The organism is Streptomyces sp. NPDC002206, from assembly GCF_053593595.1.
In genome coordinates this window covers 1-57,671 of record NZ_JBSFCW010000002.1, presented here as the reverse complement: position 1 = coordinate 57,671, position 57,671 = coordinate 1, and the positions used below count along the sequence as shown (strand labels likewise).

Here is a 57,671-nt window from a genome sequence, read left to right as displayed (position 1 = left end):
ACTGTCGCTGCCAACGGCGCACGCCGCGGTCAAGAAGGCCAAGCCCCCGCTCAGTTGCGAGTCTCGGACGTTCACCTCCAGCCCGGGGCCGCGCTTCAACGACCCGGAGGACCCCGCCGCCCAGATGAAGATCATGGGCCCGATCATCGAATCGATCAACAGCGCCAGCTGCGGGCAGACCATACGCGTCGCCATGTACTCGATCAGCATCGAACAGCCGGGCCCGGACTTCGCCAACGCCCTTATCGCCGCGCACCAGCGCGGCGTCATCGTAAAGGCGCTGATGGACGCTCACAGCGACAATACGATCTGGCAGTCGATGGTCACCGAGTTGGGCAACGACCCGCGAGCCTCCAGCTTCGCCGCGCTGTGCCCGGGCGGCTGTCTGTCCCACTTCGGCGGCTCCGCCCTGCACGCGAAGTACTACATGCTCAGTGGCGGGCTCGATGCGAACAGGACTGTGACCGTCAGCAGCGCCAACCCCACCTCCGCCCAGGCCAGCACCGCGTGGAACAGCAGCGCCACCGTCAAGGGCAACGTCGACCTGTACAACTCCTACGTCCGCTACTTCACCGCCATGGCTAGCGGGGCGATCTACGGCCCGGGCCCGCTGGCACCCGACTACTACAACTCCACCAGCGCCACGGCCGCCAGGAAACTGTCCCCGCCCTCCTACCAGTGGCCCAAGGCGCGCACCAGAAGCGACACCTGGGTCGACTTCCTGAGCAACATCAAGGCGCCGGCCACGATCAACATCGCCATGTTCCAGTGGACCTCTCACGGCCAGCCGGGCGACCGGAACTATCTGGAGCTGCCGAAGAAGCTGGTGAGTCTGGCACAAACCGGCGTCAAGATCCACATTCTTATCACTGCCGGCCAGGTCGATGACAGCGTGCAGAGCTACCTGAAGAACCGGCCGAATATCGACGTGCACGACACCAGCCACGGCACCGACGCGAACGGCAACGCTCTGCACTACACGCACGACAAGTACATGATGGTCAGCGGCGGTTACGCGGGTGCGGCCGACTCCAGGCTCGTGTTCGTCGGGTCCTCGAACTGGACGAGCAACGGCGTCTGGCACAACGACGAGTCGGACCTGAAGCTGATCGGCCGGTCCAGCTACGACACGTTCATGGCGGACTGGCAGAACCAGTACGACCACTGCTGCGGGACCGTGGCGCGGCAGTTGAGCGCCGAGGAGCGCGCCGAGAATACGGCACGAGAGATTCCGATCGATCCGAGGCAGGTCCGGGAGTAGGCATTCTCGGTCCGAGTAGTGCCAGTGAGCTCCAACTTGGCTGGTCTGGCGGATAGTTGGGGTGAGTGGCGTCCGGACGTGAAGATGCTCCTGATAGACGAGGTCACGACCAAGATCGCCTGTCCACCAGGAGCTTCCGCGTGCTTGTCTGCCCAGCCGGCGTCGATCGTCCACCTCGGCTCTGCGCTTCCTCGCCTGTGAGCTCGCCGCACGTTCGCCGGGAACAGGGCGCGCGCTGGGCGTCGGCTGTCCGCCGGACGGCAAGCGCTGCTGGTTCTGGCCCATCTGCGCTGCGGTCACACCTACGCCCAACTGAGCGCCGGGTTCGGCGTGGGCATCACCACCGCCTACCGGTACGTCGCCGAGACCGAGGTCGTCCGTGTTCCCAACCGCGGCCGCTGGGACAAGCTCTCCCCAGGGTCAGCAGGACGTCAACCGCTCCCATGCGAAGATCCGCGTGCTCGTCGAGCAGGCCATGGCCACCCTCAAGACCTGGCGCCTCCTACGCAAGCTGCGATGTTCCACCACCTTCAGCACCAGCCTCGTCCGGGCCGTCCTCACCCTCCACCTGACCTGCTATCGAGGTCCGTGACGAGGTTTTTCGCGGCCTGCACGACCCAGGACGCCGGCGGATGGGCGGTGGCGCCCAGGATCCTGATTCGGCTGCTGGCGTGTTCGAGCACCGCGAGCGACGGGTGGACGGTCCGGCAAGGCGGCACGGTGCTGCTGTGGGACGAGGCCGTGCGGTCTCTCGCGCTCTGGCATACGGCCGGGGCGCCGGGCCCGTCCGAGTTCGGTGTGAGCGTCACAGCGGGCAGTCAACGGGTGTGGCTCGGTACGCCTTCCGGGCCGAGTTGGAGCCTGCCGATCGCGTCGAACGCCGCCTCCGCCCGCGCCACGGATCGGGGCGGCGTTCGACCGCTATCGAGGAATTGGTCCCTTGAGAGCTACCGAAACCCTACCTACCTTGCTGCCGCGCCGGGCCCCTCCCACCTTGGTGGCATCTCCCAACCGCGTTCAACTTCTCGATGCCGCGCACAACCGCCCGGACCAGAATCCGGCATACGGGGTCCTGGAAATCGGACATGGGCCCAAGATTTCGCATGGCCCCATACCGTCGGCCCCGGTTATGGGGACGCCGCTCCCAGCCCCGCTCCCACCAGGAGCGAGCGTGACCTGCACGAGGAGCGCAAGCCCATACCCATAAGCCCCCCGAACGACGGGGAGCCAGCTCCCTCCCATCGCTCCCTGGGAGCGAGCCCGGGAACAGAAAAAGGGCCGTTATGAAAACGGCCCTTCACCTGCGACGTCGATACGTTCGAACTGTCGGGACGACAGGATTTGAACCTGCGACCCCTTGACCCCCAGTCAAGTGCGCTACCAAGCTGCGCCACGTCCCGTTGCTCGCCTGACCTGGGCTTTTCCCCTGGCCGAACGTGCATGAGAACAATACCGCACTTGGGCCGGTGCTCACGAACGCCTTTCGGTACTTGACCTCGACCAAACTTGAGGTTGAACGCTGGGACGCATGACGATCAAGACCGCCGCACCGGCGCTCCCGTACCGCGACCTGAACCGCCTGATGAGCCTGATGACGGGCGACGAGAAACACGGGCCCGCGGCCACCTCGACCCTCGACGCACTCTGGGTGCTGTACCACCGCGTGCTGCGCGTCACACCGGCCACGATGGGCGATCCGGAGCGCGACAGGTTCCTGCTCTCGAAGGGGCACGGGCCGATGGCGTACTACGCCGTCCTCGTCGCGCACGGCTTCTTCGACGAGGATCTGCTGCCCGGTTTCGGCGGGTACGACTCGCCGCTGGGACACCACCCGGACCGACTGCTCGTCCCGGGCGCCGAGATCGGCAGCGGATCACTGGGACACGGGCTGCCGCTGGCCGTCGGCAGCGTGCTCGGCCTGCGGGCTCAGGGGCTCACCGATCCGCGGGTCTGGGTCCTGGTCGGCGACGCCGAGCTGGACGAGGGCAGCAATCACGAGGCGATCGCCTACGCCGGTCCGGCCGGCCTCGACCAGCTGCACACCCTGGTGATCGACAACGCCTCCGCGACCCATGGCCGGCCCGGCGGCATCGCATCCAGGTTCGAGGCGGCCGGCTGGTCGGCCCTGACCGTGGACGGGCGCGATCACGAGGCGCTGTACGCGGCGTTCACCGCACCGCACCCCGGCCGACCCCTCGCAGTGATCGCCCGCGTCGCCCCCAAGAGCTGAAGACCGCACCACGGCACACCAGCACATCCGCTCACCGGAACGAGGAGTACCACCTCTCATGGACACCATGCGTGAACGCTTCATCACCACCGCGGCCCTGCTCCTGGACGACGACCCCAGGCTGGCCGTCGTACTGGCCGAGATCAGCCGCGACGGCTTCGACCGGGCCGAGCGCACCCATCCGGACCGGGTGATCAATGTCGGCATCCGGGAGCAGCTGCTGATCGGCGCCGGGGCCGGACTGGCGCTGACCGGGATGCGGCCGATCATCCACACGTTCGCCCCCTTCCTGGTGGAGCGGCCGTTCGAGCAGGTGAAGCTCGACTTCGGGCATCAGGGCGTGTCCGGGGTCCTGGTCAGCGCCGGCGGTTCGTACGACTGGCCGGCCGCGGGCATCACCCATATGGCACCGGGCGATGTCGCCCTGATGGACACCCTCGACGGCTGGACCGTGCAGGTCCCGGGCCACCCCGACGAGGCGGAGACCCTGCTGCGCCGGGCCGCCGCCGGGGAGGACCGGGTCTATCTGCGGCTCTCGCTCCAGCAGAACGAGCGGGCCCGACCGGTCGGCGCCGGGTCCGGATTCACTCCGGTGCGGGAGGGGAGCCAAGGGGTGGTGATCGCCGTCGGGCCCGTGCTCGACAACGTGCTCGCAGCGACGGACGGCCTGGATGTCACGGTGCTGTACGCGACGACGGTGCGCCCGTTCGACGCGGCGGGGGTGCGGCGGGCGGTCGGGGGGAGGGAGACGGCGGACGTGGTGATCGTGGAACCGTACCTGTCGGGCACCTCGACGGGCGCGGTCAACGACGCACTCGCCGATCTGTCGCACCGGGTACTGGGACTCGGGGTGGGCAGGGCCGAGCTGCGCCGCTACGGGCAGATGGACGAACACCTCGCCGCGCACGGCCTGGATCCGCGCGGGCTACGGGAGCGGATCGCTGGCTTCCTGAACAGCTGAGACCGAATGGGGGCACAGCGCGGCCCCGCAACGGGATGCGGCCGGCCGAGGCGGCCGGTCGGCCCGTCAGCCGCTGAGGGGCCGGGCGAACGAGGCCCGGCCGCCCGCACCAGCCCCCACTCCCCGTCACAGCGAAGTCACAGAGAGCCCTTCCGACCCATTGACCCCGCGGATGACGTGAACCTACTCTGAACGGCGTACTTCAGAAAGCGCTTTCTACATCCCGCAGTCGGCATCTACCGCACAGGGAGCGCCCATGAGTCACCACCCGCCCCGCAGCATTCCGCCGAGCAGATACCTGCTGAGCAGGCACCCCTCGCGCGGATTACCTACGCCTCTCCTCGCTCTCACCGCACTCCTGGCCCTGATCCTCGGCCTGCTGGTGGCCTCGCCACCTCGCGCCCACGCGGCCCCCTTCCGGGTCCTGGTCTATTCCGAGGTCACCAACTTCAGGCACGACTCGATCCCCGCAGGGGTCGACGCGATCAAGAAGCTCGGCGCGGAGAACGGCTTCGACGTGGAAGCCACCGACGATTCGGCGGTCTTCAACGACACCGATCTCGCCCGCTTCCAGGCCATCGTCTTCAACAACACCAACTCCACCCCGGAGACAGGTGACTTGCTGAGTGCCGACGAGCGGGCCGCCCTGCAGAAGTTCATACGCGCGGGCGGCGGCTGGGTCGGGCTGCATGCCGCGTCCGCCAGCGAGCGCGACTGGGACTGGTACGAGGGACTGGTCGGCGCGATCTTCGACCAGCATCCCGCCGTGCAGACCGGCCGGATCAAGGTCCTCGACCACGCGCACCCGTCCACCAAGGGCCTTCCGGACCTCTGGGAGCGCACGGAGGAGTGGTACAACTGGCGCACCAACCCGACCTCCAAGGTGCACACGCTCGCGCAGATCAAGGTGCGCGACGGCATCACCGGTCTGGACGAGGGCGTGGACCATCCGTGGTCCTGGTGCCAGAACTACGACGGCGGGCGCTCCTGGTTCACCGCGGGCGGCCATGCGGCATCGGCCTTCCAGGAGGAGGGCTTCGTCAAGCATCTGCTGGGCGGCATCGAGTGGGCCGCGGGTGCCAAGTCGGGTGACTGCACGGCGACCCGTACCGGCTCGTTCCAGCGCACCGCCCTGGCCACCAGTGATCTCGCCGACCCGTTCGAGCTGGCCGTCGCCCCCGACCGCCGGGTGTTCTTCGCCCAGCGCACCGGGAAGCTGAAGGTCATCGACCAGCAGACCATGAAGGTCACGACGGCACTGGACTTCGCGTACACACCGGAGATGACCAGCCAGTCCGACGGGTTGCTCGGCCTCGCGCTCGATCCCGGCTTCGCCACGAACAACTGGCTCTATCTCCTGCACTCCGACAAGACCGAGAAGCGGCTCAACCTGTCCCGCTTCACCGTTACCGGCAACACGGTCGACCCGGCGTCGGAGAAGCGACTGCTGACCATTCCGACCTGGCGGGGCGAGGGCCGGGCCAACTCCCATATGGCCGGCTCGCTCGCCTTCGACAAGGACGGCAATCTGTACGCGGCGACGGGCGACAACACCGACCCGTTCGCCTCGGACGGCTTCAACCCGATCGACGAGAGCGAGGGCCGGCGCGCCTGGGACGCCCAGGGCACGGCGGGCAATACGAACGATCTGCGCGGCAAGATCCTGCGCATCACGCCGAAGGACGACGGCACGTACACCGTCCCGGGGGGCAATCTCTTCGCGCCCGGTACGGAGAAGACGCGTCCGGAGATCTACGCGATGGGGATGCGCAACCCGTTCCGGATCACCACGGATCCGCTGAGCGGCGCGCTGATGGTCGCCGACTACGGCCCGGACGCCAAGGCCGCGGTCGCCGACCGCGGGCCCGAGGGCACGGTCGAGTACACCCGTATCACCAAGGCGGGGAACTTCGGCTGGCCGTACTGCATCGGCAACAACACCCCGTTCAACGACTACGACTTCGCGGCGAAGAAGTCGGGCCCGAAGTTCGACTGTGCGGCGCTCGTCAACGATTCGCCGAACAACACCGGGCTGCGGGAGCTGCCGCCGGCCCAGCCGGCCACGGTCTGGTACGCCTACTCCGCGTCCGCCGAATTCCCGGAGCTCGGCACCGGCGGCGGTGGCCCGATGAGCGGTCCGGTCTACGACTACGACCCCGACAACACGTACCGCACCAAGTTCCCCGAGTACTTCGAGGGGAAGTGGCTCACCTATGAGCTGACCCGCCAGTGGTTCAAGACGTTCTCGTTCCAGCAGAAGGACCAGACGTTCACCGATCCGCGGTTCGCTCCGGTCAAGGCCGGTGATCTCCAGTCGATCAACGGCATCTTCGCGGACATGAAATGGAACCAGCCGTTCGATGCCGACTTCGGTCCCGACGGGGCGCTGTACGTCATCGACTTCGGGCTCGGCAGCGGCACCGGACGCGGCGGCAGCAACGAGGGGGCGGGTATCTACCGGATCGACTACGTCGGTGACGGACGGCTGCCCAACGCGAAGATCACCGCGAGCCGGGACAGCGGTCCGGCGCCGCTCACCGTCGCGTTCTCCAGCGCGGGATCCGGCCTGCCGGAGGGCCAACCGGTCACCTACGCATGGGACTTCGACGGCAACGGCACTACCGACTCGACGGAGCCGAACCCCTCGTACACATACCGCACCAAGGGGCTCATCACGGCACGCCTGACCGTCACCGGGCCCGGTGGTCTGACCGCTCAGGCCGTGCAGGACATCACCGTCGGCAACACCAGGCCCGAGGTGACGATCAAGCAGCCGCCGAGCGGGGGGATGTTCAGCTTCGGCGACACCATTGCGTTCACGGTCACGGTGAAGGACAAGGAGGACGGACGGAACGGGCAGCCGATCGACTGCTCCCGAGTGGTCGTACAGTCGCAGCTCGGCCATGACACCCATCTGCATCCGCTCGACAACTACACCGGCTGCACGGGTGAGATCGTCACGGACGCCGGGGACAGCCACGGCCCGGGACAGAACCTGTACTACGGAATCACCGCCCAGTACGAGGACAAGGGTGCCCCGGGCGCACCCGCGCTCACCGGCTCGACCTCGCTGACGCTGCGCACCACGTTCCGTGAGGCGGAGCACTTCACGGCGACCGGCGGCGCGCACGACGGTGTGGTGGTCGCGAGCAGGACCGACGCCTCGGGCGGGAAGCGGCTGACGGAGATCGAGGACGGTGACTGGATCAGCTTCGATCCGGTGCATCTGAAGAACATCGACTCGGTGACGGTCGGCGCGGCCTCCGGCGGAATCGGTGGCACCGTGGAGTTCCGGTCCGGGTCCCCGACGGGTCCCCTGCTCGGCAAGGTGACCGTTCCGAACACCGGCGACTGGGGCAAGATCGTCTCGCCGACGACGGCCCTGGAGAATCCGGGGAGCAGCGTGAAGCTGTACGCGGTGTTCAGCAATCCGGATTGGTCGAGCGACAAGGCAGATCTGTTCGCGGTGGACTGGCTGCACTTCAACGGGCCCGGCGTCGAGAAGAAGCCCGGTACGAAGGTCAAGGTGGAAGCGGCCCCGGCCACGGGCACGTCGCCGCTCGCCGTCGCACTGAGCGGCGTGATCGAGCCGGTCGCCGGTCGCACCATCACCTCGTACCACTGGGACTTCGGCGACAACGTCAAACCCACGGGCACGGAAGGCGCGACCGCGACACACACCTACGACCGCAAGGGTGCGTACACCGCACATCTGACCGTCACCGACGACAAGGGCGACACGAGCACCGGTTCCGTCCGCATCGACGTGAGCTGAGCGCGCGTCGGCTGAGAGGAGAGAAGATATGAACAGCACACGACGTGCGTTTCTCGGTACGGCTCTGGGTGCCGCCGCGGCCGCCGGCCTGGGTACGGTCCCGGCGTCCGCCGCCGGGTCGGTCCGCTGCCGCCGCATCCCGCCGTCCGGGATCGGTATGCACCTGTACACCATGCGCACGACGCTCGCGACAGACTTCCGAGGCACGCTGGAACGCCTCGCGGAGATCGGGTACGCGACGGTCGGGGTGAGCGGCCGGCACGGCAACAGCGCCGCCGACATCCGGCGGATGCTCGACGAGACACGGCTCAAGGCGGTCCTCGAACATGTCGGGTACGACATCGTGCGGGGCGCCGGACTGCCGCAGGCGCTGGAGGACATCCATACGCTGGGCGGCAAGTGGATCGTCGTACCCAGTCTGCCCGGATCGCTGCACAGTCCGGCCGGATACCGGGAGGCGGCCCGGGAGTTCAACAAGGCGGGGCTGGCGGCCCGCGAGTCCGGGCTGAAGCTGCTCTACCACAATCACGGCACGGACCATCAGGTGGTGGACGGCGTCAGCCTGTACGACATCCTCCTCGCCGAGACCGATCCGGAGCTCGTCGGCTTCGAGCTGGATCTGTACTGGGCGGCCAACGGGGGCGCCTCGGCCCCCGGCGAGCTGTTCGTACGCCACCCCCGGCGCTTCCCGGCGCTGCATGTGAAGGACATGGCTCCGGACGGGGACTTCGCCGATGTCGGGTCGGGGGTGCTGGACTTCCCCGCGATGTTCGACACGGCGCGGCAGGGCGGGGTGAAGCAGTGGCTGGTGGAGCACGACTCGCCGGCTGATCCGTTCGCGTCGGCGCTCGCCAGCTACACGTATCTGTCGCGGCTGCGGTACTGAGCGGTCCGGCGCGCGGCACGGCCCCGGAGAGCGTTGCTCGGGTCTCCGGGGCCGCTGCGGTGCTCAGCGGGCGGCAAGCAGCTGCTCGTACCAGGCGAGGGTCGCGTCCACCGTGGCCGGGAGCGGGTTCGCAGTGAGGCCGTAGGCCTTCTCGATGGCCGACGAATCGACGATCTGCGGCTCGGTGTGCTGGTAGAACATCTCGGCGTACTCCGCCATGAAGACGTCGTCGAACGGGCCGACCGGGCGTGGCTCGTCGACGACGGTGATGTCGAGCGGACGGCCGGTGCGCTGCTCGATCATCGTGAAGATCTGCCGGGTGGTCAGCGCGGGTGCGGTCGGCAGGTGCCATACCCGGCCGTCGCTGTCGGGGTGCGCGCCCAGCGTGGCGAGTCCGGCAGCCACATCCGCGATGTACGTGTAGCTGTGCGGCAGGTCGATGTCGCCGAGGGCCGGCACCGCTCCCCCGGTCAGCGCGGCCGGGAAGACGGCGCCGCCGAGGGTGGAGTTGAGCACGCCCGGTCCGACGAAGTCGGCCGACCGGCCGAGGACGACACGGAGCCGCCCTTCGGTGTGCGCCGCGAGATAGCGGGCGTCGAGCTCGGCGCGCATCCGGCCCTTGCGGGTCGTCGCGTTCCACGGTGAGTCCTCGGTCATCACGGCACCGTGCGTCTCGCCGTACGGGTAGAGCGTGTCGAGTACGACGAGCCGCGTGCCGACCGCCTCTGCCGCGGCGAGGACGGCCGCCTGGATCCGCGGCATGACGTCGACCTGGAGGTGGTAGCCGACGTTGACGCAGTGGTAGACGACCGCGGCGCCCTCCACCGCGGCCCGGGCGCCGTCCGCGGTGGCCACATCGGCGGCGAACCGCTCGACACCTTCGATCGCCGCCCCGCCGCCTGCCCCGTCGCCTGCTCGATCGACGAGCCGGACCGGGTGGCCGCGGTCGACGAGCTCACGGGCGAGCGTGGTGCCGGCCGGGCCTGCACCGAGAACTACCTGGAGATCACGTACTGCGGTCATGGCGTACCCCTCTACATTGCTGATGGCTTCTTGCAACTGTTAGAGACAGTAACTCTTGCAAGGTGCCATAGCAATAGACGCTGTTAGGCTGCGTAACAGAAGTGAGCTTGCCTAGCGAAAGGGGCCGGTGATGGTCCAAGCCCAACAGGGGCCGCGCGCCCGATACCGGGAGCAGACCCGGTCGGAGATCAAGGAAGCCGCCCTTCGGCAACTCGCCGAGGGGGGTGTCGCCGCGCTCGCGCTGACCCGTATCGCCAAGGACATGGGGCTCTCCGGCCCCGCGCTCTACCGCTACTTCGCCAGCCGCGACGATCTGCTGAACGCGCTGATCAGGGACGCGTACGACGAAGCGGCGACGGCCATGGCCGAAGCGGCCACCCGCTCCACGGCCGCCTCACAAGGCCCGCGCGCACACCTGCACTCACTCGCGAAGGGCTACCGGGCCTGGGCCGTCGCCGAGCCGCATCGCTACCTGCTGATCCAGGGCGCCCCGGTGCCGGGCTATGTCGCACCGGCCGACACGCTGGACCGGGCCCGGGCGGTGCTCGGGCCTTTCCTGCCGGTCTTCGCGGGCGGATCGCCGGGGGCCGAAGTGGCCGGCGTGGTGGACCAGATGACGGCGTGGGCCGGGTCGGACGCGGCTGTGGCCGGATGGGTGGCCGAGTATGTGCCGGCCGCCGCAGGCGACACCGGGATGTCGGGGAAGGCTCTGGCCGGCGCCGTGCTCGCCTGGGCGCAGCTGCACGGATCGGTCGGCCTCGAGGCGGCCGGCCAGTTCGCGGGCATGGGACACGGCGGCGACACACTGCTGGCCGCGCAGACCGAGATGCTGGCGAACGCGTTCGCGCTGGCGTGAGGCCCGGGTCCGTGGGACGGGGACAGGCGCCTGCGCACGATGGCCGGGGCGTCGGCACATCCGCGCGCAGACCGGGGCGTCGGCGCCTGTGCACGCGATCCGGGGCACCCGCCCCTCGTACGAAGGCCGGGGCGTCGACGCCCCGGCCCGTCCCCGGTCAGTCGTGCGCGGACGCCGCCCCGAGCAGATCGCGGATGTGGGCGGCCGCGTCCCGGAACTCCGGGCGGCCGAGCGTCTCGCCGTACTCCCGTTCCGCGTCCAGTCCCACCTCGATGATCTCGGTGATGGTGCCCGGCCGTGGGCTCATCACCACCACCCGGTCGGCCAGATAGACCGCCTCCGAAATCGAGTGGGTGACCAGCAGCACGGTGGTGCCGGTCTCCCGCCAGATTCGGTTGAGCTCCATGTTCATCTGCTCGCGGGTGAGGGCGTCGAGCGCGCCGAACGGCTCGTCCATCAGCAGGACCGGCGGTTCGTGCAGCAAGGCCCGGCACAGCGCCACCCGTTGCTGCATGCCACCGGACAGCTCATGCGGATATGCGTCCTCGAAGCCGTCGAGCCCGGTCATCCGGATCAGTGCGTCGACCCGTTCGCGAGCCCGGGCCGCAGGCATCTTCCGGATCTCCGCCTGGAGCAGGATGTTGCGGCGCGCGGAACGCCACTCGAGGAGAGCGGCGCGCTGGAAGACGTAACCGATGTCGTGCCGTGGGCCCTTGACCTGTTCGCCACCGAGCCGGACCACACCCGTGGACGGCTTGAGCAGTCCTGCGACCAGCTTGAGCAGGGTCGACTTGCCGCATCCGGACGGACCGACCAGGGCCACGAACTCGCCCGGCGCCACGTCGAGCGAGACGTCGCGCAGGGCGGTGACATCGCGGTTCCTGCCGCGGAACCGCACCGAGACGTCCGACACTCCGACGGCCGGAGTGACGGCGCCGCGGCCCCCCGCGGACAACGGGTCCCGCTCCAGGGGCTTCGCCTCCTGCTTGGGCATCGTCATCCCTTCAGCGCTGTCTTCGCGTCCCAGTACTCCCCGACAGCCTTGGGCTTGGCGACCATGCCGGCTTCGGCGAAGACATCGATGGTCTGCTGCCAGTCCGCCTCGTTGTTGACCCCGGGTGCCTTGCCCTCGGTCGACGCGGTGTGCAGCAGCGTCAGCGTCGTCTTGAACTGCTCCGCCAGCACGTTCTTCGGCGGCAGTTGCTCCGACGCTCCGTCCATCGCCTCGACCGCGGGGCCGGGAGCCTTCTCCGCGGCGGCCCACGCCTCGCTGACCGCCTGCGCCATGCGCCCCGCGAGCTCGGACTTCGAGGCGAGAAGCTTCTGCCCGGCGAGCAGGCCGTTGGAGTAGAAGTTCAGCCCGTTCTCGGAGAAGCGGAGGTAGGAGACGGGCTTCTTGGCCTTGTCCTGCATGGTGGGGCCCTGGTCACTCGCGTATCCGAGCAGTCCGTCGGTCTTCCCCGAGATCACCGCGGCGATCTTGCCCGCCGGGTCGGTGTTCTGGACCTTCACGTCCGACTCGTCGATGTTGTTCTTCTTGAGGAAGATCGGGAACGTCTTGGAGAGTGCGTCCCCGGCCGTCCCGGCGATCGTCTTCCCCTTGAGATCGGCGGGTGACCCGATGCCCTTGGCGTCGAAGGACTGCACGGATGCGGGAGTGGTCTGAAGGAAGACACCGAGGCTCTTGACCCGTACCCCCTGGTCGACCGCGGCCAGCAGCGCCGGGGTGTCGGCCCAGCCGAAGTCGGTCTGCCCCGCGGCGGTCGCCTGCACCGTCTTCTGCGAGCCCTGGCCCGCCTGAATCGTCAGATCGATGCCGTGCTTCTCGAAGATCTTCTGCTGCTTGCCGTAGTAGAACGGCGCGTGTTCGCCGTATGGATACCAGTTGAGCGTCAGCGTGACCTTGTCCAGCTTCTTACCCGATTCACTGGTGGTGGTCGACGCGTCGTTCCCGCCGCAGGCCGTGGCCAGCAGAACAAGAGGTACGACACCGATCAGGAGTCTGCGCGGGTGCATGGGCTGGCCCTTCTCGCGACGGGGTCCGTGACAGCAGTCAGTGGGTGGCGTTCAGTACGAGGTGGTGGCAGGTGCGTCCCGACGGCTGGCGTGCCACGGGAGCAGGAGCTTCTCGGCGATCTCGACGGCGACGAAGAGGACGACACCGATCAGGGACATCACGAGCAGCCCGGCGAAGAGCATCGGGGTGTCGAGGTTGCCGTTGGCCTGGAGGATCACATAGCCCAGCCCCTCGTTGGCACCGACGAACTCGCCGACGACCGCCCCCGTCACGGCCAGGGTGACCGCGACCTTGAGGCCGGAGAAGAGATGCGGGAGGGAGGCGGGGAAGCGGATCTTGAGGAAGGTCTGCCAGGGCTTGGCCCCCATCGTCGCCGACAGCTGCAGCATCTCCGGGTCGACCGCCTTGAGGCCGGTGACCATGGAGATCACCACGGGGAAGAAGGCGATCAGGACGGCGATGAGGATCTTCGGCGCGATACCGAAGCCGAGCCAGACCACGAACAGCGGCGCGATGGCGATCTTCGGTACGACCTGGGCGAACAGCAGAATCGGGTAGAGCGTGCGCTCGACGGTCGAGGAGTACACCATGATCACGGCCGCCAGCACGCCGACGGCCACCGCGATCACGAAGCCGAGCAGCGTCTCGTACGTGGTCACCCAGCTGTGCTGCCAGAGATAACTCGTCTTGCCCGTAAGGACATCGAGCGTCGCCCCCGGTGACGGTACGAGGTATGGCTCCACCAGCTCGGCCGCCGAGATCACCCACCAGGCAACGAAGCAGGCCAGCAGCAGGGCGACCGGACGCCAGCTCTGCTCTGCCGCCCGCGCGAATCGCTCAGCTGCCGACGGCCCGGACCGCCGGGCAACTCCCGCCACTTCGGCGGGACTTTTGGCCAACGCGCTCTGGCTCACTTGAACTCCCTGGGCTTCGGCGGCAGTTGCGGAGAGCGGTGCGATCTGCGGTGATGGAGAAGGCGCTTTCAGAAAGCGCTTTCTGATAAGGTGCCGCCACGCTAATGACTGCCTGCACGCATGGTCAATAGGTCGTCCCGAAGTTTCGGGGCCCTGCCGCCACCGCGCCTTTAGGAGTCGAGTTGAGTCAACCGGTGACACGGGCGACGCCAAACCCTCCGGGGCCGCGGCGCAGCGTCGGGCCCGCAACCCATGTGACGCTCGACGCCGTCGCCCGGGAAGCCGGGGTCTCACCGGCCACCGCCTCGCGGGCACTGAACGGCACGGCCCGGGTCCGCGATGATCTGCGGCAGCGGGTGCACGCGGCGGCCGACCGGCTCGGCTACATTCCCAACGCCCACGCGCAGGCACTGGCCGGCGCAGCCAACAACCGTACGGTAGGCGTTATCTGTCATGACGTCAGTGACCCGTACTTCGCCGCGATCTCCAGCGGTGTGATGCGGGCCGCGGCGGAGCAGGGGCTGCTCGTGATGCTGGCCTCCACGTTCCGCGAACCGGCCCGGGAGATCAGCTACGTCTCCATGCTCCGGGCCCAGCGTGCCCGGGCGATCCTGCTGATCGGATCGGGTTTCCAGGACCGCGCCTGGGAGCGTGCGATGGATGCCGAACTGGAGCCGTACGTCAAGGTCGGCGGGCGGGTGGCGGTCGTCAGCCGGCACCGCAGCCTGCGGGTGGACACCGTGCAGCCGGAGAACCGGGCGGGGGCCGCGGCGCTCGCCCGGGCGCTGGTTGAGCTGGGGCATCGGACGTTCGCGGTGCTCACCGGGCCGGCCGCGCTGACGACGGTCTCCGACCGGCTGGCGGGGTTCCGGGAGGGGCTCGCCGAGGCGGGCATCGGGCTCGGGCAGGTGGTGGAGGGCGCGTTCACGCGCGACGGCGGGTACGAGGCGGCCCGGCGGCTGCTCCTCGATGCGGGGCGGGCGCCGTCCCGGTCACGGCCGACGTGCGTGTTCGCGGTGACCGATGTGATGGCGGTCGGTGCGTTGGCGGCACTGCGGGAGGCGGGGTTGCGGGTGCCCGAGGACGTGTCGCTGGCCGGGTTCGACGACATTCCGCTGGTACGGGAGCTGTCGCCGTCGCTCACCACGGTGGCGCTGCCGCTGACATCGATGGGCGAGCGCGTGATCGCACTGGCGCTGCGGGAGACGGGGGCGGTACGGAGGGCGCGGGTGGTGCGGGTGGAGGGCGAAGTGGTGTTGCGGGGCAGTACGGGGGTGCCGGGGGGTGGAGTGCGGTGACCGGGGGCGTCCGGGCCCGATGTGTTTCGTCCCGCCCAGGTCGACCTGCCACCAGGCGCCCGCCTCGGACAGCGTGCGGGTGTCCGTGTTGGTGTCGGCGTCGAGGGCGAGTCCGGCACCCGCCTGCCCTCGGTGGAGGACTGGGTGGCAGTTCCCGTGTGGGCGAGGTCGGTGCGCAGCTGCTCCACCGGGCCGCCGTGGGCGCCGGCCCGTGCGGCGACGGCGAGTGCTTCGGCCGGCAGCCGGTCCAGGCCCGTGCGGTTGTCGGTCATGACGGATCCCGTTCCGGCGAGAGCCGGCGCTGCGGTGTCGGTCCAGTTGGCGCGGGCGGTGTTCTGGATGCCGTAGTCCGCCCAGTTGGAGACCCACTTGTAGCCGATGCGGGTGATCACGTTGTTCTCGACGGTGATGTGCGAGGACTGCTCGTCGCGGTAGATGCCGTTGTCGTCGCGCTCGGCGTTACTGAAGGCGGAGCGGTTGATGTAGTTGCCGGACAGGATGGTGCCGGGCTGGGCGCCCTGGGTGTAGATCGCGCCGCCGTCGTGCTGCTGCGCGACCTCCATGACGTTCGTGATCCGGTTGTCGGTCACCTTGTTGTCGCGCAGTACGGACTGCTGCGCCTCGGGCTGCCGTGGGGCTGCACGAGACCCGCCCCTGGATCTGGGACAAGCTGGACACCCGCGTTAGCGCCATGTACCGGCCGCCACGGCCGCTGCCCGCGGCCGTGACGCCCGGATCGGAACCGGTGCGGGTGCCGGCCGGGGTGTGCAGACCGGCGAAGAACTACCGGTTCCCGTCAATGAAGTCGACCATCGAGAACGGCACATCGGTCACTTCGGCCACCTTGTCGGCGAACGCGTCGAAGCTGTGGAACGAGGTGTCGCCCCGCTCCCCGAGCCCGAGCCTCCGCAGCCGTCGGGCGCGGACAGGGGCGTCGCGGTCGACGGGGTCAGCAGCGGCCGGCCGGTCGCGTGTCGGCTCACGGATGGGCTCCGGAGCCGGAGAGCGAGGCCGGTGCGGAAGTGGCGTTGATCAGGTGCTGCACCAGTGTGACCAGCGCTCCGGTGCCCGAGCTGGCGATCCGGGCGTCGCAGAGGACGACGGGCACGTCGGGTCCGAGGTCGAGCGCGGCACGTACCTCCTCGGGGCCGTAGCGGTAGGAGCCGTCGAACTCGTTGACGACGACGATGAATCCGATGCCGCGCCGTTCGAAGAAGTCGACGGCCGGGAAGCACTCCTCGAGTCTCCGGGTGTCCGCCAGCACGACCGCGCCCAGCGCTCCCTGGGAGAGCTCGTCCCACATGAACCAGAAGCGCTCCTGGCCCGGGGTACCGAACAGATAGAGCACATGCTGCTCGTCGAGGGTGATGCGGCCGAAGTCCATGGCGACCGTGGTCGCGGTCTTGGACTCGATCCCCTCGAGGCTGTCGGTCGCCGCGCTGACCTGGGTCAGCAGCTCTTCCGTGCTCAGCGGTGCGATCTCGCTGACCGCGCCCACGAACGTCGTCTTGCCGACGCCGAAGCCGCCCGCCACCAGGACCTTGAGTGCGACGGGGAAGTCCTCGGTGTCCCCGGTGCCGTCACCCCCGGCCGAGCCGCCGAAGGCATCAGAGCTGTCGTCGTAAGCCATCGAGCACTGCCTCCAGCAGGGATCGGTCGGTGGGCATGTCATGAAAAGCCGGCGGATGTGCGGTGACTGCGCCGCAGTCCACCAGGTCGGAGACGAGCACCTTGGTGACGACCGCGGGCAGCCGCAGATGCGCGGCGATCTCGGCCACCGAGGTGGGACCGCCGCACAGTCCCAGCGCCACGGAGTGCTCCGGACCGAGATGGCCCTGCGGATCGGTGCCCGTGGCCATCACCAGGGAGAGCAGGTCGAGCACGGTCGTCGGACGGGTACGGCCGTCGCTCACGGTGTACGGACGGATGAGCCGGCCGGCCGCATCGTCGAGCAACGGCCCGTCCTGCGAGGCCGACACCCTCACAGCCCCGTGGCGCTCGGTGCCCCGACCGCTTGTCTGGCCGGGGTCATCAGATTCGGCCGGACGCTCTTGACCAGCATGGTCATCTCGTATCCGAGCACCGCGGCATCCGCTTCGCGTCCGGCGAGGACGGCGAGACAGGTGCCGGAACCGGCGGTGGAGACGAACAGCAGCGTCGAGTCGAGCTCCACCACCACCTGGCGGACCTCTCCGTTGTCGCCGAAGCGCGCCCCGGCGCTGCGGCCGAGGGAGTACAGGCCGGCGGCCAGCGCCGCCATGTGGTCGGCGCTGTCGGCGTCCATGCCGTGGAGGGATTTCACCAGCCCGTCGGCGGAGAGCAGGACCGCGCTGCGCGTGTACGGCACACGCTGTACCAGCCCGCTCAGCAGCCAGTCGAGGTCCGTGACCTGACCGGACGGCATATCGGTCGCCATGGTGCATCTACTCCTTGAGGGTGTTCGTTTCGAGGGGGTCCGGGGCGGGGTGCGCCGGTTCGGCGGGCGCGGTGAGTCCGCGCACCGGCAGCGGTTCGAGTGGGGCCGGCGGTTGCCAGGCCTGTGGTGCGGGCGTGTCGGGGGTGGCGCCCGGGGCCTGCGCGGTGTCGGTGTCCGAGGCGCTGCGGGCCTCGGCGAGCTCGATGCCCCGGCGGAAGGACGCCACCAGGCCGGGGTCGTGCAGGACGGGTTGTTCATCCTCGGCGCGCGGCGCGGGGGCCTCCCTGAGCTGCGGGACCAGGTGTTCCTGGTTGGTGCGCCTGGGGAGCTGGGGCCGGCCCATCGTGCCGCGTACGACTCCGGGGTCGGGCTGGAGCGCCGGAATCGCGTCGTCCGGGCGCTGGACGCCGGGGCGGCTGTCAGCCGGGGTGGGCCGGTCGACACGCTCGGCACGCAGCGTCAGCGGTGGGGCTTCGCCCTGCCTTCGCAACTGCTGCGGTGGCTGATGCAGCCGCAGCGGCTGACTAGGCACCTGCGACTGCCGGTTCGGGGCCGGGGCGGGGCTCAGGTTCCGCTGGTGCGCGTTGTCGTCCTGGGCCGGTGGCCGGTGTACGGGGCCGGGCGGTGGGACCGGGGCGGCGTCGGCCGTCGTGGGCACGTCCCCTTCGACCCCGAGCAGGGACTGCGGCAGCACCAGTACGGCCTGTGTGCCGCCGTAGATGTTGCTCTGCAGCCGGACCTCGATGCCGTGCCTGCGAGCCAGTGACGCGACGACGAACAGTCCGATCCGGCCGTCCTGCAGCAGATGGGCGACGTTGACCCGGTCGGGGGCGGCGAGCACGGTGTTCATCCGCTTCTGTTCGTTGCCCGGCATGCCGAGCCCGCGGTCCTCGACCTCCAGGGCGAGCCCGGCGGTGACGAGCTGGGCGCGCACCAGCACCTGGGTGTGCGGGGCGGAGAACACGGTGGCGTTCTCCACGAGTTCGGCCAGCAGATGAATCACATCGGCCACGGCGTGCCCGCGCAGCGTGCCGTCGATCGGCGGCACCAGCTTGACCCGCGGATAGTGCTCGACCTCGGCGATCGCCGAGCGCAGCACCTCGGTCATGGTGACCGGGTTGCTCCACTGCCGCCGGGAGACAGCGCCGCCGAGGACGGCGAGGTTCTCCGCATGCCGGCGGATGCGGGTGGCGAGATGGTCGACGTGGAACAGGCTCTTGAGCAGATCGGGGTCCTCGACCTCGTTCTCCAACTCGTCCAGCAGCTGAATCTCACGGTGTACGAGCGACTGGAGCCGGCGGGCGAGATTGACGAAGACCTCCACCCGCTGTTCCTCGCCCGATTCGTGGGTGAGCCGGGACGCCTGCACCACTGCGGCCACAGCCCCTTCGTGCGAGCGGCCCATTTCCTGCGCGAGCAGGTCGAAGGCGTCGCTGCCGGGCGGGACGGGCTGCGGAGGCCGCCGCGCGGGCATCGGTTCACCGTTGCGCAACTGCTCCACCACCCGCTGCAGTTCGGCCTGCTCCTGTGCACTGGCACGGCGCAGAGCCAGACACCGGCCGAGGACGGTGGTGGCGACCCGGTTGGCGCCGAGGAACGCGGCGACCACAGCGGCGACGGCCAGCGCCGCAGATCCGCCCAGCGCGGTCCAGAGTTGGGTGGTCATCGGTGCACTCGTGGAGCGGACGGTGATGATGACTGCCACGGCGCCGCTCAATGCGACGGCGATGGCCGGCAGCACGGCCGCGCGGAAGATCTGAGGCCGTATGCGGGCATCGGGGGACAGCTGTGCGGCGCGCGGCCCGGCGGTGGCCGAGTGGGCACGGGCCCCCGGCCGGCCGTGCCGCCCGCCTTCTCGGCGTTCCGGTCGCGCTTCGGGTGCGCGAAGTTGAGACATCAGCGTCCTCGGTACGTGAGGCACCAGAAATCGGCGTTCATGTGGTGGCACCTACGGTGGTCGGGCAGGCTCGGGTCATCGGTCGGGCAGGCCCGAAAGATATGAGCCCACCGTTAATCACCGACCACACACGGTAGTCATAGACCGAGCATCCGTGGTGGGCAGTTGTAGAACTTGCCCGCCATCCGTCCCGCTCTGGTATGAGCTCTCGCACAAGAGACCGATAACGCCGCATTGACATGGGTCGCCCGGCAGCCGTACCGCCGGGCGAAAGGGGCCCTCGTACGCACGCGAACGGCCCGGACCGTCCGGGCCTGCCGGTCGGTCCGGGCCGTTCCGAGCGCAGACACCTCCGCAGTAGGCGTGGAGGAGCTTGCAGGAGGTGGGTGCAGGACCCGCGAATCCACGAGCCCGGAGGGTGCTCAGGTGAGTGCGGTGCATGGTCATGGTGGGCGGTGTTGTCCGGGGTTGACGCCGTCGATCTCGACGAGGAGGTGACGGGGGCCGCGCAGGGACGGACTCGCGCGGTAGGGCGGTGGGTCGGCGACGAGTCGGGGGTTCTTCAGCCGGTGTGCCAGCTCGGTGAGGGCGATCCGCGTCTCGGGACGGGCCAACGGTGCACCGAAGCAGTAGTGGATACCGCCGCCGAAGCCGAGGTGCTCGTTGTGCTCGCGGTCGGGGTCGAAGCGGTCGGGGTCCGGGACGAAGTCGGGGTCACGGCTGCCCGAGGCGAGCACGAGGGTGACCGGTGAGCCCTTGGGGATGGTGGTGCCGGCGATCTCGATGTCGTCGAGGGTGTTCCGGTTGTTGGACAGAAACTGCACCGGTGGTTCGTAGCGCAGGAGTTCCTCGACCACCCGTGCGGCCAGATCGGGTTCGTCGCCGCGGCGCAGCCGGTCCAGCACCTCGGGGTGCCGCAGGAGGGTGAGCGTGCCGTTGGTGATGAGGTTGACGGTCGTCTCGTGGCCGGCGACGAGCAGCAGAGCCGCGTTGCTCAGTATCTCTCCGGGTGCCATCGGCGCCTCGTCGCCGTCGCCGCCGAGGAGCCCGGAGAGCAGGTCGTCGCCCCGTTGGCCGTGGCGGGCATCGAGGAGCTCGGCGAAGTACTGGCCCAGGTCGGCGACGGCCTTCGCGCGTCCGCGCTGCCGCTCCGCGATCCCGCCGGTGGTCGGGTCGGCGGCCCGGACGACCGCGTCGGACAGTGCCTGGAATCGTGGTTCGTCCTCGCGGGGTACTCCCAGCAGCTCGCAGATCACCGTGACCGGGAAGGGGTAGGCGAAGTCGTCGACGATGTCGACCCGGGTCGTACCCGACCGGTCCTTCCCCACGAAGCCGTCGATCTCGCGGGTCACGATCTCGAACATGCGGGGAATCATGGTGTCGATGCGACCGGGACGGTGCGGTGGGCCGAAGTTCCACGTCAGCAGCCGCCGGAGCCGGTCGTGCGCGGGTGCGTCGGTCTGGATGAAGCTGGGCGGGAGCGTGGCAGGGCCCTCGTCGGGCCCTTGCGCCGACGCCCCGGCGGCCGACTCGGGGAGGTTACGCATATCCGAGCTGAGCCGTGGGTCGTGGAGCAGGGAGACGATCTCCCGGTAGGTGCTCACGACGTAGGTCCCGTCCTCCACCCGTACCACGGGTGTCTTGCGCAGCTCGGTGTAGAGCGGGTACGGGTCGGCGCGGCGGGAGGGATCGAGGATCTGCTGCCAGATGCTGGTCTGAGCCATGGTGGGCGTCTCCCGCAACTCGGGAATCAGGGACGTGCGGTGGCCTGGGCAGGGGTCACAGGTACGTTCTGCGGACCAACGTGGCCCGCCGTTCACTGGGTCCGTGACCGGTCACCACGACCGTGGCCTGAGGGGTGGGCCGTTCCGGGACCTCCACCGCGACCGGGCGCCCGTCGGTGGCCTGGTCGACGGTGCGGAAGGACGGCGGGAACGGCGCCGCCCGGTCGATCAGTCCTGCATAGAACTCCAGCCACTTGGCCTGGTTGAAGGCGACCGCCGCGGTGATCCGCCCGCGGTAGCCGTAGACGGCGACGAAGCGGCGCTCGGCCACCGATCCCTGGGCGATGACGACCTGGTCGGCATGGGTCGGGACGCCGACGGACTTGATCTCGGTGCCGAACTGGGTGGACCAGAACTCCGGCAGCGCCAGGTGCGGCCAGCGCTCACTCTGGGCGCTGATCATGTTGTGCGCGGCGATCTCCGCCTGGGCGACCGCGTTGCCCCAGTGCTCCAGGGAGAGGTACTGGTAGTCGTAGACGGGGTGTGGGCAGCGGGCCACGTCGCCTGCGACGAACACGTCGTCGGTCACGACGCCGTTGACGTCGACAGCGCGGCACCCCGCATCGCACGCCACCCCCCAGCCCCCTGCCGCCAGCCGCCAGCCCCGAGCCTTCCAGCCATTCGACGTTGCGGATGCTGCCGAGCGCGGCCACCGCCACTTCGACGTCCAGAGTGCTGCCGTCGGACAGACGGGCGCGCCGCAGCCTCCCGCTGTCATCGCCTTCCAGCGACTCGACCCGAATGCCGCACCGCAGGTCGACGCCGTTGTCGCGCTGCATCTGCGCCGCAACGCTGCCGATCACCGCGCCCAGCGCCCCGGACAGCGGGGCCGGGCCCCGCTCGAGGACGGTCACCGGCAGATCCAACTCGCGGCAGGCGGAGGCGACCTCACAGCCGGTGAACCCGGCACCGATGACCAGCACCCGGCCGGGTCCGGCCGCCAGCCGTTGCCGCAGCCCTTCCGCGTCTTCCGGCGTATGCAGCGCGAACAGCCCGTCGAGCGCGGCCTCCGCCTCGTTCGGCCACGGGCATGCCCGCACCCCGGTGGCGATGAGCAACCGGTCGAATCCCACCTTCGCGCCATCGGCCAGCAGCACCTGCTTGCCGCTCAGGTCAAGGCCCGTGGCCGCGACTCCAAACCGCCAATGCGCGTCGAGCTCGTCGCGGCGGGGCAGTCCGGTACGCCGCGCCGGAACCTGACCCATGAGGACCTGCTTGGACAACGGCGGCCGGTCATAGGGTGCGTGAGGCTCGTCCCCGATCACGGTCAGCGAGCCGGTGAAGCCCTCCCGGCGCAGCGTCCAACCAGCCCGCAGGCCGGCCAGGGACGCCCCGACAATGACGATGCGCCCCGTACGCTTGAACGCTCCCCCAGGGTCGGGGGCGGCCACGTGCGTCTCGGGCGCGGGCTGCCGGATCCGGGTGTCGTCACGGTCGAGGAAGATGGCCTGGACCGGGCAGGCCGCCGCGGCCCGCGCGACCTTCTCCCTCTGCGCGTCGTCCGGATCGGTGTCGTACAGCAGCGCCTCGTCCCCCCGGATGGCAAACACATCCGGTGCGGCGAAAGCGCACTGTGCGTATCCCTGGCACCGTGTGAGATCCACGACGACCTTCATGGGGAAGCCCCTTCCGAGCCCTGAGGATCGGCCGTTCGGTCCCACGCCCGCGCACGGACGCCGTCATGTCTGCTCTCTCAGTGGATCACGGCACACCCGGGACCGCATCCCGCTGCGGGCCGGCAGCTACGCCCCGGAGTCGTTGCGCACCGAATCCCGGATTTGCGTATCCGGTGAGCTTCGAGCGCTGACAATGCGCATCGGATTTCGGACCCTGCAGGTGGGCGAGGGGCGGAGCGTGGAGTTACGGGCGGTCAGTCCTGAGGGTCACAGCAGAACCCGGGGGTCTCCACAGGTCGAAAACTGTCACGACCAGAACTGTGCGTAGGCATTCCCCGGATTCGTGTGTACGTCCCACTTGGCCTTTCCGATCGGCCTGGACACACGGAAGCCCAGTCTGGCCGGCCCTCACGATCACCGACTTCGACCTGCCCGGCTTGACGTGGATACCGCCGAACTGCTGGCCGACGCGGATGCGCGGCTGTGTACGTGAAGCCGCTCTTGGCCTTCTTCAACGGGTCAGCGGTGGTGAGCCCTCGGTGAACTTCGGCAGTTCGTGGCCGTGAACGTAGACATCCCGTCGAGCCCGCTTGCGGGCCATAACCTTGTTCCCGTTCGCGTGTTGCTGAGGGAAGTGTTGCCCTCGTAGGTGTAGATGTACGTCGCGTCGTACGCGTAGCAGATGCGCGTGTGGGTGCTGCCGCTCGTGCCGTAGATGACCTGGGCACCGATCGCGGGGTACGCGCTCCACCGTCCGGCGTTCTTGAACCACTGCATCGCTGTGCAGACGCTTGCGGTACGCGGGCAGAGGCTGGAGACCCCAGCCTTCTGAGCGACCCAACGCATCCAAGTCGCGTACCAGGGAAGATAGTTGGGCCACTCAAGGCCCGGCACCTCACCGCTGTACTTCTGGTGACCGGCCGGGCGCTCGCCCGGCGCACGCTCGGCCTGGTAGCTGACCTCGCCCTTCGCTACGGACGGAACCTTGGAAACCTGACTCACACTGTCCCCTTTCGGGCATGAAAAAGGCCCCACGAGTGGGCCACGGGTGTCGTGTGGGGCGGAACCTCTGTGGAGGCCGCAACCTTCCAAGCAGACTGTCAAAACCGCACTTACAGGGGGAAGTGATGCCTGATAGGAATCGAGACTCGCACTTTTACGAGGAGTCCCACGCAAGGCATGTTTCAACCGAGATCGTGACAGTCGTGCCCCTCACCCCTTCATTGCCGCGTTGTCAACTACGCCAAGGAACGCGGTTGATACATTCGCTGAGGAGAGGCTGGCTTCGATCCTGGCACGATTTCCTACCCGGATTCGGGAGGGGCAAGGCGGAGCCCGTCGAATGACTCGGAACCTGCCATCTGAGGCAGACCGGCCAACCCACCTAGACGTCTCAGTCGAGCAGCGGGGCAGAAATGCAACTTACAAGGCAAACCCCAATGCAGGCGTTCGAGATTCTGCCCAGTATCGACTTCCCTGATTTGCCCGAGAGCGCGTTTGAGATCTGCCGTGTCGCAGGGCTGGGCCGGTCGTTGGGGACTGCGTGAGTGGTTCTGGGGCGGGTATCCCGTCGGACCTGACGGACGAACAGTGGGCCCTGGTGGAGCCGTTACTACCGGCCGCGAGGGTCGGGCCGAAAGGCGGGCGGAGGTGCTGGTACTTCACGTGGTGGCACGATGACGGGACCGTGGAGCGGCTGCACGACGCGCTGCGTCACCAGGTCCGTGTGGCCGCCGGCCGCAGTGTCGAACCCAGCGCGGGGCTCATCGGCTCTCAGTCCGTGCGCACGGCCGGCACCGCCCCCGATTCCACCAGAGGGTTTGACGCAGGGAAGAGGGTGAAAGGCCGCAGGCGGTTCATCGTCACCGACACGCTCGACCTCCTGCTGGCGGTACACGTTGTTGCCGCGAACATCCAGGACCGTGACGGCGCAAGACGCCCTCTCAGATCCAACCTCGCTTGGCGGCTTCGGTGCCCAGCTGGAATCGGGTCTCGAGGCCGAGCCGGGACGCGATCGCAGCGATCCGGCGGGTCACGGTGCGCGCGCTCGTCCCCAGTTGCCGGGCGATCGCCTGGTCCTTATAGCCCGCTTGCAACATTCTCAACAGCAAGAGATCATCCGTGCTCGGCTGGTCGGAGGTCTCCGGGGCCGTCGAGACGATGGGGTGTGCCCGCTGCCAGTAGACGTCGAACAGCTCGAGGATCGCATCGAGCAGGCCCGACCGATGGACGACGGCGATTCTGTCGTACCGTCCTCCGATCAGTGCGAGCAGCGCGACATGACGGTCCATGATCCGCAGCCTGAACGGCAGGGTCGGCAGGAGCCGGGCCTGCTCGCCTTGCTTGGCCATACGGGTGATCAGCTCGAATCGGCCAGGCAGCTCCAGCGCCTCCGGGGTGTAGACGGACCGTATGTCGAGGCCGCGGCCCAGCAGGTCCATCGTGAAGGTCTCCTCCAACTCGTTGCTGTACGGGCCCAGGTACGGGGGCCGGTCAAGAACCCAGAAGTGGGTGCGCATCGATTGGGTCAGCTCGGCCACCCGTAGGGTGACCTCCGCCTCACCAGTGATCACCTCCACCAGCCCGGTCGGATCCCCCTGCAGCCGGTTGGCGCGGTACTCACTTGCCAGGTCGTCGACCGCGTCCCACACCGCAGTGAGCGCCGCCTCGGTATCGGCTCGGCGCCTGGCGAGCAGTGCGCTCAACGCGGTCCGCGGGCTGAGCGGCTGGTACTGGCCGTGTCGTTCTTTTCGCAGCACGCCAAGTTCCACCAACCGGGCCACCGCGTGCCGTATCCGGCTGGGTGTGGTGCCCAGGTGTTCGGCGATCTCCCACGCTGTCCGGTCCGGCTTGGCCAGATAAGCGCGGTAGACCCGCTCGTCGAACTCGCTGATCCCAAGGGCACCGAGCACCGGACGTCCTCCTGGTCGTCACCGCCCGGCGGGCCGTCGGGCCTGTTGGCGCGATTCGCCAGCTGGCGATTTCAGACACGAGTCTGATCTATACATCTCCCGGCCACAAGCCTTAACTCTGATCGTCCACGCCAACCGGCCGCGATCCCAGAACCCCCACGATCGGTCCACAGCGTCGGTCATCCGATCCCCCGCCGATCCGTCACTTCAGTCATGAACCCCTTGCGGGCCGACCAGGCCCCACGGAACAGTCAAGGAATCCCTTGAGATCATCACCGAGACGCTGGAGTGTGTTCGCCGTCGCCGGCGCCGCCCTCCTGTCGTTGGCACAACCAGCCGCCCTGTCCGCCGCCCACGCCGCGACAGCCGCCACGTCCGACTCCGCCCCGACGACGCCGCACAAGGTGCCGTCCGGCGTCCACACCGTCACCCTGGTCACGGGGGACGTCGTCACCACCCGGCAGACCGGCAGCAAGGCCGGAGGCACCGTCGATGTGCGCAGCGCCACCGGGGCACCGGCCGACGCGCACGTCATGGAATCCAACGGTGACCTGTACGTCATCCCCGAGGCCGCGATGCGCTACGTGGCGGCGGGCACGCTGGACAAGCGCCTGTTCAACATCAGCCGGCTCGTCGCGGACGGCTACGACGACGCCCATCGCGACCAGTTGCCGCTGATCGTCTCGTACGGCAGCAAGGCCGCCTCAGGGCTGCGTTCCACAACCCCCAAGGGCGCCACCCGGGTCAAGGCCCTCGGCAGTGTCCAGGGTGCCGCACTGGCCGAGGACCGGGACCAGTCGGCCGTCTTCTGGCGGGCTGTCACCTCCACGCCGGCGTCGGCGAGGACCGCGGCAGCCGCGTCCCCGTCCGGCACGCCAGCCTTCGGCGAGGGTATAGCCCGCATCTGGCTCGACGGGGTTGTGAAGGCGGATCTCGCCGAGTCCACCTCCCAGATCGGCGCGCCGCAGGCGTGGGCGGCCGGTGACACCGGACAGGGCGTGGACGTCGCCGTCCTGGACACCGGCGTCGACGCCGAACACCCTGACCTGGCCGGCCGGATAGCGGCCTCGCAGAGCTTCGTCCCGGACGAGGACGTGACAGACCGTCATGGGCACGGCACCCACGTCGCGTCCACCATCGCCGGCACGGGCGCCGCGTCGGACGGCAAGGAGAAGGGCGTCGCCCCCGGCGCGGACCTGCACATCGGCAAGGTGCTCTCCAACGCGGGTTCCGGCGCAGAATCCTGGGTGCTGGCCGGCATGGAGTGGGCCGCGGTGGACCAGCACGCGGACATCATCAACATGAGCCTGGGCAACCCGACTCCGTCCGACGGCACCGACCCCCTCAGCACGGCGGTCGACCGCCTGAGCGCCGAGACCGGGGCCCTGTTCGTGGTCGCCGCGGGCAACACCGGTACGGACCAGAGCATCGGCGGCCCGGGCGCGGCTGACGCCGCCCTGACCGTGGGGGCTGTCGACTCCTCGGACGACGTCGCCTGGTTCTCCAGCCAGGGCCCGCGCGTCGACGGCGCGCTCAAGCCGGAGATCAGCGCGCCCGGCGTCGACGTGCTGGCGGCACGCTCCCAATACGCGCAGTTCGGCGAGGGCAGCTACCTGACGTTCAGCGGGACCTCTCAAGCCACCCCGCATGTCGCGGGCGCCGCGGCCCTGCTCGCGGCCACGCACCCCGGGCTGACCGGCTCCCAGTTGAAGGACCTGCTGGTGAGCAGCTCGAAGCAGCTGCCCAAGTACAACGCCTTCCAGGCGGGCAGCGGCCGGGTGGACGTCCCGTCGGCGCTGGGCGCCGGCGTCTTCGCCTCCGCGACCGCGTTCGCCGCCCATGTGCCGGCGGACGGGTCCGACGCGGCGAAACGTCCGGTCACGTACACCAACATCGGTGACCTGCCGGTCGCCCTCGACCTGTCCGTTCAGGCCCCGAACGCCCCTGCGGGAATGTTCCAGTTGTCCACCCCCCAGGTCGTCGTGCCGGCGCACGGCACCGCCGAGGTCACGGTCACCATCGACGGCTCCACAGCGACCGGGAACGGCCGCTGGACCGGCCAGGTCGTCGCGGCCGACACGGCGGGGAAGGTCGTCACCCACACGGCGGTGTCGCTGGGCGACGTCGCGCACAAGCTGACCCTGGTCCTCAAGGACGCACACGGAAATCCGATGTCAGGGGTCGTCGACCTGCTGCGGTTCGGCGACGACGCGCCCCAGCAGTGGATCGTCGACGAGACCGGCACGGCGGAGGGCTACCTCCCGGACGACGTCTACTCGGTGCTGGAATGGAAGGCCGTGCAGGGCATCCACGGCCCGCACTCGATGGGGATGGCGCTGCTCGGGGACCCCGATGTCGTGATAGACCACGACACCACGGTCACCCTGGACGCCGCGAAGATCGAGCGGATCGACATGACCACGCCGCAGCGGACCGAGGCGACCTACCAGCGCCTGGAGTACACCCGCTTGATGGGCGGTCAGCTTTGGCGCGACTACATGGAGACCCAGACCAACTACGACAGCCTGTGGGCCCAGCCCACCACGCACAAGGTGACTCACGGCGACTTCTACCTCGGCGCCCGCTGGCGCAAGGAGCAGCCGGCACTGGCCATCGCCACCAAGACCACCGAGTTCACCGACGCCCTCCGGCAACAGGACGTCACCCCGCTGCCCCAGGGGCACTACAGGCTGCCGCTCGTGGCCGCAGGCGACGGCACGAGCGCGGACTACACAGGTCTGGACGCGCGGGGCAAGGCGGTGGTCGTCCGCCGCAACGACACGATCAGCGACGCCGGCCAGGCCGCCGCGGCGATCGAGGCGGGCGCCAAGCTCCTGCTGGTCGTGAACAACACACCCGGGCGAGGGTTCCGGAGCTACAGCAAGGAGCCGTGGACGGGGACCCCCGCCCGAATCGATGTCACGCTGTTGAGCACGGACGAGGGCGAGAAGCTCTTCGGCCAGGCCTCCGATCACGGGGCGATGCTCTCGGCGGACTCCCAGTCGGCCAGCGCTTACGTGTACGACCTGATGAAGACGTGGCACAACGAGATCCCGGACAACATGGTCGTCCAGGGCGGCCCGAAGAACCTCGCGCGGGTGAACGTCACCTTCGACAGCCCCGATGCGACCCTGGGCGGCGGCGAGTTCCGCTACGACTGGCCGGCCTACAACCCGAAGTGGGGGATCGGTATGCCCATGTCGGAGCCGATGAACTCGCAGCGGGTCGACTGGGTCTCCACCGGGCCCGGATACTCCTGGGGCCAGGAAGCGTACGTCGACGGCCTGGTCTACGAGATCGAGCCGCGCACCACGTACAAGGCGGGCAGCACGCAGGCGCAGGAGTGGTTCAAGCCGATCGAGCGCCCGTACCTGAACAACAACTACAAGTCGCCCACCCGCAGCGGGAGCCACCTGATCCTCGACGTCCCCGCCTGGGGCGGCGGCTCGGACCACGTCGGCATGTCCATGGACTACCAGAGCATGCATCACACCCTCGCGCTCTACCAGGGTGACACCCGACTGGCCCAGAACTCGCAAAACACCCAGGTGGAGGCTGACGCACCCGGCGCCGGCAAGCTGCCCTACCGCCTCGTCCTGGACGCCAACCGGGACAGCACGGTGAGCCCGTACTCCTCCACCACGCACACCGAGTGGGACTTCACCTCCCAGGCCCCGGCGGGGGACGAGCAGGCAGTCCTGCCGCTCATGCAGATCAACTACGGCGTCGACACGGACGCGGCAGGCAAGGCCGCCAAGAACGCGACACTGACGGCATCCGTCGCCCACCTCGACCACGCCACGGGCGCCGGCACCCTGTCAGCGGTCACCTTGGAGGTGTCCTACGACGACGGACACACCTGGCGAGAGATCACCAGCGGTGACGACGGCCGGTTCGGGCTGTCCGCCCCGAAGGGGGCCCAGTTCGTCTCGCTTCGGGCTCACGCCCACGACAGTGCCGGCAACGCGGTCACACAGACCGTGATCCGGGCCTTCGGTCTCCGCTGACCAAGAGCCGGCCACTCACACGCGGGACCTGAACCACTTGTGCGGCGGACCGCCCCCCGGGGTGGCCCGCCGCACAAGCTTGATGAAGTACGGAAAGCCTTCCGTGCTCGCACAGTCACGGTTTTCGAACTGGCCAGCGGCCTGTACCCGGCCGGACCGAACATCGCTCCGCAAGGTGTGAAGTACGGCTATGAACGTCGCTTCAGGGCGCCGTGTCCGTGGGGGAAGCGGTGAACGGCCGGGGAACCGTGTGTATCGCCCTTGAATCCGGGGGGACGCTCAGGAGATGGCCAGGTGGGTGCGCTGCATGGGCAAGGGCGAAGTCGGCGACGTGATCGAGTCCGACGGGGTGTACGTCCCGATCAGCGACATGGTCACGGGACGCAACGCCGCGAAGATCCTTCATTTCGATCACCGAGAGCCGATGCTCGCCGCTGGGCGAGATCTACGTGTATCGGCAGGTCGAGCAGCCGGTCACCGTGGTCTTCGGAGAGATCGTCTACACACGCCGGTGAATGAATGAACGTCCCCCAGGACACCGCTCCTGCCGCCAGGCCCCCGTACTGGTGGTGGAGGCGGGCCGCCGGCTTGAGTGAATGATTCATCAATCAGCAGGAGCGTCGGCTTCCTTCACCGTGTCGTCGACCTTCTGACCTGCGTGGAGCGAGGCGAAGCGCACATACCTCGGCCGACAGGCGCGGAGGGGTTGCCAGGGGCCGGTGAGAGGCGGAGCGTGGAGATACGGGGGAACAGCAGAACTCGGGGGTCTCCACAGGACGAGGTACATCATGACCAGAACTGTGCGTAGACGAATCCCAGCGTTCGTGTGTGCATCCGCCTTGGCCTCAACGCTTGCGTTTTCAATAGCTGCGCCAACAGCCCAGGCGGCCCCAGAGGTTCCGGCACAGACCACCGCGTCGCAGGCCGCACCCACCAGCTGGTGCAACTGGCACCCGTACGAGTGTGGATACGGGCCCACCGCCTATCCCGTGTACCCCGTCTATCCCGTGTACCCCTACTACCCCTACTACCCCTACTACACCTACTAGTCACGACTTAGGTGATCTGCAGTTCGAGCAGCCGCAGGACGATGGTGCGGGTGACGGGGCGAGTTCCGGGATTGTCCGAGCTGCGGGTCCGGTAGCGCAGGCTGGAGCGTTCTGGTCTTGACACTCAACGCCGCGGCGCGGCGAGCACGCCGCGCGGCACCGATGCTACGTGCGACCGGTCTCACAGTCCGATACACGGAGGCCCCACTCCCCCGTTTGGCCGGAAGAGTGGGGCCTCGGTGCGACGAGTTGACGATCCGCGTCTCGACGTGGATGCCGGATGGCTTTCGTGAAGTGGGCAGTGCGCTCTGCTGCCATGCCTCAGTAAGCCTCTCGTCGGGGGGCCGTCGAGCGCCTGGATCGCCTGCCTGCGTCACTGCGGTCAGGCGTTCATCCCTGCCTCGTCACCGCTCACCCGCAAGATCAAGATCGCGATTGTCCTGACCCTGAAGTTCCCCGGAAGTTCCCCCTCTGAAGTGGACAGCCTGATACTGGGACGGATTGGTCCCGGAGGAAGCAGTCCAGGTTGAGTGGCAAGAGCAACATGAAGTTCCCCCCGGGTCCTGGACAGCGGGTGTTTACGCTGCGGGGGTGAGGTCTTGCTTGAGCAAGGTTCTCGTTTCGAGTGGGGTGACGTACCCGTACTCGGGGTGTCTGCGGAGTCGGCTGCGGTTGTACTCGATCTCGATGTAGCGGAAGACGTCGGCCCGGGCGGCCTCGCGGGTCTCCCAGACGGTGGTTCCGATCTCCGCTTTGAGGACGGCGAACCAGCTTTCCGCAGCAGCGTTATCGTAACAAGAGCCGACACGTCCTATCGATTGTCGCATGCGCAACTTGCGTATCTCGGTGCGGAATTCAGCACTCGTGTATTCGCTGCCGCGGTCGGTGTGCATGATGCAGCCGTCCTCCAGACCACCGCGTCCGGCCGCCATCCGCAGGGCGGCGACCGGCAGCTCGGCACGGTGGTGGTCGGCCATCGCCCAGCCGATCACCTCCCGCGTCGCGAGATCGATGCAGGTCGCCAGATACAACTTCCCTTCCAGTGTGAAGAGTTCGGTCATGTCACCGACCAGCCGCATCCCGGGACGGGGGGCGGTGAAGTCCCGGCCGATCAGGTCGGCGGCGAACACCGCCCGCCTGGCCTGCCTGGTCAGGCCCCGACGCCGGCGACGGGTGATCCCGACGATCCGGTACTTGCGCATCAGCCGCTCGACCCTCTTCGGGTTCACCGCCCGCCCGGCCCGCCGCAGAGCGGCGTGGATCCGCGGGGCCCCGTAGGCGCCGCGCGATCCGGCGTGGAGCACTCGGATCTCGTCCACCAGGCGTTCCTCCTCGCGCCGCGCGACCCGGCGCGCTGACGCGGCCGCCCGGTGCGCGTAGTAGGTAGAGCGCGGCACTCCGAGCGCACGGCACAGCAGCGCAACGCTGTGACCTGCATGATTGTCGTCCGATGTCTTCTCCGCGTCGATGAAGCGGCACCGCGTGGCGGTGTCTACCTCATCTTGTCCTGCGCGAAGAAGGCGGTCGCTTTCCCCAGGATGTCGACCGTCTTCTCCAGCTCACGGACCTTACGCCGCAGCTGGGCGAGTTCTTCCCGCTCGGCGCTGGTCAGAGTCCCGGCAGGCCCCTCGCCCCGGTCGACCTCGGCCTGCTTCACCCAGCCACGCAGACCCTCCGGGCTCACCCCCAGGCCCCGGGCGACCTCGGTGACCGTCTTGTCCGACGACAGCGCCAACGCGACGGCGTCGCGTTTGAACTCGCCCGTGTACCGCTTGCTCATGTTGCTCTTCTTGCTCACTACCTGCGACTGCTTCCTCCGGGACCTTCCGTCCCAGTATCAGGCTGTCCAGGTCAAGGGGGGAGCTTCACTTCACACAGCGCGTTTGCACTGGCCAGAGCCATGCACACGGTGTACCACCAGCAGACCAAGAACCTGCTGGGCGCTCCACACATGTGGCTGAGTATGACCGCTTGGCACCACGAAATTCCCGGCAACCTGCCACACCCGCTTAGTCAGCAGAGTCTCTGACCAGCAATGCGCAGCGACTGACGACCCATCAAAACGAGCGTCGCGAGCGTCATTTCAGCGTCAAGGTATCGCCCGTAACGCCCACGCCGCACATAATGCCTACTTACAAAACCGCAGGTCAGGCGCCTTTCGCGACGGGTTCAAGGATCGCGACGCACTCCACATGATGCGTCATCGAAAAGATGTCGCAGACGGCGAGGCGAGAGAAGCCGCAGTTCAGGCCGGGTTTCGCGACTCGACGAGAACCCCTCAGACGCCCGGAGCGTCACGACCGCGCGCCCACGAGGAAGAGGAACGAGGTGGAGAGGACCGTACGGGCGGCAAGCCCGGAGAACAGCACCGCGACGAGCAGCGCGACTCCGAGAACCGCAACGAGCACCATGAGGTGGCCCTCAATCGGCAAAGAGAGCTCTCTCGAACGCCACGCCCGCGCATCCCGCTACACACCTCAGTCGCCGAAGTAGCGGCGGGGCCCAACGCGTTGCGGGAAGCTCCGCGTCTGCGCGCCTACCGGACGCGACATCGAGTGGCTCACAGAGCTCCATCCCCTGCCCCTGGGTGGTCCTGAGGATCAGGGGATTCGTTCACGGTGCAGGCCCTTGCCTTCCACCGTCACCGCCCGCCGGGCCCTCGGGCCGGGCTGCGTACGACGGCCGGCAAGCCAGACGCCCACCGCCCGGTTGAGTGCATCGGCATCGAGTCGGTTCAGGGTGCGGCGGATGACCGTCTCGCACGGCACCGGCCGGGTGCTGGTCAGCGAGCAATGGCGTACGCCGCTACCCGGCCGGGCGGGAGCGGGATCACCCGCTCCGCCGCCGCGTCGATCGTCATCGGAGTGCCTGATCAGAGGGTGAAGAAGGGCTGGGGCGTGCCCGTCTCGGCGTACTGCTTGAGCCGGTACATCAGCTGGCCCCAGGTTTCGGCCGTGGACGGAAGGTCGGAGTCGTCGGCGGCGAAACCAGCGTGCCGGAAGTCCACCCGCGTGCCGGTCCCGTCGGGGGCGTCGGTCAGCTGCCAGGTGATGACGGTCCCGGACCAGTGGGGAGGGAAGGCGCCGATCGACGTCCACAAGATCTCTTCCTTGTCCGCCCGGTCCCGTCGGAGCCGGAAGGGCTCGGGAATCTGCGGGAAGTCGAACAGGAGGATCTTGCCGTCGCGGTCGACTCCGGTGGTCCACCAGCCGGTGAGGCCGTCGTGGGTGTCCAGCGCCTCGTAGACCTTGGTGCGGTCGGCGTCGATGTCGGTCCGGAAGGTGATCTCGGACATTACTGCTCCTGGGGGTGGGGGGAATGGAGGGATGGGGGCGGGTAATGGAGGGATGGGGGCGGGGCTCAGAAGGTGAAGTACGGGACCGGGATGCCGGTCTCCGCGTAATCCTTCAGGCGGGCAAACATGCCGGCCCAACCCATCGTGACCTCGCGGAACATGTCGTCGATCTCGGCGAACCCGGCGTGGTCGAACCGGACCACTGTGCCGCCCTCGGGATGGGCCTCCAGGGCATAGACGATCTCAGTGCCGATCCACTGCGGCGGCCCCGCGACCACAGTCTGCGCCGGGCGCTTGCCGGCCGCAGCCTCGTCGATGCGGAAGTCCCAGGTCATCGGGGCGCCGGTGAACGACAGCCGGTGCAGGGCGCCGATGCCCTCACCGATCTCAGCACCGGTGGTGCACCAGCCGGCGACGCCTTCGGCGGTGGAGATCGCGCGGTACACGGTCTCCGGGTCGGCGGCGATACGGATCTGCAGTGCGATGTCAGCCATGGGGAGTCCTTCTCGTCGGGGACTCGACTGAGTGCCGACCCTTCGCTTTAGCTCACACTAAAATTACTTTCGGCGACTTGGCAAATTGCAGTGGGCACTAAAATGATCGACATGGATGCGGTGAGGGCGGTCGCCGAGCCCAGGCGTCGCGAGATTCTGCGGCTGATCTGGGACTCGGAGCTGTCGGCGGGCGAGATCGCCGAGCGTTTCGACGTCACCTTCGGCGCGGTCTCGCAGCACCTCAAGGTGCTCAGGGAGTCCGGCCTGGTTACGCTGCGCCAGGACGGCAAGAGGCGGTTCTACCGGGCCGACCGCGAGGCCATGGGCCCGCTGGCCGACTACCTGCAGTCCATGTGGGCCACCAAACTCGACACCCTCGCCGCCCTCGCGGAAGCGGCCGAGCGCAGCGAGAAGTCCGAAAGGATCGCACAGTGAGTACAGAAGTAGTGACACTGGAACGGCACATCGCCGCCCGCCCCGAGACGGTGTTCTCCTTCTTCACCGAACGCGACAAGTGGCTCGCATGGATGGGCAAGGACGGCGAGTTCACCTTCGAGCCCGGCGGCGCCTACCGGACCAACGTCACCGGCGACAACATCGCCCAGGGCCAGTTCATCGAGATCGACCCGCCCAAACGGATCGTCTTCACCTGGGGCTGGGCCGAGGGCGACATGTCTGTACCTCCCGGCTCCAGCACTGTGGAGATCACCCTCGAACGCGTCGACGAGGGCACCCTGCTGCGCCTCGCGCACCACGGCCTCCCCTCCCCCGAGGCATGCGCCGCCCACGCGGAGGGCTGGACCCACTACATCCGCCGCCTGGTGATCTGGGCAGAGGGCGGCGATCCCGGCCCCGACGACTGGATGTGACGCACCACCCAACTAGGCCGACGGCCTGCTCCTGCTCCTGCTCCTGCGCGCGGTGGAACGGATACCTACCGGTCTGGGCGAGGTGCCGGATCCCGGTCTGTGCACTCTGGCGCTACTGTCGTCGACGTCGTCACTCTCCGGGGTTGCGGACGCCGTCGGTCGTAGGGCTGCTGGAACAGCACGAGAACGCCGCTCGCCGTCGGGTCGACGCGTTGCGTGAGGAAGCCGATCGTGTCCAGGCCGAGCTGGCCGCGGCAGGAGTGGGCAATCGCTCGCAGGCGCGTGGGCAAGGTCCTGGCTCCGGAGGGCGGCAACATCGCCAATGAGGAGGCCGCCTCCGGCCCCCGGGACGCGGACGCGTGCTCGGCATTCAGGCAGGCGGCGAAACCGACGTCGCAGGTGCCGGTGTGGCGTGAGGGGCTGGCCTGGTCGGTGCTGTCGTTGGAGTATCAGCGCATCCTCGAAGCCCTCGCGGACCAGCACCGGCTCCACCAAGGACCGCTGAACTGCCAGGAGTTGGCCGTGATGTTCGGCCTGGACGCGGTGCCGGCCAAGGTGGAGGCTCTGCGGTCGAAGGCGAAACGCCTGGTCGCGCGAGGCGGGCCGGCCGAGCGGCAGCCGGGTCGGTTCACCCTCGCCCAGGGCCCGGACGGACAAGGCGGCGCGTCATGACTCGCGGGCAGGAACTGGGCCACCCGATTTACTTATGGGTGGATCACCCGGCTCGGTATCTACCGTCTTACCGGAACGTACGCAGGGTGACAGCGCATGCCAGCCGGTGAACGACGTCGGAAAGCCGTGTGCGGGAGAACTGCATGCACGGTTTGAAGCGGCGGGGACTGGAAACAGAGCATCAGCCACCGCGCCAGTCCCCGACCGTACTGGAAATACGAAAGCCCCACCCCGCCGTTTTTGGCCGGAAGGGTGGGGCCTCGGTGTCAGGACTTGACGATCCGCGTCTCGACTTGGATGCCGGATGGCTTTCGTGAGGTGGGCAGTGGGATGTACTGCCGTGCCTCAGCAGCCCTCCCCCGTCGAGGGGGACCGTCGAGCGCCTGGATCGCCTGCTTTTGTTCGGTCTCCGTCATCTCGGCGAACGCCTGCGTCATTGCGGTCAGGCGTTCGCCCCTGCCCTGTCACCGCTCACCCGCAAGATCAAGATCGCGATTGTCCTGACCTTGAGCAACGTCCGTCGCTTTGTTTCGGCGCCAGGGGTGTGCGATCGGGGCAGCCACGGCCCGCCACCAGGGATCGAGGGGAAGCGTTCCCGCGGGCTCGAAGGGCTCGCCCGGTTGAGGGAACGCGGCCGGCTGCTCGGCTTCCTCGGCGGCGTCCTTGGTCCACTCGCCGGGCTCTGCCCAGGGGTGAACGGCGAGATTGAAGGTGCCCCAGTGGATCGGCAGCATGACACCGTGCGGCTTGCCCCCTTGCAGGTCGAGCTGCGCCTGGATGCCCTCGTCCGGTGTCATGTGAATGTCGGGCCAATACTCCGAATACGCACCGATCTGAATCATCGTCGCGTCGAACGGGCCGTGCTCGGCGCCGATGTCCTTGAAACCGGGGAAGTAGCCGGTGTCCCCGGAGTGGTAGATCCGGTGCTCGGGGCCCGCGACGACCCAGGACGCCCAGAGCGTGTGCTGCTGGTTGCGCAGGCCGCGTCCGCAGAAGTGCCGGGCCGGGGTCGCGGTGAGGCTGATCCCGGCGATGTTCGTGGTCTCGTTCCAGTCGAGCTCGCGCACCCGGTCGGCGGACACGCCCCAGCGTTCCAGGTGGGCGCCGACACCGAGCGGCACCGCGAAGACCGTGTCCGTGCCCGCCAGGGCGCGGATCGTCGGCAGGTCGAGGTGGTCGTAGTGGTCGTGCGAGATCACGACCGCGTCGAGCGGGCCGAGCGTAGTGAGCGGCAACGGCACCGGGTGCAGCCGCTTGGGCCCGGCGAACGCGAAGGGCGAACAGCGCTCGCCCCACACCGGGTCGAAGAGCACCCGCCGGCCGTCGATCTCGGCGAGCACGCTCGAGTGGCCCATCCAGGTGAGCCGCAGCCCTGAGGCGGGCGGCCGGGCGAGGTCGGCGAGGGTGGTCGCATGGACGGGCACCGTGCCGTTCGGTGACCTGCGTACCCGGTCCTCCTTGCGGAAGTAGACCTTCGCGAACTCCAGCGTCGAGCCGGACGGTCTGGTCCGCGCCCCCATCGGGTTCTGGAAGACTCCGTCGGCGAAATTGGGCGAGTTCCGGATGCGCTCCATGCGGGCACCCCCCGGGTCGGCGCCGAATGCGGCGGGTCGCAGCGAACGCAGCCGGGTACGGAGCGGATGCAAGGAGTCAGCGCCGGTCACAACATCTCCTGAGGGAGTCGGTGTCGTTTCATTATCAGCAGGGGGTAAGACAGCGCGAGTACGGGGCGGCCAGCGGAATGACGGCCGGACCCCGCCGCCTCAGCCACGCGGCTGCCCGTACGCGTGTTCGACATGCAGCCGCAGCACGATCCGCCGGTCGCGGACCATCGCGTTGCGGTAATCGTCCCAGTCAGGGTGCTCGCCCTGTACGTCCCGGTAGAGCGTGATCAGCTCCTCGACGGTCGCATCGGACGGATCGGCGGCGACCGGCGACAGCTCGGCCGTGCCGTCCGCGACCGTCCAGGCCCAGCGGTCCTTGCTGGTGACGTGGTAGCTGGCCCGCGGATCGCGCCGCAGGTTCCGTGTCTTCGCCCGGTCCTCGGTGATCGAGACACGGATGATCCGCTCCGCGGGATAGTAGAAGTGATTGACATTGGACAGCTGGGGCCGGCCGTCCCGCTTCAGCGTCACGAGCACCCCGCCACTCTCCTCGGCGACCAGCCGAAGGAGCGCGTCCTGCTGTGCATCGATTCCCGTCATGCCGAATCCAACGTGCGTAGCCATCGCAGGATTCCGCATTCGGCCACTCGCTCATGTCACATCCGGCGGCCGCCGCCCGTCGCATCCGTGACAGCAGCCCGCCGACACCGGTGGACACCGCACAAGGAGGCCGGACATGACCGCCCGCATCTCGCTCGACCCGCCCCGCACCCTCCTCTTCCGCGCCGTGTCGTGGTACTCGAACCGTACGTACGGGAAGGTCATTGACCCCGTACGGGCCACCGCCCACCACACCGCGGTGCTGTGGGCCGGGCTCCGCTTCGAGCTCGCGGTCGGCCGCTGGAAGGCGCTGGACCCGCAGCTGAAGGCACTCGCGGTGATGACGTCCGCGTCGACCATCGGCTGCAGCTGGTGCATGGACTTCGGCTACTGGGAGAACCATCGGCAGGGGATGGACACCCGCAAGCTGCGCGATGTGCCGGTGTGGCGGGAGAGCGAGGCGTACACACCGCTGGAGCGCGACGTCATGGAGTACGCGGAGGCGATGAGTCTCACCCCGCCCGAGGTCGGGGACGAGCTGGTGGACCGGCTCAGGACCGCGCTCGGCGAGAAGGCCCTGGTCGAGCTGACGACCATGGTCGCCGTGGAGAACATGCGCTCCCGCACCAATTCCGCACTCGGCCTGACCAGCCAGGGCTTCAAGGATCAGTGCGAGGTGCCGAGGCCCGCCGCGCAGGGCACGACGGACTCCAGCCACTGAACGGTGATTCAGCAAGGGCCACATTGACAGGGGTGCTCCCACCTTCGGATACTGACCGGCGATTCAGTAAATCGCCGGCCGCGGCGACCACGCCGAACGGCCGGAGGCGCTCGCCCGCGCCCTGGCCCGGACAACTCCGGGGCCCACCCTGACCGCTGTTACCGAGGAGACACTCCGATGACGACACCGACGACGACACCGGCGGTGTCCCCGTCCGCTCTGCCCGCCCCGCTGATCTCGCTGACCTGGACGGACCACGTCACCGGACGCCAGGGCCATCTGGTCGTCGACCGGCTGGTGCGCGGCGTGTCGAGTGGCGGGCTGCGGATGCGGGCGGGCTGCACGCTCGACGAGGTGGCGGGGCTCGCCCGGGGCATGACGATGAAGGAGGCCCTGCACTTCGATGCCGACGACACACAGGCGCGCTACATACCGCTCGGCGGCGCCAAGGGCGGCATCGACTGCGACCCCCGCGACCCGGAGGCGTACGGGGTGCTCGTGCGCTATCTGCGGGCCGTGCGTCCGTATATAGAGAACGTCTGGACGACCGGTGAGGATCTCGGACTCACCCAGGACATCGTCGACCGGGCGGCGGCCGAGGCCGGGCTCGTCTCCTCGATCCAGGCGGTCTATCCGCTCCTCGACGACGAGACGGCGGCGCGGCAGAGGCTCGCCGACGCGTTCGCCGTCGAGGTGGACGGCATCGGACTCGACGAGCTGGTCGGCGGCTGCGGGGTCGCCGAATCGGCGCTCGCCGCGCTGGACCGGGCGGGCGTCGCGTACGCGGAGACCAGGGTCTCCGTACAGGGCCTCGGCACCATGGGCGGGGCGACGGCACGGTTCCTCGCCCGGGCCGGACTGAAGGTCGTCGCCGTCGCCGACATCAAGGGGACGATCGCCAACCCGGCGGGCCTCGATGTCGAGGCGCTGCTCGCGGCCCGGGACGCGTACGGAACGGTGGACCGCGGTGCGCTGCGGGACGGAGACCGGGAGCTGTCCGCCGACGCGTGGCTGACGCAGGAGGCGGAGGTGCTCGTACCGGCAGCGGTCTCGTACGCCGTCGACTCCACCAACCAGGCCCGGATCAGCGCCCGTTGGATCGTCGAGGCGGCAAACATGCCAGTACTGCCGGAAGCGGAGGCGCTGCTTGCCGAGCGCGGGATCACCGTACTGCCCGACGTGGTCGTCAACTCCGGTACGAACGCGTGGTGGTGGTGGACGCTGTTCGGCGACATCGGCGCCGACGCCGAGGAGGCGTTCGGACACACCCGTCGCTCGATGCGGGCGCTGATCGGCCGGATGCTGGCGCGTGCCGAGGCCGACGGCTCCACGCCCCGGGCGGCGGCTCATGCCCTCGTCGCCGAGCGGCTTCCGGTGATGGCCGAGCGGTTCGGCTGGTACCGATGAGCCTGCCGGGCCGCCGGGCCTGCTGAGCCGCCGAACCTCTGCGGGCGGCCCAACTCCCGCTGCCTCAGGGGCCGTGCGGCGATTAGCTGCCATGGCAGCTTCCCGCCGGCTCCGACCGTACCTGCCTCCAGTCGGTGTGGTCTGTCGCGTACCAGACCTTCAACGACCCGATGGGAAGCGCCCGCCGGCGGCGCGCGGGGCCGACGGCCGGTGGAAGGTCACGGTGCCTTCCGCGGGCACCGCCAAGGTCGACCTGCGGACAACCGTCACGGACACCTCCGGTGCGTCGCTGACGGAGACCCTGATCGACGCGTACAACTCCGGCTGCGCCGACATCTGGTGCTGACCGGGGCCTGACAGCTGGAAGCAGGTCGGGGGCGGGCCGCTTGCGGCCGCGCCCCCGACCTGTCGGGAACCCGTGCATTGGTTAGGGTGACGCCGTGGCAAGAGTGCGGCTGGGCGTGGCGGAACGACGCGAGGAGCTGCTGCGTGCTGCCGTCGAGCAGATCGAGGTGCGGGGCGTCGCCGCGGTACGGATCGCCGATGTGGCGTCCGTCCTCGGGGTGAGCAACGCACTCGTGCTCTACCACTTCTCGACGAAGGAGAAGCTGGTCGCGGCCGCCTTCGCTCATGCGGCCGAGGCCGACCTGGCCCAGCTGCGCAAGCTGCTCAGCCGCCGCACCAGTGCGGTACGGAGACTGCGCGCCGCCGTCCGCTGGTACGCGCCGACCGGGCAGGCCAAGGGGTGGCGGCTGTGGATCGAGGGCTGGGCGGCCTCGTTGCGTGATCCGGCGCTGCGCAATGTGGCCGGCGATCTCGACCAGCAGTGGAAGGCCGAACTGGCCGAGGTCCTGGAAGAAGGGGCCGCCGCAGGGGAGTTCCACTGCGACGATCCGATGTCCGTGGCCTGGCGGCTGACCGCCCTGCTGGACGGGCTGGCCGTCCAGATGACGTCGTACGCCGGTCCGCTCTCCCGGGCCACGATGCTGGCGTGGACCGACGAGGCGCTCGCCCGCGAGCTGGGCATCGACCAGGAGGCACTGACGGCCTGACCGCTGCGTCAGTCCGGCTTGCTCAACAGCCGCGTCACCCTCTCCCCCACCGTCGCGGTGAGGCGCCCCTCGCACTCCACACCCACCGCCACCGCCAGGTCCCTGCCGTGCAGGTCCGCCAGTGCCTCGGCCAGTTCCGCGAACGAGTTGGCCGCCGTGCGACCGCGTGTCACGCCTGTCGCCACGGTCGCCGCGCCGACCAGTGCCGCCGGCCACCACCAGGCGGACAGCAGGAGGTACGCCAGGCCCCAGGCCGTGAGGCGGGCCGCCTCGCTCAAGGCCGTGCGTGCGGTGTTCAGTTCGGTCCGGGTGGTGTCGGGGGCGAGGAGCCATATATGAGGCCAGGAGAGGGTGAGGTCCAGGCGGTAGGCGCGCCAGACGCGGCGGTCCGGGCTGGTGATCCTGTCACCGGTCCAGAACGGGTGCCGTGGTGGGACCAGGGAGATCCGGTTGCGGACGGCGTAGCGCAGTTCCGCCTGTTCCGTGAGTGCGGCGGTGTCCGCCGCGCCGGCGATTCGGGCGCGGCCCGCGGCGACCAGGGCCGCGCGGTACTCGGCGTCAGCTGTCCGCCAGCGGCGCACCCGACGCTCGGACAGGCGGCGGGTCAGCGGTCCGCGCGCGTCCACGAGCCAGACCTTCTCGATCAGGGCTCCGGCGGCCTGCGCGACGGCACCGGTCATCGCAGCCGCTGCCAGCACGGCGACCGCAGCCACAGCGAGGGCGCCCACGCTGTGGGCGCCGGGGGCGGTCGCCAGGGAGTCCAGCCGCGTCCGCAACCGCCCGAAGTCGCGCCAGTGGCTCTGGCCCAGGGTGACCGCCGTGGCCAGGGACACGAGGTACACCAGGCCGGGGATCGCCAGCAGCGCCAGCCAGCGTTCGGCGATTCTCCCGCCGAGCGCGTTGAGGAACGCGGTCACGGACGCAGCCCGATCTCGCGCAGCGGTCCGCCGAAGACGGGGCAGGCCGGCGGTTCACCGTCCTCGGACGCCGGTGCCTGGACGCGGGCGCAGTGGCCGCGCGGGCAGGCGAGGACGTAGAGCCAGGGGTGGCCGGGTCCGGTGCCGGGGAAGCTCTGGTAGGCGGGCGGGGTGTCCGTACGGTAAGAGCCGAGGCCCGCGCTGTGACCGGCGGCGAGGAGCCGGTCCTCCAGTTCGTCGAAGGCGACCTCAAGGTCCTCGGGGGAACGGCCGTTGCGCACCTGGGAGATGATGTGCTCGACCAGGCGGTCTCCCTCCGCGCCGAGGTCCGGCATACCCGGTGAGGACGCGAACCGGTGGCAGAGTGCCGCCAGCCGTTCGTGACCCGGCCCGCCGGTTGCCGCACCGGTTCCGCCTCCCCCAGCACCGTCGCCGAGTCTGCTCACCGCCGCACCTCCGTGGATCAGCCGACCGCAATCGCAGTATAACGAGCCTGCCGGATGGGTTACTTGGGTAAAATCGGGTTTCGGAGTTCCCACCGTCGACCACGGTCGAGAGCCCACAGTGAGACACACGGGGGCCGGTGATGTCGGACGTGCACGGAACGGCCGAGGAGTCCCTCAGGCGGGTAGCCGCGCTGATCGGGCAGTTCAACCGCACGGGCCAGCGCGCTTCGCTGGACACCGCCGTCGAGATGTGCCGGACCGCACTGGGCACGGAGCCCGTGGCCGAGAACGTACGGATGTCCTGGCTCCAGGCGTTGCGCACCACCCTGGTGATGCGCTGGTCGTCCTTCCGGCAACGGCCCGACCTGGACGAGTCGATCGGCCTGGGGCATCTGCTGGCGGCCGGGAGCGCTCCTCGCGAGCAGGATCTGCGTCTCTTGGGGTGCATGCTCGCGGACCGCTTCGGCCTCGACCGGAACCGCGCGGACAGGGACACGGCGATCACCGTCCTGCGGGAGGCCGCCGAGATGCCTCCGGACGGTACGGAGCAGCAGCCGCTGACCCTCGACACCCTCGGTACCTTGTTGTCGGAGCGCGCCGAGGAGACGAGCAGTGCGGCCGAGATGGCGGAGGCGGTGCGGTTGCTGCACCACGCCCTGAACCTGCTGGTCGACGGGGAACCGCACAACGCGGCGGACATCGCCGCCGTCCGTTACAACCTGGCGGTGGCCCTCGGCCGCGCCTTCGAGGAGCTCGGAACACCGTCCGCCCCGTACGAAGCCGTCGAACTCCTGCGAGCGGTCCTGGCAGCGACGCCTCCCGGCTCGCCCCGGCGCACACCGGTACTGCTGCAATTCGCCGACTCGCTGCGCAGGAAAGCCGGACTGACCTCGGCAGCGGCCGACATCGAGGCGATGGTCGCGGCGGCCCGGGCAGCCCACGCGGCGACACCGGCAGGGCATCCCGAGCATCCGCGCGGCCTGGCCGTGCTGGGAGTCGCACTGAGGCTGGCGGCCGAGCACACCGAGGGGGCCGGCCTGCTGCACGAGTCGGTCGAGCTGCTGCGCGAGTCCGTGCGGGCCACGGGCCGAGCCGATCGATCACGCCCGCTCCGGCTGAACAGCCTCGGCAACGCCATGCACCGGCTCGGCGAGCGCACCGGCGATGTGACACTGCTGGACGAGGCCGTGAGCCACCTGCGCGAAGCCGTCACGGAGTCGTCTCCCGACGAGCCGGACCACTTCGGCCGCGTCTCGAACCTGGCCCTCGTCCTGCGCGAGCACTACCACCAGTCCGGCGACCTCACGGCCCTGCGGGAGGCCGCCGGACTGGCCCGGCTGGCTCTGCGCTTCCCCCGGTCGACCCTGGACTCCGACACCAAGCTCGCCAACCTCGGCGTCATCCTCCAGACCTGGTACGACCGGACGGCGGACGCCGCCGCCGCTTCCGAGGCCGTGGAAGCGGCCCGGCAGGTCCTCGACCGGACCCCCGAGGACAGCGCCGACCTCGCCATGCGGCTGAACCACCTCGGCAACGCCCTGCACCAGCGCTACCGGTCCGAGGACGACCCGGCCGACCTGGACGAGTCCATCGCCGTCCTCACCCGGGCGGTGGCGGAGACGGCCTACGGCGAACCGGAGCACGCAAGTTACCTGCAGAACCTGGGGCTCACGCAGCTCACCCAGGCCCGGGCAACCGAGGACGAGGCACTGCTGAACCGAGCGGTGGCCACGCTCGGCCGCGCGGTGTACGCATCGCCCCCGGGCGCCGCCCGCACCGCCGGCTACCTCCAGTCGTACGCCTCCGCGCTCCGCACGCTGCACGAGGCCAACGGAGACCCCGGTGTCCTCCGCGCGGCCGAGGACGCGTACCGGCAGGTCGCCGTGATCCAGGCCCTCCCGGCCGCGGAACGCATCCGCGCCGCCTGCGACTGGGGCACAGCCGCCGGCGACGCGGGCCGTTGGGAGGAGGCCCTCGCCGGGTTCGAACTTGCCCTCGCACTACTGCCGTTCAGCATCACCAGGCGTCTGCGGCGCGGCGACCAGGAGCACCGGCTCACCGGTGTCCAGGGGCTGGCCGCCAACGCCGCCGCGTGTGCCGTGCAGCTCGGGCGGCTCGACCACGCGGTGCTGCTGCTGGAGCAGGGACGCGGCGTCCTGCTCGGTCAGACGATCGCCGCGCGAGCCGAACTGGAGCGGTTGCGCGCCGCGCACCCGGAGGCCGCCGAGCACTCCGCCCGGGTGCTCGACCGCATCGATGCCTTGGAATCGGAGGTCACCGAGCAGGAGGCCGCCGGTCCCGACTCCGACGAGCGGCATGCCCTCGCGGCGCGGTGGGAGCGGCTGGTTGGCGAGATCCGCGCGCTGCCGGGTTTCGAGGAGTTTCTCGGCGCCCCGACGTACGACGAGGTCCTGGCCTGCGCCGAGCGCGGTCCCGTGGTCCTGCCGTACTCCAGCGTTTATCGCAGCGACGCTCTGGTCCTGCGGCCCGGAAGTGTGCAATCGGTGCCGCTGCCGCGGGTGAGTCCCGAGGCGGTGGCGGAGCAGGTGGCGCGGCTCGACGAGGCGCTCACCGCCGCGACCTCGCCGACCGGGGAGCGGAGCGCCCAGAAGGCGGTCGAGGTGGTGCTCGCCTGGACCTGGGACCGCGTGGCCGAACCCGTCCTCAGCCGGCTCGGGCTGCTCGATGCGCCGGCCGACGGCGACTGGCCCCGACTGTGGTGGTCACCGGTCGGCGCACTGGCCGCGCTGCCGCTGCACGCGGCCGGGCACCACGGCGAGCCACCGGGTCCCCGGCCCCGGACCGTCCTCGACCTGGTGGTCTCGTCGTACACGCCGACCGTCCGCGCACTGGCCTACGCGCGACACCGCGCGGCGGGCCGTCGGGCCGACGGCGGTCTGCTCGCCGTGGTCGTGCCCGATGCCCCCGGGACGCGGGCACTCGGCGGCGTCCGCCGGGAGGTGAAGGAACTGAGCGCGCTGCTGCCCACCGAGGTCGTCTCCGGTCCGCGGGCGACGTTCGCCAACGTCCTGCGCGCGCTGCCCGCGCATCCGTACGTGCATTTCGCCTGCCACGGGGTGAGCGACCCGGACAACCCGTCCCACGCCCGTCTCTTGGTGCACGACCACCGGGAACACCCCCTGACGGTCCATCACATCTCGCGTCTGGAACTGCCGGACGCCCGGCTCGCCGTGCTGTCCGCCTGCGAGACCGCGCGGGGCTCCGAGAGGCTCGCGGACGAGTCCATCCACATCACCTCCGCCTTCCAGATCGCCGGTTACCCGCACACGATCGGCACCCTGTGGCCGGTGCACGACGCGGTGGCGGGACGGGTGACCAGGAGTCTCTACCGCCATCTGCGCGGTGACAGAACCGCCGGGTCCTGGGGACTCGACGCCGACCAGGCGGCCCTCGCGCTGCACCGGGCGGTCCGACAATGCCGTGCCACTTTCCGGGGCAGCCCCAGCCTTTGGGCCGCACACGTGCATTCCGGAGCCTGACGAGCCTACGGGAAAGGAGCTAGCCGCGACATGACCCTCAAGTGGCACAGGAAACGGGACGACGACGCGGGACGGGACAAGCCGTCCCCGCCCCCGGCCGAGCAGGAGCTGCCCCCGGCGGCCGACCTGGTCATGACGTTGCAAGGAGAGGACGGGCGGGAGGAGGAGATCGTCCGGGTCGGCATCCCGCCGCACGAATTCTTCGGGATGAAGGCCAACGCCGCCTATGAACGCCTGGGGCCCGACCACCCCGAGACCCTGCTGGCCTTCCGGGAGTACACGCGAGTGCTGGCGCGGATGGAGGGCCGCCGCGAAGAGGCTCGTGACCGGTTCATGGATCTGGTACGCCTCCAGGCCGAGGTGCTCGGCTTCGTCCATGAGGACACCCTGACGACCGCCGCCGACCTGGCCGACCTCGTCCGGGACATGGGCGACTTCGTGAAGGCGGAGGAGATCTGGCGCAGCGTATGGACCAGCCGGGGCGAACTGCTCGGCCCCGACCACCCGCAGACCCTGGACGCCGCGAGCGGTCTGGCGAGGGTACTGGAGGACCTGCGCCGCGAGGCGGAGGCAGTCGCGCTCCACCGGGACGTGCTGGAACGCAGGACCCGGCTACTCGGGCCGAACGATCCGGCGGTGCTGGCCGACGCCGGGCGCCATGCCGCCGCTCTGGGCAGAGGCGACCGCTGGGACGAGGCCGAACCGGCCCTGCGTGAACTCCTCGCCCGCTTGGAGCACCGCAACGAACAGGACGGCTCCGTCGGTCTCTCCGCTCGGGCCAACCTCGGCGCCGCCCTGTGCCGGCTGGGCCGCCTCGACGAGGCCGAGGTGGTGATGCGCGATGTGCTCGCCGCGCAGCAGCGGGCCAAGGGCGCGGACCATCCGGAGGCGCTCACCTCCCGCAACAACCTCGCGGCCGTGCTGCACGCCCAACAGCGGTATTCGGAGGCGGCGGCAATGCTGCGCGAAGTCCTCGCGGCCGTGTCCAGGAAGCACGGGGACGGCCACCCGGAAACCGTGCACTCCCGCGACAACCTGGCCAACGTGCTGATCGACAACGGCGAGCGCGCCGAGGCCGCGCAACTCCTCGTCCGCTGCCGCGACGACTACACCCGTGTCTTCGGCCTGCACCATCCCCTGACCCGGAAGGCCGTCGAACGCCTCGACTGGCTGCGGGAGAATCCGGCCCGGTAGCGGACCCGGGAGCCTCAGTGAGGCTGATCCCTCGTGAGCGGGAGCATGAATTCTGGGGGGAGGCGGATCACCGTTGTTCCCGGTCGCCGGACGGGCCTGAATGAACCGGACGGGCCTCGGCGAACAAGCCCGTCCGGCCGAAGAGGACACCGCGCCGATTACAGCGGCAGCAGGTCGGGCCGCTTCGCCTCGACGTGGTCACCGGAGGACTCGCCGCGCAGCCGCCGTCCGATCCACGGCACCAGATATTCGCGCGCCCAGTGGATGTCGTCGCGCCGCACCTCGAGAGTGCCGCGCTGTGCCTGCGGCGGCCACTCCTGGTCGGGGTCGGCCGGCGCATCGAGGCCGAGGACCTGGGCGGCACGCAGCGCGACCCGGGTGTGTCCCTCGGGCGACAGATGGAGCCGGTCGTTGTCCCAGGCGCGCCTGTCCTGCACGGACCGCAGCGACCACAGGTCGAGGACCGGGCAGTCGTAGCGGTCGGCGATGGACCGCACATGAGCGGTGTAGGTGGCGATCTTGCCGCGCAGATGGCGCAGCACGGGAACGCCGCGGGTGTCGAAGCCGGTCGTGACCATGACGGTGCCGACCGACCGGGTCAGGTCGGCGACCGCGCGCTCGAAGCGCTCGGCCACGTCGTCGGGGTCGGTGCCGGGCCGGATGATGTCATTGCCGCCCGCGCAGAAGCTCACCAGATCGGGGGCGAGCTCCTTGGCGCGCGGCACCTGCTCCTCGACTATCTGGTCGAGGAGGCGTCCGCGTACGGCGAGATTGGCGTACCGGAAATTCCCGTGAGCCGAACCGGCGGAACCATCGGTGTTCGTCGCTGCATCGAGGTCGGGCAGCTGGTCCGCGAGGAGAACAGCGAAACGGTCCGCCCAGCCGACGAAGGTTCCGTCCGGGCCGGGGTCACCGACCCCCTCGGTGAAGCTGTCGCCAATCGCTGCGTACGACCCGATGGCGCCATGCCGGTTGTTGACGCCACGTTGATTTTTTCTCGAATCGTCTGCCACAAGGGCACATCCTGCACTGCCGAATGTGACCTACGCGACCGTATTAAGGGGTTGACGGGAGGTGAGATAGACCACCCGGTCAGGTTTTGGTAAAGAGGGAATAAGTGAAGGGGCGGTGCGCCGCCGCGCACCGCCCCTTCACTTAGCCGTTCGGATCAGGCCTGATCGGATCCGATCAGACGGAGATTCCGTGCGAAGCCAGGAAGGCGACCGGGTCGATGTCCGAGCCGTACGCGGGGCCGGTGCGGACCTCGAAGTGGAGGTGCGGGCCAGTGGCGTTGCCGGTGGCACCGGAGAGGCCTATCTGCTGTCCGGCGGAGACGGTCCGGCCCACCGAGACGGAGAGCGCGGACAGGTGGCCGTACTGCGAGTAGTGGCCGTCGGCGTGCTTGATGACGACCTCGTTGCCGTAAGCGCCACCCCAGCCGGCAGTGACGACGGTGCCGGAGGTGATCGCCTTCACGCTGGTGCCGGTGGCGACCGGGAAGTCGATGCCGGTGTGGCTGCCGCTGGACCAGTTGGCACCGGAGGCACGGTAGTTGGTGGTGTGCTTGCCCGGGACCGGGGCGACGTAGCCGGAGCTGCTGCTCTGGGCGGCCGAAGGGGCGGCGGCGGGCTTGGCCACCGGAGCCTTCGACGGGGCCGGGGCGGCCTGCGTGGTGCCGGTGACCGCGGCCGAGCCGCCGAGGGTCAGCTTCATGCCCGGGTGGATCAGGCTCGGGTTGCCGCCGATGACCTCGCGGTTGTCCTGGTACAGCTTCTCCCAGCCACCGTCGACCTTGTTGTCGGCGGCGATCTTCGACAGGTAGTCGCCGGCGACGACGGAGTACGTCCGGGTCTCGGCCTGCTTCTTCGCGACCGGGGCGGCCGGGGCGGCGTGCGTGGCTGCGGCCGAGTGCGCGGCGGGGGCGGCCTGCTCTGCGGCGTGGGCGCCGGTGGCACCGAGCAGCGGGAGGGCGATGACGGCCCCGCCGGCGCCGGCGGCGGCAACGCCACGAGCGATGGTGCTGGACTTCGGACGACGGTGCTTACCCGATATGGGCATGAACAATTTCCTCTCCGGCGCCTACGAGGTGAGCTGTCGGGTTCGGGCTGGAGATGCCCGGTCGCATGAAGTGCGACTTAACCCCGAGCCGGCCGGATTTCTCCGGTCGGCGGCTTACCTGGTTCCCCCGCTCCTGCCACACGATGAGTGGGTACGAATTCCGGTCGGCGGCAGGATTAGGCGGTCCGTCCGGATTGACGGTGACCGTAAACGAATGAGGACGAGCAGAACAAGCCATCGGTTGCGTGCCGGAATCCGCTCCGGGAAATCGGCGCGGAATTCCGGTCACACTCCGTGGATTAAGGATCTTGGCTTTCCGCGCGGTGTACGGATTACCCGGCCGCCGCTCCACCACACACCGTCACGGATATGATCCCGCTCACGAAAGGTCCCTCATCTCCCGTATAAGTAGGGCATGTTCTACTAAATGCCCCAATACGGACATGTCATGAGCATCATCCGCGGCGGAGCCTCAACACCTTCGCGTCCAGGTCCCCCCGCAGGCCGGTGTGCAGCCCCTGATGCAGCAGCACGGAACCGTGGTGGACGGCCCCGGTGTCCACGCAGGTGTAGGTCGCCGTGGGGTCGAGCCCGCGCAGCCGCAGGGCCGGCGGCAGCTCCCCGTACCTCTGCACCTCCAGCCACATGAGCACCACAGTCTCGTCACCGTGCGTGTACTGCACGGCGCTGAGCCCGCCGCGCGGCGCACGCAGCCGGTACAGCGCCCCGTGCTGCACCACCGGGCGGATCTCCTTGTACAGGTCCACCCAGCCCCGGGCCTCGGCCAGCTCCTCGTCGCTCCACTCGGTGAGGTCCCCGCCGACCCCGAGCACTCCGGCCATCGCGCTCACGAAGCGGAAGCGCAGCGAGCTGACCCTGCTGTTGAGCTGGACATTCGGGCTGTCGGTGACCCAGGCGGCCATCACACGGGACGGATGGATCTGCCCGAAGCCCTCCTGGATGGCGAGCCGGTCCAGCGGGTCGGTGTTGTCGGAGGTCCACACCTGGTCGGTACGGGCGAGGATGCCCAGATCGATCCTGCCGCCGCCGCCCGAGCAGGATTCGAAGGCGACACCGGGATGAGCGGCCCGCAGCCGGTCGATCAGCGCATACAGCGCATCCACATGCGCGATCCAGAGCTTCTGCGGATACTCCTCGCCCGGCCAGCCCGCATCGGTGAAGCACCGGTTGAAGTCCCATTTCACATAGTCGATCGGGGCGCTGGAGAGCAGTGAGTCGAGCTGTTCCCACAGAAAGTTCTGCACATCGGTCCGGGCCAGATTCAGCACCAGCTGATTACGGAACTCCGTGCGGGTGCGCCCGGGAAAGTGCTGCACCCAGTCCGGGTGCGCGCGGTAGAGGTCGCTGTCGGCGTTCACCATCTCCGGTTCGACCCAGATGCCGAACTGCATGCCGAGTGCGTGCACTTCGTCGGCGAGCGGCTTCAGCCCGCCGGGGAAGCGCTCGGGGTTCGGGGTCCAGTCGCCGAGTCCTGCCCGGTCGCTGGTGCGCTGCCCGAACCACGCGTCGTCCACCACGAACAGTTCGACACCCATCGCTGCGGCACGCACGGCCAGGGCACGCTGCTGGTCCTCCGCGATGTCGAAGCCGGTGGCCTCCCAGGAGTTGTAGAGCACCGGGCGCAGGCTTTCGGCGTCCGGAACGACGTGGGCCAGCTGCCAGGCGTGCCAGGCCCGGCTCGCCCCGCCGAACCCTTCGGCGCTCCACAGTCCGGCGAACACCGGTGTGGTGTACGTCTCCCCCGGTGCGAGCCGCAGCAGCCCCGAGTCGTCGTAGCCGGCCCCGCCGGTGATCTGTACGAGCCCGTCGGGGAGCTGCTGCACGGCGATCCGCCACGAGCCGGACCAGGCGAGCGCGCAGCCGTACACCTCGCCGTGCTCCTCGGTGGCGGCTCCGTCCGCGTCGAGCGCGACCCAGGGCAGAAACTGGTGCCCGGTGTGACCGCGCCTGCTGGAGAGGACCTTCTCGCCGTACGTCAGCTCCGACCGCACGAGCTGCGTCTCCGCCGCCCACCGTCCGTGCAGATGACTGAGGCGCCAGCCGTCGCGGGCGGGCAGCGCCCAGGCGGCCGCGTCGGCGCGCAGGAGTTCCAGCGGTGGTCCGTCGGGGCCGGCGTGGCCGACGGTGGCCCAGCGCTCGATCACATCGGAGTCGTCCCGCATCCGGTAGTGCAGCGTGAGCGCGAGCTGCTGTACGGAGTCGTAGAACGCGATGCGCAGTTCGTCGCCCTCCACTGCCGTCTCGGCGTAGGCCCATTCGGTGCCGCGGACCTCGGGGGTGCGTACCGAGAGCGCGGGCCGGACGAACCGGGGGCCGCCCTCCACCGGGTACTCCTCGCGGCCGTCCAGCTGCGACTCGAAGCCCCGGAAGGGCAGTTCCGGTGCGGCGGCGAGGGCCTCGGCGGCCGCGAGGGTGATGCGCGGCCCCCAGTGCAGATGCAGCAGTTCGTCCCGGTCCGTGAGATGCAGCGCATAGCTACCGGTCGCCCCGGTCAGCAGCCAGGTCCGACCCGTGTCACCAGTCTCGATCATGTCATCCCCACATTCACACAGTTCCGCACATCATCAAGCTCCGACGGGTGGCCGGGCAACGCCCGCGCAAGGGGGAATTCACCAGCGGGCGGGCGAGAAAGGCTTAGATGATTGTCCGAGCCACCGATGTCGTATCGTCGCGGGAGTGACCTCGCCGGCGAGCCGCGCCGACGCCAGACATTCCAGGAGACACCGTGACGCAGCAGGTGCCGCAGATCCCGTCGACGGAACCCGAGCTGTCAGGTGTGCGCAACTTCCGCGACGTGGGCGGGCTGCCCACCGTCGACGGACGCCGGGTGCGGTACGGACGGCTCTTCCGCAGCGGTCACCTCGCGCACGCCACCGCCGAGGACACGACGTTCCTCGGCGGTCTCGGGCTGCACACGATCTTCGACTTCCGGAATGCGGCCGACCACAGGCTCGACGGCCTGGACGTGGAGCTGCCGGGTGTACGGAATGTGAGCATCCCGCTCTCCGACCCGGCCGACGGCGCCGAGTTCTGGCGGATGGTCCGCGACGGCAACATCGAGCAGCTGCGCGTACTCCTCGCCGACGGCAAGGGAGCGGCCCGGATGACCGCCTCGTACCGGACGATCGTCAGGGACCGCACCGCCGAGCACAGCCGGGTGCTGCACGCCCTGGCCGAGGACAGCGTCCCCGCGCTGATGCACTGCGCGGCGGGCAAGGACCGGGCCGGGATCTCGATCGCGGTGTCGCTGCTCGCCGTCGGGGTCGAGCGCGAGGCCATCGAGGCCGACTACCTCAAGTCCAACGACCCGCACCGCCGGTACAAGGTGCGCCGCAGCGACACCTCGGCGACCGGGATGTCGCCCGAGGTGATGGAGCTGCTCAGCCCGCTCTTCGACGCCCGCGCCGAATATCTCGCCCAGGCCTTCACCACCATCGAGGAGACCTGGGGCAGCACCGACCGCTATCTCGCCGAGGGGCTGAAGCTCACTCCGCAGACGCTGGAGCGGCTGCGCGGACGGCTGCTCGACGAGGCGTAGCCGGACCGCCGCCGGCGGTGGCCGGCGGTCAGCCCTTGCCTGCCACCGCGAAGAGCAGGTAGAGGAAGGCCGCGAAGACGTGCCCGGCGACGAGATAGGCGACCAGCCGGATCACCACGCCGCGCGGAAACTTCCCCTCCTGCGATCCGTCCTTCCTGGACCTGGCCGGGGTGAGCGGATCGAAGTTCTCTGAATCGGACATGACAGTCCTCTCTGGCGACCGGACGGACCGGTCTCAGCGACGGTGGATGCCACTGCCGAGGCACAACTCGGCGGCAGGACTCTGGAGCAGGGTGTGGACGAAGAGGAGCTCGGCTCCGTCGCGGTCGACGGCGGCGATCCGGTGCGGGATGAGCGAGTCGAAGTGGGCACTGTCCCCGGGGTCGAGATCGTGCACGGTGTCGCCGAGGCTCACCCGTAGCCGCCCGGCGAGGACGTACAGCCACTCCTCGCCCGCATGGACGCGTACGAGATCGCCCTGCGCGCCGTACGGCACGCGGACGCGCAGCGCCTGCATCGCCCGGCCGGAGCCCCCGGCCTGCTGATACATCCAGCCGTCGGCCTCGGCGCCCTCGAAGCTGCCGGCGCGGACGATCGCGTCACGTTCCGGCGGAGTCTCGCCGAGCAGCTCGGAAACCGTCGTACCGTAGATCCTGGCAAGTCCGAGGAGCATCGGCAGCGAGGGCTGTCGTCGGCCCGTTTCGAGCCGGGAGAGATGGGCGGGGGAAAGCCCCGCGCGCTGCGCGGCGCTCTCGAGGGTGAGACCACGGCGGCGGCGCAGATCGCGCAGCCGTGGCGCGACCCCGGGCAGCTCGTCGGCCACCCCTCCATCGGGAGGATTCATATGTCCATTGGGCCAGGATTCTGCCTCAGAGGCAATTTTCTTGCCTCTGAGGCAAACCCTGTGAGGCTCAGCGGTTGGCGACCGCCTGCTTGACCAGTGTCCTGCCGAAGTCCCACATCAGCCCGCCGCCACTGTGCGCGTCGTCCATCACCGCCGTGAACGCGGTCACGAACCGGTCCACCTCCGGCTCACCGATGACCAGCGGCGGGATCAGCTTGATCACTTCCAGATGGTCGCCGGAGACCTGGGTGAGGATCCGGTGCTTCTGCAGCAGCGGTACGACCACCATCTGCGCGAAGAGACCCTTGCGGGCCGCCTGGAGCACGGTCCAGCGGCTGCGCAGCTTCAGCGAGGACGGTCGGCCGAACTCGATGCCGATCATCAGCCCGCGGCCACGGACCTCGTGCAGCATCTCGTACCGCCCGATGAGCGCGGCGAGCCGCTCGCGCAGCAGATCGCCGGTGCGGCGGGCGTTGGCGACGGTCTCCTCGTCCTCCATCACCGCGAGGACCGCGAGCCCCGCCGCCATCGCCTGGGCGTTGGAGCCGAAGCTCGCCGAGTGGACCAGAACCCGGTCCATCGACGAATAGACGCGCCTGAAGATCCAGTCCTTCCCGAGGGTCGCTCCCACCGGCACATAGCCGCCGGAGAGTGCCTTGGCGACACAGACCAGATCGGGTTCGACGCCTTCCTCGTGCTGGTACGCGTAGAAGTCACCGGTCCTGCCGAGGCCGGTCTGCACCTCGTCGGCGATGAGGAGTGCCTTGTGCCGGTGCAGCAGCTCCTGCGCGGCGCGCAGGAAGCCGGGCGGCGCCTCGTGGACGCCCTTGCCCTGGATCGGCTCGACGACGAGCGCCGCCACATCGCCGCGTTTCAGTTCACGCAGCAGCGCGTCGAGGTCGCCGAGTTCGATGGCGGTGTCGGGCAGCAGCGGTGCGAAGCCGTCCCGGAAGCCGGACTCGCCGTTGACCGAGAGCGAGCCGGTCGTCAGGCCGTGGAAGGCGTGGGTGCAGTAGAGCACGCGCGGCTTCCCGGTGGCGTACCGGGCGAACTTCAGCGCGGTCTCGACGGCTTCGGTGCCGCTGTTGCCGAAGAAAACCCGGTCCAGGTGCGGGCTGTGCGAGAGCAGCTTCTCGGCCAGCAGTCCGGGCAGCGGCTGGCAGTCGAAGCGGGTGAGGTCGGCGAGCGAGGCGTCCAGGACGTCGTGCAGTGCCTTGCGGACGACGGGGTGGTGGCGGCCCAGCCCCATCACGCCGAAGCCGGCGAGCATGTCGAGGTAGTCGTTGCCGTCCGCGTCCCAGAAGTACGCGCCCTCGGCCCGCTCGTAGACGTTGTCGAAGCCGATGGTGTGCAGCATCCGCGGCAACTGATGGTTGAGGTATTTCGTGTGCAGCTCATAGCGTTCGGCGCCGCGTTCCGCGAGGAGTTGCGCCAGATCGAAGCCCTTGGGGCCGCCGTCCTTCATTCCCCGCTCCCCTCGATCCCCTCGACTGCGGCCTTGGCGGACAGCGCGGCACTGATCCGGCCGGCGATCTCGACCGGCGTGAGCCCGATGTCGGCCAGCACCTCGGCGCGCTTGCCGTGCGCGAGGAACTGCTCGGGGATGCCGAACGTGCGCAGCGGTACGTCGACGCCGGCATCGCGCAATGCCTGTCCGACCGCCGAACCGACGCCTCCCGCCCGGCTGTTGTCCTCGACGACGGCGACCAGCCGGTGCCGTCCGGCGAGCGGGGCGAGCTGTTCGTCGACCGGTTTGACCCAGCGGGGGTCGACGACCGTGCAGCGGATTCCGCCGCCCGCAAGGAGGTCGGCGGCCTGCAGACAGACGGAGGCGAGTACGCCCACCGCGACGATGAGCACCTCGGGGTCGTCGGCACGGTGCAGCACGTCCATGGCACCGACCCGGCCGATCGCCGGGACGGGCTCCCCCACCGACTCCTTCGGGAAGCGCAACACGGTCGGCGAGTCGTCGACGGTGACGGCTTCGCGCAGCTCCTCCCGCAGCCGGTCGGCGTCGCGCGGGGCGGCGATCCGGAGCCCGGGCACGACCTGGAGCACGGACAGGTCCCACATGCCGTTGTGCGAAGGACCGTCCGGGCCGGTGACGCCCGCCCGGTCGAGGACGAACGTCACACCGCATCTGTGCAGCGCCACGTCCATCAAGAGCTGGTCGAAGGCTCGGTTGAGGAACGTGGCGTAGACGGCGACGACCGGATGCAGCCCGCCGGTGGCGAGCCCCGCCGCGGAGACCGTTGCATGCTGCTCGGCGATCCCGACGTCCCAGACCCGGTCGGGGAACGCCTCGGCGAACTTTGTCAGCCCGACGGGGTGCAGCATCGCCGCCGTGATCGCGACGACGTCCGGCCGCTCCGCACCGATCGCGACGATCTCGTCCCCGAACACCGAGGTCCACGACGGGCTGACGAGCGGTGCGAGCGGGGCGCAGGTCAGCGGGTCCATCGCACCGACGGTGTGGAACCGGTCGGCCTCGTCCTCCAGCGCGGGCGCGTACCCGCGGCCCTTCTCGGTGAGACAGTGCACCAGCACCGGGCCGTGGAAGCGCTTCGCCCGGCTGAGCGCGGACTCGACGGCTGCCATGTCGTGCCCGTCGATCGGCCCGACGTACTTGAGCCCCAGGTCCTCGAACATGCCCTGCGGGGCGAAGGCGTCCTTGAACCCCTTCTTCGCACCGTGCAGCGACTCGTACAGCGGCTGTCCGACGACGGGTGTGCGCTGCAGGACGTCCTTGCCCCATGACAGGAAGCGCTCGTACCCGTCGGTGGTACGGAGGGTGGCGAGGTGGTTGGCGAGGCCGCCTATGGTCGGGCCGTACGAGCGCTCGTTGTCGTTCACCACGATGATCAGCGGCCGGTCCCTGGCCGCCGCGATGTTGTTGAGCGCCTCCCACGCCATGCCGCCGGTGAGCGCCCCGTCCCCGATGACTGCGACGACATGGTCGGGGCGGCCGAGCACCTCGTTCGCCTTGGCCAGGCCGTCCGCCCAGCCGAGCACCGTCGAGGCGTGCGAGTTCTCGATGACGTCGTGGGCGGACTCCTCGCGCGACGGGTAGCCGGAGAGGCCGCCCTTGCCGCGCAGCTTGGAGAAGTCCTGCCGCCCGGTGAGCAGTTTGTGTACGTAGCTCTGGTGCCCGGTGTCCCACAGGATGCGGTCCACGGGTGAGTCGAAGGTCCGGTGCAGGGCGATGGACAGCTCCACCACCCCCAGGTTGGGCCCCAGATGACCGCCGGTCCTGGCCACCGCCTCGACCAGGAACTTCCTGATGTCCTCGGCGAGTTCGCCGAGTTCCGGTCCGCTCAGTGCCTTCAGGTCGTGCGGCCCCCGAATAGTCTCCAGAATGGTCACGCTCGGGCCCCCTCTCGGTCCTGTTTCAGCTCACGGTGACGGCGGGGACCCCTGATGGTGTTCCCGCGTCCTCCATGCCCTCGGCGATCTTCAGGGCTTCCTCGATGAGCGTCTCGACGATCTTCGACTCGGGAACCGTCTTGATGATCTCGCCCTTCACGAAGATCTGCCCCT

At 69.3% G+C, this 57,671-nt stretch carries 42 protein-coding genes, 1 tRNA gene, 9 pseudogenes and 1 riboswitch (1 of these 53 running past the window's edge); of the genes and pseudogenes, 20 read left to right on the top strand and 32 right to left on the bottom strand.

The annotated features are described in order from the left end of the window. Positions 1–1,261: the 3' portion of a phospholipase D-like domain-containing protein gene (locus ACWCP8_RS05135; RefSeq protein ID WP_451114229.1), read on the top strand. 44 nt of this gene lie to the left of the window's left edge; 1,261 of the gene's 1,305 nt are visible here — the last part of the coding sequence; the start codon falls outside the window, past its left edge; it ends in the stop codon at positions 1,259–1,261. A 140-nt stretch (positions 1,262–1,401) separates the two neighbouring features. Then, positions 1,402–1,853 (top strand): annotated as a pseudogene (locus tag ACWCP8_RS05130) (transposase family protein). Positions 1,854–2,587: 734 nt separating this feature from the next. Here ACWCP8_RS05130 and ACWCP8_RS05125 read toward each other — a convergent pair. Next, a tRNA-Pro gene (locus ACWCP8_RS05125) sits at positions 2,588–2,661 on the bottom strand. 128 nt (positions 2,662–2,789) lie between these two features. Here ACWCP8_RS05125 and ACWCP8_RS05120 point away from each other — a divergent pair. The 4 genes from ACWCP8_RS05120 to ACWCP8_RS05105 all read left to right on the top strand — a co-directional run bounded on the left by ACWCP8_RS05120 (position 2,790) and on the right by ACWCP8_RS05105 (position 9,113). After that, positions 2,790–3,491: a transketolase gene (locus ACWCP8_RS05120; RefSeq protein WP_451114227.1), complete on the top strand. Its 702-nt coding sequence runs from the start codon at positions 2,790–2,792 to the stop codon at positions 3,489–3,491. A gap of 58 nt (positions 3,492–3,549) precedes the next feature. Next, positions 3,550–4,452: a transketolase family protein gene (locus ACWCP8_RS05115; protein WP_451114225.1), complete on the top strand. Its 903-nt coding sequence runs from the start codon at positions 3,550–3,552 to the stop codon at positions 4,450–4,452. Between the two features lie 256 nt (positions 4,453–4,708). Then, positions 4,709–8,227, top strand: coding sequence for a ThuA domain-containing protein (locus ACWCP8_RS05110; protein ID WP_451114223.1), 3,519 nt, complete (start codon positions 4,709–4,711; stop codon positions 8,225–8,227). 28 nt (positions 8,228–8,255) lie between these two features. After that, positions 8,256–9,113 carry a sugar phosphate isomerase/epimerase family protein gene (locus ACWCP8_RS05105; RefSeq protein WP_382842862.1) on the top strand — a complete coding sequence of 286 codons (858 nt, stop codon included), beginning with the start codon at positions 8,256–8,258 and terminating at the stop codon, positions 9,111–9,113. Between the two features lie 63 nt (positions 9,114–9,176). Here the strand turns inward: ACWCP8_RS05105 and ACWCP8_RS05100 are convergent, their stop codons facing one another. Beyond that, a complete protein-coding gene (locus tag ACWCP8_RS05100; RefSeq protein ID WP_451114220.1) occupies positions 9,177–10,136 on the bottom strand; it encodes an NAD-dependent epimerase/dehydratase family protein in 960 nt (319 codons plus the stop codon). 130 nt (positions 10,137–10,266) lie between these two features. Between ACWCP8_RS05100 and ACWCP8_RS05095 the strand changes: the two genes are divergently transcribed. After that, positions 10,267–10,992: a TetR/AcrR family transcriptional regulator gene (locus ACWCP8_RS05095; protein WP_451114218.1), complete on the top strand. Its 726-nt coding sequence runs from the start codon at positions 10,267–10,269 to the stop codon at positions 10,990–10,992. A gap of 157 nt (positions 10,993–11,149) precedes the next feature. Here the strand turns inward: ACWCP8_RS05095 and ACWCP8_RS05090 are convergent, their stop codons facing one another. From ACWCP8_RS05090 to ACWCP8_RS05080, 3 genes are read right to left on the bottom strand one after another with little or no spacing between them, the layout of a single operon-like run. Next, positions 11,150–11,992, bottom strand: a complete 843-nt coding sequence (locus ACWCP8_RS05090) for an ABC transporter ATP-binding protein (RefSeq protein WP_382842863.1) — start codon at positions 11,990–11,992, stop codon at positions 11,150–11,152. Further along, positions 11,989–13,008: an ABC transporter substrate-binding protein gene (locus tag ACWCP8_RS05085; RefSeq protein ID WP_352269687.1), complete on the bottom strand. Its 1,020-nt coding sequence runs from the start codon at positions 13,006–13,008 to the stop codon at positions 11,989–11,991. The genes ACWCP8_RS05090 and ACWCP8_RS05085 overlap by 4 nt, the downstream gene beginning before the upstream one ends. A gap of 51 nt (positions 13,009–13,059) precedes the next feature. After that, on the bottom strand, positions 13,060–13,923 hold the full coding sequence (locus ACWCP8_RS05080) for an ABC transporter permease (protein ID WP_382842865.1): 864 nt from the start codon (positions 13,921–13,923) through the stop codon (positions 13,060–13,062). A gap of 254 nt (positions 13,924–14,177) precedes the next feature. Between ACWCP8_RS05080 and ACWCP8_RS05075 the strand changes: the two genes are divergently transcribed. Beyond that, positions 14,178–15,221, top strand: a complete 1,044-nt coding sequence (locus tag ACWCP8_RS05075) for a LacI family DNA-binding transcriptional regulator (protein ID WP_352269689.1) — start codon at positions 14,178–14,180, stop codon at positions 15,219–15,221. Between the two features lie 18 nt (positions 15,222–15,239). Here ACWCP8_RS05075 and ACWCP8_RS05070 read toward each other — a convergent pair. From ACWCP8_RS05070 to ACWCP8_RS05025, 10 genes and pseudogenes are all read right to left on the bottom strand, one after another. After that, positions 15,240–15,850: pseudogene (locus ACWCP8_RS05070) on the bottom strand (right-handed parallel beta-helix repeat-containing protein); the annotation flags it as partial. Between the two features lie 58 nt (positions 15,851–15,908). Further along, positions 15,909–16,204: pseudogene (locus tag ACWCP8_RS05065) on the bottom strand (GAF domain-containing protein); the annotation flags it as partial. Beyond that, positions 16,201–16,851: a GTP-binding protein gene (locus ACWCP8_RS05060; protein ID WP_451114215.1), complete on the bottom strand. Its 651-nt coding sequence runs from the start codon at positions 16,849–16,851 to the stop codon at positions 16,201–16,203. The gene ACWCP8_RS05060 and the pseudogene ACWCP8_RS05065, both read right to left, overlap by 4 nt. Next, positions 16,829–17,200: a DUF742 domain-containing protein gene (locus ACWCP8_RS05055; RefSeq protein ID WP_451114213.1), complete on the bottom strand. Its 372-nt coding sequence runs from the start codon at positions 17,198–17,200 to the stop codon at positions 16,829–16,831. The genes ACWCP8_RS05060 and ACWCP8_RS05055 overlap by 23 nt, the downstream gene beginning before the upstream one ends. Positions 17,201–17,202: 2 nt before the next feature. After that, positions 17,203–17,637, bottom strand: a complete 435-nt coding sequence (locus ACWCP8_RS05050) for a roadblock/LC7 domain-containing protein (protein WP_356002263.1) — start codon at positions 17,635–17,637, stop codon at positions 17,203–17,205. 7 nt (positions 17,638–17,644) lie between these two features. Next, on the bottom strand, positions 17,645–19,534 hold the full coding sequence (locus ACWCP8_RS05045; protein ID WP_451114211.1) for an ATP-binding protein: 1,890 nt from the start codon (positions 19,532–19,534) through the stop codon (positions 17,645–17,647). A gap of 443 nt (positions 19,535–19,977) precedes the next feature. Further along, positions 19,978–21,258, bottom strand: a complete 1,281-nt coding sequence (locus tag ACWCP8_RS05040; RefSeq protein WP_451114209.1) for a cytochrome P450 — start codon at positions 21,256–21,258, stop codon at positions 19,978–19,980. Positions 21,259–21,313: 55 nt separating this feature from the next. Next, a pseudogene (locus ACWCP8_RS05035) lies at positions 21,314–22,709 on the bottom strand (NAD(P)/FAD-dependent oxidoreductase). A gap of 60 nt (positions 22,710–22,769) precedes the next feature. Further along, positions 22,770–22,934 (bottom strand): annotated as a pseudogene (locus ACWCP8_RS05030) (ferredoxin); the annotation flags it as partial. Between the two features lie 519 nt (positions 22,935–23,453). Then, complete coding sequence (locus ACWCP8_RS05025) at positions 23,454–23,936, bottom strand: hypothetical protein (RefSeq protein WP_451114207.1); 483 nt, start codon at positions 23,934–23,936, stop codon at positions 23,454–23,456. A 541-nt stretch (positions 23,937–24,477) separates the two neighbouring features. On the opposite strand from ACWCP8_RS05025, the pseudogene ACWCP8_RS05020 reads away from it, so the two are divergent. Then, a pseudogene (locus tag ACWCP8_RS05020) lies at positions 24,478–24,867 on the top strand (transposase); the annotation flags it as partial. Positions 24,868–24,877: 10 nt separating this feature from the next. Here ACWCP8_RS05020 and ACWCP8_RS05015 read toward each other — a convergent pair. Beyond that, positions 24,878–25,846 carry a helix-turn-helix domain-containing protein gene (locus ACWCP8_RS05015; RefSeq protein WP_451114206.1) on the bottom strand — a complete coding sequence of 323 codons (969 nt, stop codon included), beginning with the start codon at positions 25,844–25,846 and terminating at the stop codon, positions 24,878–24,880. Positions 25,847–26,109: 263 nt separating this feature from the next. Here ACWCP8_RS05015 and ACWCP8_RS05010 point away from each other — a divergent pair, with 263 nt between their 5' ends. Continuing rightward, positions 26,110–29,853 carry a S8 family peptidase gene (locus ACWCP8_RS05010; protein ID WP_451114204.1) on the top strand — a complete coding sequence of 1,248 codons (3,744 nt, stop codon included), beginning with the start codon at positions 26,110–26,112 and terminating at the stop codon, positions 29,851–29,853. A 1,627-nt stretch (positions 29,854–31,480) separates the two neighbouring features. Here ACWCP8_RS05010 and ACWCP8_RS05005 read toward each other — a convergent pair. From ACWCP8_RS05005 to ACWCP8_RS04990, 4 genes and pseudogenes are all read right to left on the bottom strand, one after another. After that, positions 31,481–32,383, bottom strand: a pseudogene (locus tag ACWCP8_RS05005) (IS3 family transposase); the annotation flags it as partial. 11 nt (positions 32,384–32,394) lie between these two features. Then, positions 32,395–32,682 (bottom strand): transposase, encoded by a 288-nt coding sequence (locus tag ACWCP8_RS05000; protein ID WP_451114202.1) that lies wholly within the window; start codon positions 32,680–32,682, stop codon positions 32,395–32,397. Between the two features lie 1,092 nt (positions 32,683–33,774). Continuing rightward, positions 33,775–34,197: an SRPBCC family protein gene (locus tag ACWCP8_RS04995; protein WP_451114200.1), complete on the bottom strand. Its 423-nt coding sequence runs from the start codon at positions 34,195–34,197 to the stop codon at positions 33,775–33,777. A gap of 65 nt (positions 34,198–34,262) precedes the next feature. After that, entirely contained in the window at positions 34,263–34,691 is a 429-nt protein-coding gene (locus ACWCP8_RS04990; protein ID WP_451114198.1) for an SRPBCC family protein, read from the bottom strand. Between the two features lie 111 nt (positions 34,692–34,802). Here ACWCP8_RS04990 and ACWCP8_RS04985 point away from each other — a divergent pair, with 111 nt between their 5' ends. The 3 genes and pseudogenes from ACWCP8_RS04985 to ACWCP8_RS04975 all read left to right on the top strand — a co-directional run bounded on the left by ACWCP8_RS04985 (position 34,803) and on the right by ACWCP8_RS04975 (position 36,232). Then, positions 34,803–35,126: an ArsR/SmtB family transcription factor gene (locus ACWCP8_RS04985; RefSeq protein WP_451114196.1), complete on the top strand. Its 324-nt coding sequence runs from the start codon at positions 34,803–34,805 to the stop codon at positions 35,124–35,126. Continuing rightward, a complete protein-coding gene (locus tag ACWCP8_RS04980) occupies positions 35,123–35,560 on the top strand; it encodes an SRPBCC family protein (RefSeq protein ID WP_451114194.1) in 438 nt (145 codons plus the stop codon). Before ACWCP8_RS04985 ends, ACWCP8_RS04980 begins: the two co-directional genes overlap by 4 nt. A gap of 143 nt (positions 35,561–35,703) precedes the next feature. Continuing rightward, a pseudogene (locus ACWCP8_RS04975) lies at positions 35,704–36,232 on the top strand (hypothetical protein). Positions 36,233–36,696: 464 nt separating this feature from the next. Here ACWCP8_RS04975 and ACWCP8_RS04970 read toward each other — a convergent pair. Together ACWCP8_RS04970 and ACWCP8_RS04965 are read right to left on the bottom strand one after the other, a co-directional pair. After that, positions 36,697–37,896 carry an MBL fold metallo-hydrolase gene (locus tag ACWCP8_RS04970; protein WP_451114192.1) on the bottom strand — a complete coding sequence of 400 codons (1,200 nt, stop codon included), beginning with the start codon at positions 37,894–37,896 and terminating at the stop codon, positions 36,697–36,699. Positions 37,897–37,995: 99 nt separating this feature from the next. Then, positions 37,996–38,436, bottom strand: a complete 441-nt coding sequence (locus tag ACWCP8_RS04965) for a PPOX class F420-dependent oxidoreductase (protein ID WP_356005172.1) — start codon at positions 38,434–38,436, stop codon at positions 37,996–37,998. Positions 38,437–38,572: 136 nt separating this feature from the next. Between ACWCP8_RS04965 and ACWCP8_RS04960 the strand changes: the two genes are divergently transcribed. The 4 genes from ACWCP8_RS04960 (at position 38,573) to ACWCP8_RS04945 (ending at position 41,616) form a co-directional block, all read left to right on the top strand. Further along, on the top strand, positions 38,573–39,157 hold the full coding sequence (locus ACWCP8_RS04960) for a carboxymuconolactone decarboxylase family protein (RefSeq protein WP_451114190.1): 585 nt from the start codon (positions 38,573–38,575) through the stop codon (positions 39,155–39,157). A gap of 177 nt (positions 39,158–39,334) precedes the next feature. After that, complete coding sequence (locus ACWCP8_RS04955; RefSeq protein WP_451114188.1) at positions 39,335–40,564, top strand: Glu/Leu/Phe/Val dehydrogenase dimerization domain-containing protein; 1,230 nt, start codon at positions 39,335–39,337, stop codon at positions 40,562–40,564. A 223-nt stretch (positions 40,565–40,787) separates the two neighbouring features. Beyond that, positions 40,788–40,910 carry a hypothetical protein gene (locus ACWCP8_RS04950; RefSeq protein WP_451114186.1) on the top strand — a complete coding sequence of 41 codons (123 nt, stop codon included), beginning with the start codon at positions 40,788–40,790 and terminating at the stop codon, positions 40,908–40,910. 115 nt (positions 40,911–41,025) lie between these two features. Beyond that, positions 41,026–41,616, top strand: a complete 591-nt coding sequence (locus ACWCP8_RS04945; protein WP_451114875.1) for a TetR/AcrR family transcriptional regulator — start codon at positions 41,026–41,028, stop codon at positions 41,614–41,616. An 8-nt stretch (positions 41,617–41,624) separates the two neighbouring features. Here ACWCP8_RS04945 and ACWCP8_RS04940 read toward each other — a convergent pair whose 3' ends face one another. After that, complete coding sequence (locus ACWCP8_RS04940) at positions 41,625–42,533, bottom strand: hypothetical protein (protein WP_451114184.1); 909 nt, start codon at positions 42,531–42,533, stop codon at positions 41,625–41,627. After that, positions 42,530–42,979, bottom strand: coding sequence for a hypothetical protein (locus tag ACWCP8_RS04935; protein ID WP_352271427.1), 450 nt, complete (start codon positions 42,977–42,979; stop codon positions 42,530–42,532). Before ACWCP8_RS04935 ends, ACWCP8_RS04940 begins: the two co-directional genes overlap by 4 nt. Before the next feature lie 140 nt (positions 42,980–43,119). On the opposite strand from ACWCP8_RS04935, the gene ACWCP8_RS04930 reads away from it, so the two are divergent. Next, positions 43,120–46,479, top strand: coding sequence for a CHAT domain-containing protein (locus tag ACWCP8_RS04930; protein ID WP_451114182.1), 3,360 nt, complete (start codon positions 43,120–43,122; stop codon positions 46,477–46,479). Positions 46,480–46,509: 30 nt separating this feature from the next. Further along, a complete protein-coding gene (locus tag ACWCP8_RS04925) occupies positions 46,510–47,673 on the top strand; it encodes a tetratricopeptide repeat protein (RefSeq protein ID WP_451114180.1) in 1,164 nt (387 codons plus the stop codon). A gap of 158 nt (positions 47,674–47,831) precedes the next feature. Here ACWCP8_RS04925 and ACWCP8_RS04920 read toward each other — a convergent pair whose 3' ends face one another. The 3 genes from ACWCP8_RS04920 to ACWCP8_RS04910 form a co-directional block, all read right to left on the bottom strand. Continuing rightward, a complete protein-coding gene (locus ACWCP8_RS04920; RefSeq protein ID WP_451114178.1) occupies positions 47,832–48,686 on the bottom strand; it encodes an SGNH/GDSL hydrolase family protein in 855 nt (284 codons plus the stop codon). A 175-nt stretch (positions 48,687–48,861) separates the two neighbouring features. Then, positions 48,862–49,731: a M23 family metallopeptidase gene (locus tag ACWCP8_RS04915; RefSeq protein WP_451114176.1), complete on the bottom strand. Its 870-nt coding sequence runs from the start codon at positions 49,729–49,731 to the stop codon at positions 48,862–48,864. Between the two features lie 3 nt (positions 49,732–49,734). Next, positions 49,735–49,895: riboswitch (cyclic di-AMP (ydaO/yuaA leader) on the bottom strand. 291 nt (positions 49,896–50,186) lie between these two features. Beyond that, a complete protein-coding gene (locus ACWCP8_RS04910) occupies positions 50,187–52,283 on the bottom strand; it encodes an alpha-galactosidase (RefSeq protein ID WP_352271419.1) in 2,097 nt (698 codons plus the stop codon). A gap of 194 nt (positions 52,284–52,477) precedes the next feature. Here ACWCP8_RS04910 and ACWCP8_RS04905 point away from each other — a divergent pair, with 194 nt between their 5' ends. Beyond that, on the top strand, positions 52,478–53,290 hold the full coding sequence (locus ACWCP8_RS04905) for a tyrosine-protein phosphatase (RefSeq protein WP_356005151.1): 813 nt from the start codon (positions 52,478–52,480) through the stop codon (positions 53,288–53,290). A gap of 28 nt (positions 53,291–53,318) precedes the next feature. On the opposite strand, the gene ACWCP8_RS04900 is transcribed toward ACWCP8_RS04905, so the two are convergent. From ACWCP8_RS04900 to ACWCP8_RS04880, 5 genes and pseudogenes are all read right to left on the bottom strand, one after another. Continuing rightward, positions 53,319–53,492 carry a DUF6126 family protein gene (locus ACWCP8_RS04900; protein ID WP_266999596.1) on the bottom strand — a complete coding sequence of 58 codons (174 nt, stop codon included), beginning with the start codon at positions 53,490–53,492 and terminating at the stop codon, positions 53,319–53,321. Between the two features lie 33 nt (positions 53,493–53,525). Then, positions 53,526–54,134, bottom strand: a complete 609-nt coding sequence (locus tag ACWCP8_RS04895) for an XRE family transcriptional regulator (RefSeq protein WP_352271416.1) — start codon at positions 54,132–54,134, stop codon at positions 53,526–53,528. Between the two features lie 67 nt (positions 54,135–54,201). Further along, positions 54,202–55,599, bottom strand: coding sequence for an aspartate aminotransferase family protein (locus ACWCP8_RS04890; RefSeq protein WP_326606820.1), 1,398 nt, complete (start codon positions 55,597–55,599; stop codon positions 54,202–54,204). After that, a complete protein-coding gene (gene dxs / locus ACWCP8_RS04885) occupies positions 55,596–57,497 on the bottom strand; it encodes a 1-deoxy-D-xylulose-5-phosphate synthase (protein ID WP_451114172.1) in 1,902 nt (633 codons plus the stop codon). Before dxs ends, ACWCP8_RS04890 begins: the two co-directional genes overlap by 4 nt. 25 nt (positions 57,498–57,522) lie before the next feature. Further along, a pseudogene (locus ACWCP8_RS04880) lies at positions 57,523–57,671 on the bottom strand (flavodoxin-dependent (E)-4-hydroxy-3-methylbut-2-enyl-diphosphate synthase); the annotation flags it as partial.

Bases quoted from the DNA above. Each gene is read 5' to 3' on its own strand.
- ACWCP8_RS05120 (WP_451114227.1), top strand. From the start codon at position 2,790: ATGACGATCAAGACCGCCGCACCGGCGCTCCCGTACCGCGACCTGAAC.
- ACWCP8_RS05115 (WP_451114225.1), top strand. From the start codon at position 3,550: ATGGACACCATGCGTGAACGCTTCATCACCACCGCGGCCCTGCTCCTG.
- ACWCP8_RS05110 (WP_451114223.1), top strand. From the start codon at position 4,709: ATGAGTCACCACCCGCCCCGCAGCATTCCGCCGAGCAGATACCTGCTG.
- ACWCP8_RS05105 (WP_382842862.1), top strand. From the start codon at position 8,256: ATGAACAGCACACGACGTGCGTTTCTCGGTACGGCTCTGGGTGCCGCC.
- ACWCP8_RS05100 (WP_451114220.1), bottom strand. From the start codon at position 10,136: ATGACCGCAGTACGTGATCTCCAGGTAGTTCTCGGTGCAGGCCCGGCC.
- ACWCP8_RS05095 (WP_451114218.1), top strand. From the start codon at position 10,267: ATGGTCCAAGCCCAACAGGGGCCGCGCGCCCGATACCGGGAGCAGACC.
- ACWCP8_RS05090 (WP_382842863.1), bottom strand. From the start codon at position 11,992: ATGACGATGCCCAAGCAGGAGGCGAAGCCCCTGGAGCGGGACCCGTTG.
- ACWCP8_RS05085 (WP_352269687.1), bottom strand. From the start codon at position 13,008: ATGCACCCGCGCAGACTCCTGATCGGTGTCGTACCTCTTGTTCTGCTG.
- ACWCP8_RS05060 (WP_451114215.1), bottom strand. From the start codon at position 16,851: ATGGCTTACGACGACAGCTCTGATGCCTTCGGCGGCTCGGCCGGGGGT.
- ACWCP8_RS05050 (WP_356002263.1), bottom strand. From the start codon at position 17,637: ATGGCGACCGATATGCCGTCCGGTCAGGTCACGGACCTCGACTGGCTG.
- ACWCP8_RS05045 (WP_451114211.1), bottom strand. From the start codon at position 19,534: ATGTCTCAACTTCGCGCACCCGAAGCGCGACCGGAACGCCGAGAAGGC.
- ACWCP8_RS05040 (WP_451114209.1), bottom strand. From the start codon at position 21,258: ATGGCTCAGACCAGCATCTGGCAGCAGATCCTCGATCCCTCCCGCCGC.
- ACWCP8_RS05000 (WP_451114202.1), bottom strand. From the start codon at position 32,682: ATGAGCAAGCGGTACACGGGCGAGTTCAAACGCGACGCCGTCGCGTTG.
- ACWCP8_RS04995 (WP_451114200.1), bottom strand. From the start codon at position 34,197: ATGTCCGAGATCACCTTCCGGACCGACATCGACGCCGACCGCACCAAG.
- ACWCP8_RS04990 (WP_451114198.1), bottom strand. From the start codon at position 34,691: ATGGCTGACATCGCACTGCAGATCCGTATCGCCGCCGACCCGGAGACC.
- ACWCP8_RS04985 (WP_451114196.1), top strand. From the start codon at position 34,803: ATGGATGCGGTGAGGGCGGTCGCCGAGCCCAGGCGTCGCGAGATTCTG.
- ACWCP8_RS04965 (WP_356005172.1), bottom strand. From the start codon at position 38,436: ATGACGGGAATCGATGCACAGCAGGACGCGCTCCTTCGGCTGGTCGCC.
- ACWCP8_RS04960 (WP_451114190.1), top strand. From the start codon at position 38,573: ATGACCGCCCGCATCTCGCTCGACCCGCCCCGCACCCTCCTCTTCCGC.
- ACWCP8_RS04955 (WP_451114188.1), top strand. From the start codon at position 39,335: ATGACGACACCGACGACGACACCGGCGGTGTCCCCGTCCGCTCTGCCC.
- ACWCP8_RS04930 (WP_451114182.1), top strand. From the start codon at position 43,120: ATGTCGGACGTGCACGGAACGGCCGAGGAGTCCCTCAGGCGGGTAGCC.
- ACWCP8_RS04925 (WP_451114180.1), top strand. From the start codon at position 46,510: ATGACCCTCAAGTGGCACAGGAAACGGGACGACGACGCGGGACGGGAC.
- ACWCP8_RS04915 (WP_451114176.1), bottom strand. From the start codon at position 49,731: ATGCCCATATCGGGTAAGCACCGTCGTCCGAAGTCCAGCACCATCGCT.
- ACWCP8_RS04910 (WP_352271419.1), bottom strand. From the start codon at position 52,283: ATGATCGAGACTGGTGACACGGGTCGGACCTGGCTGCTGACCGGGGCG.
- ACWCP8_RS04900 (WP_266999596.1), bottom strand. From the start codon at position 53,492: ATGTCCGATTCAGAGAACTTCGATCCGCTCACCCCGGCCAGGTCCAGG.
- ACWCP8_RS04895 (WP_352271416.1), bottom strand. From the start codon at position 54,134: ATGAATCCTCCCGATGGAGGGGTGGCCGACGAGCTGCCCGGGGTCGCG.
- ACWCP8_RS04890 (WP_326606820.1), bottom strand. From the start codon at position 55,599: ATGAAGGACGGCGGCCCCAAGGGCTTCGATCTGGCGCAACTCCTCGCG.